Raw genomic sequence first — 57,671 nt, 5'->3', positions numbered from 1 at the left:
CAGGCACTAATAATACAGTCCCACCAATTCCCAGCACTTATTTGGTTGGCTTCAAGATCGACCCAGCCACCAATTTTACATTCAGTGACGAAGGCGGTTTTAATCCACTCTCAGGTACAATTGAGCATACTGGTACTGTTACCTTCAATAACAATATTACTGTTGGTAACTTTTCAATTGGTTTGGCTCCGGGACGTACTGTCACAGGTGCCAGCGGATTTGTTTTAAGGGACACATTTTCTTTAAATACAATTTTGTTTGATTTAAGTATTCCGGGACCTGTGGCATTTGATGGCCAAAATTTAACTATCCCTGATGTTAAATTGTTGATTTCTCCAGAGTTTGCGACTATACTGCCAAAGCCTAACTTGACAGGTTTGTTTGCTGGAACTGCACGAATTGATGCTCAAGTTACTGCCGTACCCGAACCTGACAGTGTACTAGCAGTTTTGGCAACGGGTGCGGCTCTGTTGGCAACTAGATTTTATACTCAAAAAATTAAATGCACCTGATATCCTGAAGCATAGCTAAATGCTTATTAACAGGGGCAAGTGTATTTGCAGCAATCATCCCACTGGCGGCGACTGCTGGTAAACCAATGCCGGGAAATGTCGAGTCTCCACAGCACATCAGTCCTGGTAAAGGTGTGCTGGGGCCAGGAAACATACTAGATCCAGCCTGAATTGCTGGGCCGTAGGAACCTTGGTGACGACGGAGATAACGCTCGTGGGTTAGAGGTGTACCAACAAGTGTGACTTCGCAACGAGAGCGAATATCTGGAATGATCCGCTGTAGCGCTTGCCACATTACTTCTGCACGCGATCGCTTTTGTTCGGCGTATTCTTGGTTCCTTCTATCCATTCCCTGCCAGATAGCATATGGCTCATTACCAGGAGTATACACATGAATCACGTGCTTACCTGGTGGTGCTAGGGATGGGTCAAGAGTTGAAGGGATTGATATCACCACAACATTCTGAGGTGCTGTAACGCCCAATTCCCAGTTATTGACTACGATGTAATGACACCGCAAATTTGACTGTAATCCTTGAGCATCAATGCCTAGATGTTGATGCATGAAGCTATCACACTCAGGCGTTGCCTGTCGTTTGCTGCGGTACTGTTTGGGTATTGCCTTTTCTGGTAGCAAGTTCAGTGTGTCCCAAACCGATGCATTAGAAATCACTGCCTGACACGCGCGAATTTCTTGGCGATCGCGCAGACGCACACCCACCGCGCGATTACCTTCTACAAGGACTTGCTCCACATGAGCGCCTAGTATCAGCTTCCCACCGTGACGCTTCAATCCTTGTACTAGGGTGTCAACTAAAGCACCACTACCACCAATTGGATATTCAAGTATTGCATCTGGTCGATACCAGTCCGCAAACATAAATGCTACCTCTGCGGTGCTAGTGCCATCTGCTGGCAGCCCAGAAAGCAGAAAACACAGCAAATTCAACCAGTTTTGCGTAAACGGGTCTTTAACAACGCCATCCATAATCCGGCTGAAGGGGCCCGTCAGCTTGATTATATTTGCAACATGTTTTGTTAGAGATGGCACAAACGGGCCCACAGTTCTAGCTGCACCAAAATCAAAACGTAATGCGGCTGGTGGCATAGAAGTTGCTGCACTAGCAAATGGTTGCATAACGCGCTGGAGTTCCTGCCATTCGGCTACAGCATCATCACCACAGAATTTCATCAGCACTTCACAAAATTGCTCGGCACCAACCGACGTGTCAAAATCACCTTCTGGTAGACAACAACCCCAAGTATCGTAGGTTACGCATGGTAATTCAGAACCAATTGCATCTAGGACTTGTCGCAAAGGGTTGGCAGAGGGGCTGTAAGACAGTCCAGAGTAGAGGGACGGGCCAGAGTCAAATTTGAAACCATTGCGCTCAAAAGCATGGGCAGCGCCTCCAGCAATGGAGTGGCTTTCGCAGACTATCACATCAAAGCCATACCGTGCCAAAAGAGCAGCACAACTCAAACCGCCAATACCGCTACCAATGACAACTATATCTGTGTTTTGCATATCCCTTATGTTTGCAACGATGGTTTTCAAGGTATGCTAACTGATCCAGAGTTAGCGCGTCTCAAACCCTATTCACAGGGGGATTCTAGCACAAGGGAAGAGTTTGGCAGAGCCGTCATCAACACAGAAACCATCTACTAGACATCTCCAGAAAAGAATGTAGCGATGCGAAATTTCGCTTGTAGAGACGCGAAATTTCGCGTCTCTACAAGGGTTTGAGTCAACGCATAATTAATTTTCCCCGATGTCTACTGTTCATTCATAGAATAAGTAGTCGCCAGCCAAATTTGTTTACGATACTTGTGTTCATACTCAAGCAAGCGCTGAAGAGGATGCGTTGAATGTTTACGCCTTGTTGATACCCGATGAGATTTTAATCCAGTAGCCACGGCTTTTTGCGGTTTCGTGCAACTGATATTACCACAAAACAAAGTTTTGAGTTCTGAGTTCTGAGTTTGAAGATGAAAGACTTGATTCAGACAGACTAATGAGAAACTTAAAATAGTAACTGAGTTTACTCAAGTCAACAGCAAAACTTTTTACTCAGCACTGGGCACTATGAACTAGGGACTAGTACCGCAAGGCGGAAGTCAAAAGTCACTCATTCAAAAGTCAAAAGAATTGTATTCCGGGCTTTTGCGCCATTTGAAATGGTATGTTTATTTACGCCGCGTTGGACTAGAGACTAGGGAACAGAGAAGGGAGACAAGGAGAAAAATAATAACTCCTAATGACCAATGACCAATGACTAATGACTAACTTACATGGAGAGAGGAATTTGAAAAATCAGCAATTGGGAAATTGGCAAACCACAGTTTTAGGAATTGTGTTAGCAATACTTGTGATTCTCGGACTAAATTCCTTTGTGATTATTAACCCTGGACAAGCTGGAGTGATCAGCATCTTGGGTAAAGCTAGAGATGGCGCTTTATTAGAAGGGATTCACGTAAAACCACCTTTTATCTCCGTGATAGATGTGTATGATTTGACGGTGCAAAAGTTTGAAGTGCCAGCGGAGAGTTCTACTAAGGATTTGCAAAATTTATCTGCGAGATTTGCAATCAACTTTCGCCTCGATCCTATGCAGGTCGTTGAAGTTAGAAGAAAACAAGGAACCTTAGCAAATATTGTATCGAAAATCATTGCACCTCAGACACAGGAAGCATTTAAAATTGCAGCAGCTAGAAGAACTGTAGAAGAAGCAATTACCAAAAGAAGTGAATTGAAAGAAGACTTTGATAATGCCTTAGGCGATCGCTTAGACAAATATGGGATAATTGTGTTAGATACTAGCGTAGTTGATTTAGCGTTCTCACCAGAATTTGCCAAAGCAGTGGAAGAAAAACAAATCGCTGAACAGCGGGCGCAAAGAGCCGTTTATGTAGCACGGGAAGCTGAACAAGAAGCACAAGCAGATGTGAATCGCGCCAAAGGTAAGGCAGAATCTCAAAGACTCTTAGCAGAGACACTCAAAGCCCAAGGAGGACAATTGGTTCTACAAAAAGAAGCAATTGAAGCTTGGAAGAGTGGCGGCGCTCAGATGCCAAAAGTCCTTGTTATGGGTGGTGACTCAAAAAGCGGCGTCCCCTTCATGTTCAACCTTGGAAATGTCCAAAATCAACCTTGATTCGAGAAAATAATACTTAGTAAGTTAGGCTAGTCCCAACGCAAACACAACAGAAAAACTAACAAGATAATAAACGAAGTTTATGTCAACCCCCAATCCTCAGAATCTCACCGCCGAAGAAGCGAAAAAATTACTGAATAAATTCAACTGTCTAGACATCGCACCTGTCCTCAAGCCATCAGAAAAATCAGTCATTCGTAGTGCCTTAATTTTAATCACCAAGCTTGCTGATTATCAAATTTTAGGAATTTGTGCTGATACAGCAGAAGAAGGAATACTAGCTATGAAGACCTATTCTTTGGCTTTGGGTTATGAACCACCAAACAATTTACTTACACCTGAAGGCCCAGTTTATATCAAATTAAATGGTAAAAACGGCTTGTGTTATCTCGATTCCTATGCTGGACATCATCGGGGTGTATTAGTATCTTGCCAGTCTGACGACGAAGACGGAATCAACGAAATGTATGGACATCTTCCCTTGGATTTATTTGTATAGTATTCAGCCAATGTTAGGTAGGGCATAAGCATAGGTGTCAACTTAATATGAAAGCCAGTATAGAACCAGCTTTTATAGATTATCTCGTATCTCGTTCCCGGTCTCCGACTGGGAATGCCTAATATGAGGCTCCGCCTCAAGACTGGCGCAGAACCGCTTTTGATTTGCATTTCCAGCCTCTGACTGGAAACGAGGTTTTAAAGGGGTTTGAACTGAAGTTGACACCAATGCGGCATAGGCCTTGCCTACTCACTAATGAAAAATAATTAATGACTTAAATCTTATGAGTATCATTACACTACAATCAGTAAAAAAAGACTTTGGCATCAAGGAAATTTTAAAAGATGCTAGCTTTAGCCTCGATGCTACCGATAAAGTTGGTTTGATTGGTACTAACGGTTCTGGGAAATCAACCTTATTAAAAATGATCGCTGGGTTAGAAACCATTGATAGCGGTCAAGTTTTAGTCAACTCCGGTTCTAAAATTATCTACTTACCCCAGCTACCAGATTTAGATGAAAACCACACAGTTTTAGAGCAAGTTTTCGCCGACAGTGGCGAACATATGGCTTTGGTGCGTGAGTATGAAGAACTCTCAGATAAATTAGCTCACTATCCAGATGATAGCCAAGTGATGTCTCGCCTTTCTGTGGTGATGCAACGGATGGATACGAGTGGTGCTTGGGAACTAGAAACCAACGCTAAAATCATCCTCACAAAATTAGGAATTTCTGACTTTGATGCAAAAATAGGCACTTTATCTGGAGGTTATCGCAAGCGTATTGCTCTAGCATCAGCATTGCTAGCAGAACCTGATGTTTTGCTCATGGATGAGCCGACAAACCATCTCGATGCTCTTTCTGTTGAATGGTTACAAAGTTATTTAAATCGCTATCGCGGCGCACTTTTTCTAATCACCCACGATCGCTACTTTCTGGATCGTGTTACCAATCGGATCATTGAAATTGACCGAGGCGACATTTACACCTATACAGGTAACTATTCATATTACCTCGAAAAGAAAGCATTAGCTGAAGAATCTGCTGTAAGTACTCAACGAAAACATCAAGGCTTGCTGCGGCGCGAGTTAGAATGGCTCAAAAAAGGGCCGAAAGCCAGAAGTACCAAACAAAAAGCTAGAATTGACCGCGCACACGCTCTGCGGGATACTGAATTTAAACAAGTTCAGGGTAAAGTTGATATTTCTACAGTTGGTCGTCGCATTGGCAAAAAAGTTATTGAATTAAATAAAATTTCTAAAGCTTATGATGGACGTACCCTGATTAATAATTTCACCTACGAATTTAGTCCAGAAGACCGCATCGGCATCATCGGCGCTAATGGTGCTGGTAAATCTACTTTAATGGATATTATTACTGGTCAGATTAAGCCAGATTCAGGTATTGCAGATATTGGTACTACAATTCACATCGGTTATTTTGACCAGCATTCTGAAGAATTGCTCACAGCCTTAAACGAAAATCAGCGCGTGATTGACTACATCAAAGAAGAAGGAGAATTTATCAAAATTACCGATGGGACTCAAATAACTGCTTCCCAAATGTTGGAGCGATTTTTGTTTCCTGGTAATCAACAGTATGCCCCAATTAGTAAACTTTCTGGTGGTGAAAAACGCCGTTTATTTCTGTTGCGGGTTTTGATGAGTGCGCCCAATGTCTTGATTTTAGATGAACCGACGAACGATTTAGATGTTCAGACATTGGCAGTACTAGAGGATTATTTAGAAGATTTTGTCGGGTGTGTAATTGTAGTTTCTCACGATCGCTACTTTCTTGATCGCACCATCGACACAGTATTTTCCTTTGAGGAAGGCGGTAATCTCCGGCAATACCCAGGTAATTACTCAGTTTATCTGGACTATAAGAAGGCTGAAGAAGCAGCACAGCAACAAGCTGCTAATACTAAAGATAAGCCCAAAAATGTCGAAGCCCAAAATGGTGCATCTTCATCCAAAGAGGTAGAGAATACAAAGCGACGTAGGTTATCCAATTGGGAAAAGAAAGAATTTGAGCAGTTGGAAGGTAAAATTGCCCAGTTAGAGGCTGAGAAGGCAGAAACCGAGAAAACACTAGCAAATGTCTCACCGGGGAATTATAGCCAAGTACAGAAACTATACGAACAAGTGGAATCTCTCAAGCAAGCGATCGATGTGGCGACTGAACGCTGGTTAGAATTAGCAGAGATGGAGTCTTGATGGTAAGTATCTCACGTTTGTAAATCCGGGCGATTAGAAATCGCGTCTACACAGACTTGTGTTGAGCGCAGTCGAAATACAAAACCCACCTGCGTGGGTTCAAACCCTTGATTTTTTATTAGTCCGCGTCGGCGGACTTTGTTTGTGTAGCCGCGAATTCCATTCGCCCGGTGCAAGATGTGAATTAACATGGTGCGTTAGTTATTTTTTAGACTTAACCGAACAGTATTGGGTTGTGTTCTTATCTCAGATATTTCTAAGCCTGAATTGGGTATATGAAAATTTGTAACTATTTTATAACTGGTTACGTAATTTTTGGCACTGCCTCTGAATATTAAAAGAGCATGGCTACATTCTAGCTTTCTGACCATCTGTCAGGGCAATGTTTTGCTTGCTCTGGACGACAAATCTTTACAACAGAACAGTGCTAACACCATTAGAACAACTAGGAGTATCTTCGTGAAAAATTTCTTTGGTTTGCTTATTGTTAGTTCCGGTTTGCTTTTGGGTTCTTTTGTTCCCATGCAAGAATCTGCGATCGCTCAAAAAGCCTGCCCCAACGTCAGCGGTTATTGGAAAAGACCAGATGGTATTATTATTAATTTTTCCCAGAACGTTGTACTTTAGGGGGTACACTAACCAACGCCCCTATTCATAAAATCACTGGTGTGTTCTTTGATAATCGCACTGCTGACCTTGTTGTAGCTCGTACCACTCTTTCAAAAGGTTGTACGACACTGCTGTATGATACACTTACTGTTCTTAGTGTGCCAAATCTTATCAGAATCAACGTATATGCAACAGACGGTAAATGCGACCTGTCGCAGAACTTTACTGAAGACTATGTTTATACAAAACTTTGATTAGTTATAGGCGACTGGTACTAATTTAAGAGGATGTCTGAAAAGTCTTCATAGATATTGCTATCAAGTCTTAATAAGTAAGCATCTCACCTTTGCAAACACCTGGCGATTAGAATCGCGGCTATACAGACTTGTATTTCGACTGCGCTCAACACAAGTCTGTGTAGCCGCGAATTCCATTCGCCCAGATTTACAAAATCTCTCTGGTGTCGATGAGTGGCCGATCGCTATTAATCATAAAATCATCACAGAAATTGTCTAGACTCTCAATGAGCGATCACCAGGGGTTATCTTTGGCAATGAGAACAATAGCGTTTGGGCAAAAAGCGATCGCGTTGAGGTTGAGCATCTCAAAACTAATTTTTTCTATAAACATCTTTCCGATGCTTGCACTGCAAAATTTGTACGAGTTGACTTTCATCATCAATCTCGTAACGAACTCTGTAATCACCAATCGGAATACGATACTCGTTATCAGAACCTTTTAACTTGACAATCCCATCAGGACGCGGTTCTGAAGCAAGATTTTGGATTTTTTCAATAACACGCTCAACAAGATCATTTGGTAAGTTGTCAATCTGCTTTTGTACCGGCTTTGAAATAGCGATTACATAATTTATTATCTCTGCTCTGAGCGGTTAGCAAGATATTCATCTATAGTCACTGACTCACCATCGCTATACTCAGCGCGAACTGCTTGAATTTCGACCAGTGTATCTGCATTGTCTTCGTACAACGCTTCTTCGGCTTCAAAAATTTGTTGCTCAATTAGCTCTTGAAGTTGACGTTTTTCTGTTAAATCAAGGGAAGATATTGCTTCTGCTAAAGTTTCTAAGGAGAGTTGTAATTTAACAATGGCTGGCATTTTTCTCCTATTGGGTGTATTCTTTCGCATTTTGACACCATTATGCTAATTTTAACAGTTATATTTTTGTCAACCCAAAAGTCTTTGGGTTGTGTTTTAGGACAAATGCATCTAAACTTCAGACTTGTGGGGTACAACGCAGCAATTGGATTTGCCTAACTTGCGATTGCGATCGCCCTTCCATAACACGCTACTAACTATCTCTCATAAACTGCGTAGTTTACCGCTGTAGGCATCACTTACAAAAGTTTTGCCTACGCAGCCATATCTATAAACAAGCCGCTTTGCTGGTATCAAGCAGGTATCGCATTTACAAACTCTCTCTGGTGTCCATGAGTGGGCGATCGTTATTAGTCATAAAATCATCAGAGAAATTGTCTAGACTGTCGATGAGCGATCGCCAGGGGTTATCTTTGGCAATGATAGCGATCGCGTTACCAATTTTTTTGATATAGACTTCTGTGCCAGTGAGTTGAAAATCTTCCGGCAAAATAACAACTTGGTGAGTGCCATCAGTGCTGAGTTTGGTGGTGTTTATGATATTACTTTTCGGCATTGCAGTTGCTCATCGTTAAATTATAGATGTAAACGACTATCTAAAAGTTAAGCAATGCGATCGCTTCTATCTCAGCAGCACCTACATAAAAGCGGGCTTATCGCTCTGCTAACCACGACTGCAAATCAGCCACACTGGTAAAATCTAACAGTGCTTCACTCAAGTCTTCCAGAACAGGTAAAGGTAAACCAGTGATGGCGGAACGCATTTCTGGAGTCACTTCACCAAATCGCTTTTTTAGCAGTCGGTTAACTATATTAACTGTTGCTTCCTCGCGCCCTTCCTCTAGTCCTTCTTCGCGCCCTTCTTGCTTAATTTCCCGATAAACTCGCGTTTCCTTAAGTGTGATTCCCAGCATCGACTCTACCTCCCTTCTACTTAATTGCTCAAACTTGTACACCATAATCGTCGTAATCATCTCTATTATGGCCCGACTTGTGGGTGATGATACTTCTTGCCGAGTTCTAGTTAATAAATACCTGGCTTGTTCTGGTGCTTGTTCTTCTGTGACTGTCGTTAATACCATCAGCGCTACCCATAAAGGTAAGGTACGAATATCCCCCAATTCATCTAAATATATTCGATGCACTTGTTCGCCATTGAGCAATGAGCGATGGGGATGAATCTGGCTTTGTTCCAGACTGCGAGATGGGTAAATTATGACTACTTGCCAATCGCTAAATCTCTCCCGGTTGCGGTAAAAATATAGTGAGGACTCAGCAAATACTCTTTCGTAAAGCTGTTCATCTTTTTGGAATTGGACTTCACAAAAATACACTACTCCTGCACCTGCATTTTCTGGTGGGAGGAATACGCCGTCTATTTCAAATTTGGGTTCTTTGACTGCTACTGAGTCAAATCGATAGGCATCAGCATTTGTTGGCGGATTGGTCAATAATTCAAATAATAACGTGGGAGATTGTTGAAATAGTTTGTAAAATATCGAGTCTCGCCGCATGAAGTATTCTTATTTTGCTGAACCGAGTCCACACTACCATAGAAATATTGAGTGATTTTGAAAGTTCTAACTTCGTATGGTAATAGCAATCGCCCTTCCACAATAAGCGTAGTTTACCGCCGTAGGCATCGCACTATCTATGACAAACTGCGATCGCCTATATTGGTCTTTCCTACAGAATACTAGGCGATCGCCTACAGAAGTTTTGCCTACGCAGCAATATCCATCAACAAGCCGCTTTGCGTCTACGCACTCCCCAACAAACTGAAGCGGTCTTCGGGTTCACCGGAGCGGTCTTCGGGTTCACCGGAGCGGTCTTCGGGTTCACCGGAGCGGTCTTCGGGTTCACCGGAGCGGTCTTTGGGTTCACCGGAGCGGTCTTTGGGTTCACCGGAGCAGTCTTCGGGTTCACCGGAGCAGTCTTCGGGTTCACCGGAGCGGTCTTTGGGTTCACCGGAGCAGTCTTCGGGTTCACCGGAGCGGTCTCCCTTAAAACTTTTATGAAACTTAAACAATTATTACTATAAAAATCAACATTTAGTGATGAGATACCGCAAAATTACTGGTATTACCTGAAAATTTTATGAGAAAAAATTGTGAGTTACCCTGAACCGGAATGCAGTTTAACTAGGGCAAGCTAGCTCTAGAAGTATCTTAAAGAAATAAATTTATGTCTCGTTTAAAACGCACATCTCGCATTTTAGAAAAAGCTCAGTTAAGATCATCTGGACTGAAATCGATTGTTCCAAACATTAAATTTGATGAAAATTATAGTCTAGAAAAACTGATTGAGTCAATTGAGCAGTTAGGTAACAAAATTGATGTTTATAATACTGCTCTGTCTGTGGTTGACTCTTCTAAAACTGAAATTGAAGAGATGGAAAAAAACTTGAGTCAGCTTTCTGAGAAGATGCTAATGGTGGTTGCTATCAAGTACGGCAAAGACAGCCGTGAGTATGAGATGGCGGGTGGTGTTCGCAATAGCGATCGCGCCCGCAAAATCAGGTCGAGTCGCTTGAAAAATGTTGCAGAACTAGTCTTAGATGAGAATACTAAAACTGCATAGAAGGTCTTAAAAGTAGCATAATAGGGTGTGTTATGCCGTTAAGCTAACGCACCGTTTTTATGAGCTATTACAGTGCGTTAGGCTAGCGCCATAACGCACCCTACATTTAGAAATCCTATCTGAGTTGTAAAAATTATCTTTTTTAACGTAGACGTGTAGCGGCTTGCCCCAGGCTACCGCAAAGGACGCATAAGGCGCAAAGTGTAAGAAGAGAAGATTTACAAATGATTTAGGATTGCTATATACTAAAACCCTAAATCCAAAATGGTCTAAACCAATTAGGAAAGGCAAATTAAGCGTTAGCACGCTAGCGAAATCAGCACATAATACATATAGCTAGCGTCCACCAAAAGCCATTCATGCCGCAAAATAACCAAACCGCCGTCGAATTCCGCAATGTCACCTTTAGCCGCAATCATCGCCCATTGGTGTCAAATCTCAATTTCACCATTCGCCAAGGAGAAGCACTGGTATTACTTGGACGCAGTGGAAGTGGCAAAACCACGACAATGAAGTTAATTAATCGCCTATTCACACCCACACAAGGTGAAGTTTTATTTGATAGTATTCCGACAACTGAATGGGATGAAATTAAACTACGGCGAAAAATTGGTTATGTAATCCAAGAAATTGGTTTATTTCCCCATTTCACTATAGAACGCAATGTGGGTTTAGTGCCGGCTTTGGAAGGTTGGCAACCGAAACAAATTAAAACGCGGGTTTATGAATTGTTGCAATTAGTAGGTTTAGAACCAGCACAATTTGCTGGACGTTACCCGCACGAACTTTCGGGCGGACAAAGGCAAAGAGTCGGTGTAGCCAGGGCTTTAGCAGCAGATCCACCAGTGTTGTTGATGGATGAACCCTTTGGCGCACTCGATCCGATTACGCGCCTAGAACTTCAACAAGAGTTTCGGCATTTGCAACAAGAATTAGGTAAAACTGTTGTTTTTGTTACCCACGATATTCAAGAAGCCTTTATTTTGGCATCGAGAATTGGTTTAATGTCTGGCGGAGAATTGGTAGTATTGGGGACAACAGATGAATTTATGCGATCGCAACACCCAGAAAGCCTAGCCTTTCTTCGATGTCTGCGTTCCCTGCAAGACACTTTATGAAAAATTTCTTCCTCGTTAAGTATGCCCCAGAAATTCTTCAGCATACTCTAGAACACTTATTTTTGGTAGGAATCGCGATCGGAATTGCCATACTTATAGGCATTCCATTAGGTATTTTAATTACACGCAAAACCTATCTCCGCCAACCAATTCTTGGCATAGCGAATATTCTGCAAACTATTCCTAGTTTGGCACTGTTTGGCTTACTGATTCCGGTTCCCATAATTGGCGGAATTGGCGCAGTCCCAGCAATTGTTGCCCTGATTGTATATTCTCTACTGCCGATAATTCGTAACACTTATACAGGGATTACTAGCGTCGATCCAGCTATTCGGGAAGCTGGGAGAGGAATGGGGATGACAGATAGACAATTGTTATTGCAAGTTGAGATTCCCTTGGCAATGGGAGTAATTTTAGCAGGAGTGCGGGTAGCAACGGTAATTGCCATTGGGATTGCAACTATTGCAGCAGCAATTGGTGCTGGTGGTTTGGGAGTGTTTATTTTTCGTGGGATATCAGTTGTGAATGATCAGTTAATTTTAGCTGGTGCAGTTCCGGCGGCGGTAATTGCATTACTGGCTGACTTTGCAATTGGCTGGTTGGAGAATAAATTAAAAATTAAAAATTAAGCTAGTAAGTAGGCAGGCATAATTAAATGTAATATGTCGTTCCTCCTAGCAATGACAATCCATATCATATTTATTTACACCATCTATTTAATGAAAAGATTTTTAGCATTGTGCTTTTTAACTTTTGCTTTGTTACTAGTAACCACTAGCTGCACGCCGAATGTAAATAGTAGCAGCGATGGCAATATTATCGTTGCTTCCAAAGATTTTACTGAACAAGATATTTTAGGTGAACTTTTAGCACAGCAAATTGAGGCAACAACTAATTTAAAAGTGGATCGCCGTTTCCGTTTGGGTGGTTCTTTTGTTTGTCATAGTGCTATTACTGCTGGCAAAATTGACGCATATATTGAGTATACAGGCACAGCTTTTACTGGAATTCTCAAGCAAAAAGCAGTTAATGATCCTAAAGAAGTTTATCAAAGATTAAAACAAGCTTATGCCCAGCAATTCAATCTGGAAGTCATGCCAAGCCTGGGTTTTGAAAACACTTTTGCGATGATTGTCCGGGGTGATGATGCCAAACGCTACAATATTCAGACTATCTCCGAAGCTACTCAATATACACCACAGTGGCGTGGCGGTTTCGGCTACGAATTTTTAGAACGGGAAGATGGTTTTCCCGGATTAGCTAAAGCTTACGATTTGCGTTTTGCTAAACCACCCCAAATCATGGACTTGGGTTTAATATATCGGGCTTTGATTCAAAAACAGGTAGATATGGTAGCGGGTAACTCTACTGACGGACAAATTTCTCGCTTGGGTTTAGTTGTACTCAAGGATGATAAAAAATATTTTCCTCCTTATGAAGCTACACCAATTGTTCGACAAGAAACTTTAAAAAAATATCCTGAGTTAAGAAAAGCGATCGCCTCACTTGGCGGAAAAATTTCGGCAGATGAAATGCGGCGATTAAACTATTTAGTTGAGGGTGAATTGCAAGATATTAAAGATGTTGTCCAAGAGTTTCGGAAATCCAAGGGATTAGGTTCATCTCAAAGATAGGCGAGGAGCGATCGCTTATACCATTTTTCGTGTTTAACTATTACCGCTTGTCTACTGTTGTTCACGCAAAAAGTTTCTTAACCACCGAATCGCTTCACTTGTTGTTTGCTCGTTTGCAATTTGAACACATTGCTGTACAATTTCTCTGACATTAAGAAAGTAACTGCTTTCTGTAAGCAGATAACTTTCTTCTTGCAATCTATAAATTAATAACCTATTACTCTTTAATATCCAGACCTCTGGCACTCGATAAGGTAAGAAATCATTAATGTCGGTGTAGCTTGTCACATCTATTTCAATTGCTAAATCTGGTGGTGGATCTGATTGCCAATCAATTCTTTTTTTGCCTACTACTGCTCTCCAATTTTCAATGTAAAAGCAATAGTTTGGTTCAATACCACTAATTTCTGGCAAGCTCATGGTGATGGGCGTAAATGACTCGTATATGCGGTTTAAGTGGTCAAGTAGAGCTATTACTATCAATGCCAGCAAGCTCGCATCTCTTCCATGCTCTGGTAGCGGTGCCATTAGCAAAATCTCTCCAGGTCTATATTTTATCCGAGGCGAGGAGCGATCGCCTAGTTGCTGACTCAATATTTGATAGTCTTGCCAGTTTCCCAACAGTTTCAACACCGCGCCAGGTGGTAACTCGATTTTTTGTGGTGTAATTACGGTATCCATATTAGCTGACATTTTAGATATTGCCGATCCCATTGTTTAGATGGAGGAAAGGCGATTACAGAATTCATGAATTCAATGAACAGATTGTTATATCAAGGGCTTTTGCTTACAAATACAAAGCCACGGCTTTTATTTGATGAGGGATCATTTGTGAGCATTGCTTTCCATAAATCTGTTGTTTTTACCCAAACTGGTGGATACTTGTAACGAGAAACATCAAGAATTAAAAATCTATCTGTTTGCTCATTATATGCTGCTAAAGGAGAAATATGCCCACCTTTCTCTTGACCAATTTCTTTGCGTAAATAGTTTACTAAAATAAAATTTTGCGGTTGTTTTAAATTTTCTGCTGCTTGTTTGCGGAACTCTTCTAAACTAGTGTCAGCAGCGTGGTAAACATTAACTTTAACGCCGTAGCTGGCTAGTAATTTCCCTAACTGGTCTAGAGTCATACCTTGGTGAGACACAGTTTCAGGTGTTAACACTTTTTTTGTATTATCATTGCTAAAAAAGTTTTCTTGAGTAAATACTCGATATGGCTTGTACTGGGGTACTTCTGGTGCTGGAATTTGTAGACTATTCAGGATCATAACCATACTAGCAACACCACAATATGCTTGATTATTTTGAGTGGTGAATTGCATACTCAATGGAAAAAAGTCTTCTTTGGATTTACTCTGAAATAATAATTTTTCCCCTTCAGGCGTATTAAAACCCACTAAGTTAGAGGAAAGCGGTAATGTCTGAGAGAGAACGCTTCCGCTAGAGATACATAATCCAATAGTTAAAGCTTTGAAAAATGTCTTACTTGTTTTGATTAACATAGCATTCATCAGGACAGTATATTTCTTAAATCATATAAATAATCTCACACCAAGATGCTAAACAAGTATAATATTTTAGTAAAAAATTGTATCACCTCAATAACTAAACTAAAAATGCTTACTGTTGTTAAACCCAAGCGAGTTGCGATGCCTGCGGCGGGCTACGCCTACGTAATCTTTTTCTTGAGCGTCTTACTTTACAGCCAAGTTGCATCAGCCGCCTTGACTTTACCCCTACACAGCAAAAAGGGAATGGTAGTTTCGGCCCATCCCCTAGCAAGTGAAGCGGGAATTTTGATGTTACGCAAAGGTGGTAATGCAGTAGATGCAGCTGTAGCCACAACCTTTGCAATCTCGGTAGTTGAGCCTTTTTCAGCAGGCATCGGCGGCGGCGGATTTTTGCTGATGCACTCTGAAAAAACTGGCGAGATGAAAGCGCTAGATTTTCGGGAACGCGCCCCCCTGAAAGCTACAAGAAATATGTATCTGGATGCAGAAGGAAAGGTGCGTCCAAATGCAAGTATCAATGGTTATTTAGCAGTAGGCACACCAGGAACGGTGGCGGGACTTTATGAAGTGCATCGTCGCTATGGTAAACTTTCTTGGCAAGAGGTAATGAAACCTGCGATCGCACTCGCTGCATATGGCTTTATTCTTCGTACTGGGGAAACTTGGCATTCTCTGCAAACCAACGATTCCCGCAAGCAAGTAATTCTCAAGAATCCAGCAGCGCGGGAAATTTTCACTCGCAACGGTGAATTTTACAAATCTGGAGACAAGCTGGTGCAGAGTGATTTGGCCCGCACCCTAACAGCAATTGCCCAAAATCCCCAAAGTTTTTACACCGGAAGTATTGCTCGTGCGATCGCTTCTGATATGGTAAAAAATGGTGGTTTAATTACTCTAGAAGACCTGAAAGCCTATAAACCAATCTGGCGCACTCCCGTTTGTGGGAACTTTCGTAAAGCTAAAATTTGCTCAATGCCACCACCTTCATCGGGAGGCGTTCATCTATTGCAGATTTTAAATATTATCGGTGACACTGATTTAAAATCTTTAGGATGGCATCATCCCGATGCCATACATTTAATGGTAGAAGCAATGAAGATTGCTTACGCCGATCGCTCAGAATATTTAGGCGATCCTGATTTTGTCAAAGTTCCTGTACAAGAACTGCTCAGTCCAGCTTACGCCAAAAAACGCCGTCAAGAAATTAATATGCAAGTGGCTAGACCCTCGACCGAGGTCAAGCCAGTAGATAGAAAGATACTACAACGTTTTAGTCAAGCTAATAATCAGAGTTTAGGAGAAAATATCATTCCCTTATCTGATCAGTCTCTACAAACAAACGCGACTCGGCATGAATCTCCTCAAACCACTCATCTTACTGTTGTGGATGAAGAACGCAACGCCGTGAGTCTAACTTTCACGATTAATCTCGGTTTTGGTGCTGGTGTAGTGACACCGGGAACTGGAATTGTCCTCAACAATGAGATGGATGATTTTGCCGCTGCGCCAGGAGTGCCTAATGCCTTTGGTTTGGTTGGTAACGATGCCAACAGCATTGCACCCCGTAAAACTCCCCTATCCAGCATGACTCCCACAATTGTCACAGAAAATGGTCATTTCCGTATGGCAGCGGGTGCGCCTGGTGGTAGCACGATCATCACCCAGGTTTTACAAGTGATCCTGAATGTCCTGGAATATAACATGGATGTTGGTGCGGCTGTTTCGGTTCCACGCATACATCATCAATGGCTTCCAGATGAGTTGCGCGTCGAATCCTGGGGCTTGGATGCTTTGACTGTGCAAGACTTACGCCGTCGGGGACACAAAATAAAGGAAACTGCTCCTTGGGGTAATGGTAACGCGATCGCTGTTACAGCCGATGGAACTCTAGAAGGGGCCGCTGATCCTCGCGGTGAAGGTTCCCCCAGAGGTTTGTGAACGAGACAAGGGGAAAAACCATGCCCAATGACTAATGATTAATGACCAATGACCAATGACTATTGATTTTGGATTGTTGACTCTGCGTAGCTGCTGCCGCCAAACTCGTTTGCCCGTGTGCTAGGTACTAGTGTCCAACCTGCTTTGAGAAGTTTTTGATAAGTTGCCCAACCTTTAGAACCACCTGGTATTTGATAATCTGGGACTGCGAAATGTCCAAAAGCTGTGTAGGGACGCCAAGGCTGATTGGGTTCTGTCTGCAAATACAAAATTTTCTCTCCGTCGCCACCAGACTTAGATAACCAGCACATTTGTCGATGCATTGCAAACTCCTTTGTTTTTAGCTAATAACTAATTCATAACGGTAGGCTTTTGTCAAGCCACACCTTACCCTTGTGGGTTACTTTTTTGCCTAATACTTTAGACAAAGTGTAATTAAGTTATATCCACCACAGGATAATTACTTAACAAGTCATACCCTGAGAAAGCTGCTAGTAGGACACCAAGACAAACAGCTTTCCCTCACCTCCCTGATAGGAGATATTTTTCTAATGTTATCCGCGCTTTTGAGGAATGTGTGTAACAATAACTACTGTTTTGATTGAGTTTCGCAATCAAACTATTTGTTTTTCTGTTTACATACATAAGCGCAGATTTTGGAAATTACTTATAAAGTTCCGTTGATTAAACACTAAGCTAAAACACATCTAAATTGCATAATTACTTCATCTGGTTGTCTTTGAAGTTTTGATGCCTACAGCGGGTTGCGCCAACGTTGAAAGGCTCCGCTCAGACTTCTCTGTTTGTCATTAGTCAAAAGTACTTACAAAAGACAAATGACTAATGACAGTCTTAGGACATTTCTGAATAAGAAATTACCAGGTCAGTTAGAACAGTCCTTTTTCCAATAGGAAATCAGAGCTAACTCAATCGGTCTATCGGGTAATTTATTTTCCGGAAATCGCTTTAACCAAAGAATATAAAACTTGGACGCGATTTATATTCCTGAATTTACTGTAAATATACAGTGAACTTGTTGCTTTTACTGAGAAATATATAGGAAAATATAAACATCATAAGTAATTTAATCAGTCAAGTAGGATTTAGCAAGATGAAAGCAGTCGGTATTTACACCCTTGCAAATGATATTGTATTTGACCAGTTAGTTGCCTAGCTAAATAGTATTGAGGTCAATGTTAGCCAAAACATTCCTGTATGTGTTATTCCTTAGACTTATGGTGCGATATTCTTCGTAGTAGTGGTACATCAAGGCTGATTAGTCAATATCGCTAGATATTTCAGTAATTAGTAGTAGTAAATATGTAATAATCGCCCTCTTAAGTCTGTAGGTTTAGATCCCCGACTTCTTAAAAAAGTCGGGGATCTAGGCAGCAACTTGGGTTATTAGAAGGATGGAGCATACAACTTATCGCCGACAATCCCGCGAATTGTCTCTACTTGTTGGGTGTATGCAAAGTCAGATAAAACTGGTTTTGCTGCTTGCAACTGAGTTGGTTGATCTAAATCAATCCATGACTTACAGCCGCCATATTTGGGGTGGTAGGGAATTTCTTGTTGGAATAGTTTATATGTCCGCAGGAGGAGAATATAAAGCGGCTGGCGTGGTTTCCATTTGAGGCGATCGCTAATAAAATGCTCGTTCCAAATATGGAAGGGAAGCAAAGCATTGACAATAAATTCGTCACTAACTGGTAAAATATCCGTGATTTCAGCCCAACTGCTGATGCAAACTGTTTCTGGATGCCAACCTGATGTTACTGGATAAACATGATTGGCATACTCAGCTTTCAGCATGAAAGCTTGTTGATGTTCATAAGTAGGGTAAAGCAAAATTTGCTTGTGGGCAACTTGGAAATGTCCATTTCGTTCATGGATACCGCCTTTGCGGAGCAACATAATTGTTTTACCGTCTTCTAAGGCATTTACGGCGACTGCCCATTCTTTGAGAGCATGAAAAGTTGTAGTCAATTCCATCACATCTACTGTAACTCTGATTTAATTTCAACCTAAAACCGATAAAGTATGAAACTGTCCAAGGAAATGAATTAGGAAGCAGTTATGGAAAAGCGAGCGCTAGGTACTTCTGATGTCCAAATCACACCTATCCTGATGGGAACTTGGCAAGCTGGTAAAAGAATGTGGGTGGGAGTTGAGGATGCTGACTCGATTAAAACGATCCGAGCCGCATTTGAAGCTGGGATCACGACAATTGATACTGCTGAAGCTTATGGTGAAGGACACTCTGAGCGAATTGTAGCTGAAGCTTTATCTGATGTGCGCGTAGACGCGTAGCGGCTTGTCGTCAGACATCGCGTGGAGTATGCCACGAAAGTTTCCCCTAACCATCTAAAGTATGAACAAGTGATTGAAGCTTGCGTAGACGCGTAGCGGCTTGTCGTTAGACATCATTCCCTAACTAACCTGAAAACTGATTACATCGACCTTTACCAAATTCATTGGCCCTCCGGTGCTTTTAATAGTGAAATAGTAACTATCGAAGAAACTATGAGCGCTCTTAACCTGCTCAAAGAGCAAGGTAAAATTCGAGCAATTGGTGTTTCCAATTTTTCTGGCGCCCAGTTGGCTCAAGCAGCAAATTATGGACGTATTGATAGTTTACAACCACCCTATTCTTTATTCTGGAGACAGGTAGAACAAGATGCATTGCCCTATTGTATCGAAAATAATATTTCTATCCTTGCTTATTCGTCTTTAGCACAGGGATTGTTAACAGGAAAATTTGCTCTCGGTCATAAATTTGACCAAGCAGATAACCGTGCTAAAAATAAACTGTTTCAAGGCGAAAACTTTGAACGTGCTCAACAAGCGCTACAACAACTGCGTCCCATAGCCCTTCTTCATAATTGTACCCTTGCTCAGTTAGCTTTGGCGTGGTTAATTGCTCAAACCCAAACAAATGCGATTGCCGGAGCGCGTTATCCCGAACAAGCACTAGACAACGCATATAGCCACCCAAATAAAGCTTTCGGCCGCCCAATTGGTAGAAATAGATGCCATTGGACGTAGTGTCACCGACCATCTTGATAACAGTCAAATTATGTGGAATTGGTGAGAATGCAGTTTAGTTAGCCATACTTATCTCTCTTTTTTGGAGACGCTTTGCATAGCTTGCTTCCCCTTAGGAGTACGAAGATCCCTTCAACTTTCTTAAAAAGAGGGTTAGGGATCAAATTTCTGCTTCTAGATTGCAAAATCTAACAAAACGTCAATTTTAGTAAACTAAGGGTTGCAACTCACAAACTAAGTGATAATTTAAATAGTAGGACACCAAAGAAAATCAAACCAAACTAAAAGGGTAAATGACTTAGTGTCCCCTGTCATCAACCCAAGCAAATTTCAGCCTATCAAATATTAGAGAAGTGGTAAAAAGCCTAATGTAGAAGGCAAAGCCAAATCCGGAAGCGCGAAAACGCAATGATGCTGAGTTTGCTTGTTGTTTAGTCCACCTTAGTTATTAACTTTTAATTACTTAATTAGTTTAACAATTTGAAACCTGTGAACTCGATAAAACCTGGTCAAGATTGACCAGGTTTTATTAATAAAAGATAATTAATGTGCCCAATAAAGGTAAAATATTTTCGTTAGGGTAATTGACTGATTTTACATATATAAACAAGTTCAGATCAATGGGCTTTTTTTTTACAATATAAATTCAAATAAGACTGTTTTGTATTTTTGTTAAAAATGGTTCCGTATTCGGATTTGATACTGGAAATTTGGTACAGTGTTTTCGTCAATATATAAGAGGATGTTTGAAAAGTCGTAAAGTATACTAAAAACCACACTTCCATTCTTCTCCCCGTTGGCGTCAGCCTGCCGTTAGGCAAGCAAAGAGAGGCTTTGAAACCCCCATTCCCTCATAAGGAAGGGGGGCTAGGGGGGTTAGGTTTCCGAGGTTTTAATGTTAATAACAATACTTTTCAAACATCCTCTTAGAGTTAGTTGGTAGCTGTTCACGGGCGGTAGAACATTTGCCTAAACACCTAGAGCTAATGTTTAGCAAGGCTTCGGGGTGATTTTTGGTATGAGATAATCGCTTTCCTTAATGCCTAAAAAATAATTTGCATCCCAGCATAGGACTTTTGCCTACTCAAAATTATCCCGAAAAAATCAAATCTAGACTGGTTTTCGTACTGTTTCCGTGTGCTTTTACATCGGGCACTTTTTTGACCACCCTGTGAACGGTTACGTTAGTTTTCTCTATTAGTAATAGAAAAGTTGAAAATTTAAAAACTTTTCTGTATTCATGCAGTATCAAACTTAAGAGAGGAATTTTGACGATGAAAATACAAAGCCTATTTACAAAAGCTTTCTGGTTAACATTGGTTGGGATCACAATCATGGTTGTGACTATTTTCAGATTAAGTCCTAGTTTGGCTCATTCCACGACAACGCCGCCAGGACAACTATCAGCAGCAAAAGTGACTATCGTGCAGTCTGAGTCACAACGTTCAGGAAGAAGGTCTCTTTATAATAGGCTAGGAGGCTACAACGCGATCGCTGCCGTCGTTGAAGATACTGAAAAATACGTATTTAATGACTCACAGATTGGTAAATACTTTATTGGCTTGAGTACTAATTCAAAACAGCGGCTGCGCCAGTTGGTGGTGGATCAATTCTGCGAAGCGACAGGTAGACCTTGTATTTATACTGGACGGAGTATGAAGCTTTCCCATAGTGGAATGGGTGGAGGTCTAACAAACAGTGAATTTAATGTTTTTTATAATTATATAGCGAAAGCCCTTGGTGAGAATAAGGTCAAGCAAACAGAGAGATACGAAGTGCTAGTATTTGTGAATAGTCTCAGAGACCAGATTGTCGAAAAATGACAAATAGGGGATGACGGCAGGGCGTTTTTAAGCTTTTCTGCAATTTAAAAGCAAATAGCTACTTTTAAAAAAAGCACCATTTATTCTGACCCTCAAAGACCGTACAACATTTAATTAGATACCCAAGGACTGCGTTAATTTGCAGCGTAACTACTATTGACAAAACTAATTTCATCTTCAACTATCACCAATGGGGTAAGTAGAGATTTAGACAGTAAAATCTCATCCAAACCACGATAAATAAGATTGTGGAAGCTCAAGGATGAGTAATGGATATGAATGGTAACATTACCCTGGTAGCCCAAACATTTACAGTTAATCCTGTGCGTTCCTGGTTATCACTTATCTCTTGTCATACTTATGACTAAAACAACTAGGATTTTTGGCGCGAATTCTGTAAAAGTTAAAAAGCAAAAGCAGCCAGGGTGTTGCCTATTTTGCCGACGCTCAGTCGCTCTTAGCATTTCCCCAACTCTTGGAGACGCTCCTTTGCGAAGAGAGAAGACCAGGCTGGCTCACTTTTTACGTTTGCTTTTATACTTTCTGATCGCTTTACTATGCATTCTTAGTTCACCCGTGCTGGCAAAAGTTCCTGGCTCAATTAATTCCTCATTCCAAGTACCAATTAATAGTCTGACGTTGCTGGCTGTGGCCGCTGACCCCGCCTCACTACTAGAACAGGGCAAAGTTTTATACAATACCGGAAAGTTTGCCAAGGCGGTAGAAGTCTTACAACAGGCTGTCCAAGCATATAAGCAGCAAGGGGAGAACCTCAGAATGGCAGTGACACTGAGTAATCTTTCCCTAGCTTACCAGGAACTTGGTGCATGGAGTCAGGCACAGCAGGCAATTACGGAGAGCTTAAATTTACTCAAAGGACAGGATAAAAACCAAAATCTGGAAATATTTGCCCAATCACTGGATATTCAAGGTTGTCTCCAACTGACAACGGGACAGGCTGAGGCGGCTTTAGAAACTTGGCGGCGGACGGAAGAAATTTACAGGCAAGCAGATAATAAAAGCGGCGTGGTGCGATCGCTAATCAATCAAGCCCAGGCGTGGCGAACCCAAGGATTTTATCCTCGGTCTGTCAAAACACTCGAAGAGGTAAGTCAGACGTTAAAATCTCAACCAGACTCTATAGAAAAGACAGTGAGTTTGCGATCGCTCGGTGATGCCCTTTTGGTATTGAGCGATTTGGAAAAGTCACGCCAGGCGTTAGAAGAAAGTCTGATGATTGCTCGACATCTGCAATCAAGCGCTGATATTGGGGCTAGTCTGTTCAGCCTGGGGAATAATGCCCTTAAACAACACGACAAAGCAAAGGCGATCGCTTATTATCAACAAACAATCGCAGCATCTCCCTCACCCCTGACAAAAGTCCAAGCGCAACTGAATCTCTTCGGTCTACTCATTGAAGATCAACAATGGGCAAAGGTTCAAGCTCTTTTGCCGTTGATTGAGTCCCAACTCGACCAACTCCCCCTCAGCCGTGCTAGTATTTACGCTCAGGTAAACTTTTCACAAAGTTTGGCAAAAGTCAAGAGTGGTGTGTTGCAAGCATCCAGTCAGAATTCCTACTCAGGATTCAGCACAAAAGACTCAGCAGTATTACTCGCCAGCACCATCCAGCAATCCCGCAGTTTAGGGGACAAGCGGGCAGAAGCTTATGCTCTGAAGAGTTTAGGCGGCTTGTACGAAGAAACCAGACAGTGGTCAGAGGCAGAAGACCTTACCCGGCAAGGATTAGCTTTGGTACAGAGCAGCAATGCACCAGAAATTACCTATACCTTGCAGTGGCAGTTAGGTAGATTGCTCTGGGCACAAAAAGATATTAATGGTGCGATCGCGGCATATGATGCTGCTGTGGACACTCTCCAGTCTCTCCGCAGAGATTTAGTAGTCAATAAAGATGTAGTGAACCAGGATGTACAATTCAACTTCCGGGATAGTGTAGAACCCGTCTACCGACAGTCAGTAGAGTTACTGCTGAAATCCCAACAAGGAAAACCAGATGAAAAAATATTAGAGAAAGCACGCCAGCGGATTGAAGCACTCCAACTAGCAGAATTGGACGACTTCTTTGGCGAAGCTTGCCTGCAAGGCCAGAGAGTAACCCTCGATCAAGTGGTAGACCAAGATAATCCCACGGCTGCCATCGTCTATCCGATTATTCTTGAAAAAGAACTCCAGGTAATTGTCAAAATTCCCAAACAACCTCTGCAAAACTACACTACTCAGATTTCTCACACACAAGTAGAGAAACTCTTAGTAGAACTCCGAAAAAATCTTGTCAATCCCACCGCTATCAAAGCCGTCCAAACCCACTCGCACCAAGTTTACAACTGGCTGCTTAAACCGATTGAGTCACAATTGCAAAAAAGTGGGGTAGATACCCTAGTGTTTGTCTTGGATGGGCCGTTACGCAATTTACCAATGGCAGCTCTTTATGATGGTAAGCAATACTTGGTAGAGAAATATGCAGTTGCTCTGAGCGTGGGTCTGCAACTCCTTAACCCTAAACCGCTGGTAAAACAGCAACTAAGAGCGTTAACCGCAGGACTAACTCAGCCGCCGCCAGGGTTTTCCAAGTTTACGCCGTTGCTTGCGATCAAATCTGAATTCGACGGCATTAGCAAAGCAGGAGTTTCGACAACTAGCTTACTAGATCGAGATTTTAAGAAAAAGAATTTAGAGAGTGAAATTGGTGCTGCTTCATTCAACATAGTGCATTTAGCAACCCACGGTCAGTTTAGTTCTCGCCTTGAAGACACTTTTATTTTGGATTTCGATGGTCAGATCAATGTTAAGGATTTTGATACTCTTTTCCGCAGTCAGGGTAAAACCATAGTAGAGTTATTAGTTTTGAGTGCTTGCCAGACAGCAACAGGCGACAGCCGTGCAGCACTGGGTCTTGCCGGAGCAGCTGTACGAGCTGGGGCACGCAGTACCATAGCCTCGCTGTGGCAGATTGATGATGAATCGACGGCAATGTTTTTTACTGCCTTCTATCGAGAACTCAAGAGTGGCAAAATCACCAAAGCCGAAGCTGTCCACCGTGCCCAGCTACAACTGCTGAAACATCCTAACTACAAGGCACCAAGCTTTTGGTCTGCCTATGTGTTGATTGGCAATTGGTTGTAATTTGGGGACTGAGAATTGGGGAGTGTAAAACTGAGTGCAGTTACTCCCGATGACCAAAGCCGCAGATGTCAACACCAAACGCTTGATTAGCCTTTATAAAAAACTTTTTGGTCTGTGAGGTTGACGGTTTGCGTCCAGACTACTTCTTCTGTTGCTGTATCACGAACAATTAATTGGGCGGTTTTGTTGTTTCCTGGACTGTACCACAAAAATAATCGGCGATCGCTCCAAACATTGTATGTATCAACTACAGGTGATAATTCCTGGGCGAATCCATCAATGCGATCGCTAGCCTAAAGATCCTTCTCAACTACTGACTTTTCGATCTACTGAAATTTGGGGTTTCTCTGCTGACACAAACAAAGCCAGTCCATTCCTACCTGTGCGAATCTGATCAAATCACATCTTTGTCAGCCAATCTAAAATCGTCGGTTGCGAATACGTCCACCACAGGTAACGTAATAGATAAGAGAGAACAAGCTGATAGGCGAGGAGAGTTTTCCCTGATCGCCGGGATGAAACAGATCGTTGATTAGTAAAGTTCCACCTCCTCGCAGTGCTTGGAATGCCTTGTTGAGTGCAATTTCACACTGCTCGACCGTGAGGCCGTGGAGGATGTTGGAGAGAAACACAACATCATAATTGTTGCCCCAATCAGTATCCAGTAAATTACCTTCAATATATTGGATGCGATCGCCTAACCCTGCCTGTTCAATTTGGGGTAATCCTGTTAGAGCAAGAATTTGCGCGGTTGTCACGGGGCAATATTCTCGGTGAAACTCCGTTTATTGAGATACAACTTCCTGCGGTTACAGTCAAAGTAGTGTGGGATTTGCAGATCTTGTCGATTCCTGGCTGGCGCTTGGGGATATTTTTACCTAATCTCCAGTTCCCAATCCCCAATTCTGTTTTTCCAATAATCATTCTCTATTTTGTGGCATAAATTCAGTGAATGCCGGTGATATGTATATAGCAGCATTGATCCCTAAAGATTGATTTATGAATAACTCCACCTATCAGCTAGACGACTTCGCTTTAACATTGCCGATTTCCCAATCAGCTCGCATAACTGCTCAGGAATTTGCTAACCAGCAGCCAAATCCTGAAAAAGCACAACAAGTCCGGCTAAATACGCTGGCTGTGTGGGTGGTAAATAACTACTTGGAAATGATGGATATTCCTACTAACCTCCAAGCTAGTGACAGCTGGAACCCGATCATGCGCCTTTGTGGGAATGTAGCTGACTTAGAGGTGCCCTCAGTTGGTCGTCTGGAGTGTCGCCCTGTCCATTTGGATCAGCAGATATGTTCCATTCCTCCAGAAACCTGGGAAGAACGGGTGGGTTATTTAGTAGTTCAATTTGATGAATCGCTCCAAGAGGCGAGGCTACTTGGTTTTATCCCTAGTGTCACAACTGAAACACTACCTTTAGAAAAACTGCAACCATTGGAAGCGTTTATCGACTACCTGGGCCAACTGCGCCAATACCCACTTAATTCACTGGTGAATTTAAGTCAATGGTTTGCTGGTATATTTGAGACAGGTTGGCAGACTATTGAATCCCTGTGGAACGTGCCGGAACTCAGACCAACTTATGCCTTTCGCAGTACTGAAACTTTGGAACTAAATACCCTCAACCGACCAGAATCAATTACTAAACGTGCAAAACTGATTGATTTGGGTATCCAAATTCTCAACCAACCTGTGATGTTGATTGTGGAAATCAGCCCCGAAAAGGATCAACAAACCAGTATTCATCTCCAATTGCACGCCACTGGGAATCAAATCTACTTGCCACCAGGAGTTCATCTCACCGTTCTAGATAGTTCGGGAGCAGTATTTCTAGACGCTCAATCTCGAAAATTAGACAACTACATTCAGTTGCAGTTTCGCGGTGAACCTACAGAGCAATTTAGCGTTAAGGTAACCTTAGATAATACCAGTATTACCGAACATTTTAGGATTTGAAACATCTAGCTATTTTACCTCTTTGTTGGTAATTTATTAAGTGGTAATTGGTTAATTAAAAATTAAAAATTAAAATCCAAGCCGGCTTTTAGGGATTTTGAAAGAAGTCTGTAGACGCTTGTGGAGCTTGTGATCAAACACTAAAATAGGGCGTGATTTTGCACAGGGAGATAGTGACAGTCATGGGTAAGTTAGTGGTTCTGAAATTCGGAGAGGGTAGTTTTGAGCAGGGGTTTGCTGTCACTCTCCAAATTGGTGAAGAACAGGAGCGTGCTGCAACAGAAATCACCGGGAGACTACCTTCATTCCCCGAAATGCCGCTCTATTATAGTCATTGGCAATTTAGTTATCGGCAGATAGGCAATCGTTATCGCCTCCATGCTGACCAAATGCAGGTGACAAATGTATCGATGATTCAAGACTGCGAAAACACTTCCCATATTTTGCGGGCACGCTTTAATACCTGGCTGCGAGCAGAGGAGTTTCGCCCTTTGAGGGAAAAATGGTTAGAAAGATTGTCGTCCACAGAAGAAGTGCGAGTGATTTTGCAAACAGAAAATAGCCAATTGCAGCTATTACCCTGGCATCTGTGGGACTTGTTAGAACGCTACCCCAAGGCTGAAATCGCCCTTTCTTCACCATCCTACGATCGCATTCACAAGCCACGCACTTTAAATCAATTAGTCAACATTTTAGCAATTGTGGGCAATAGTCAGGGGATTGACACCCAGGCTGATCTAGCCTTACTGCAACAGTGTAGGAATGCAGAGGTCAGCTTTCTGGTAGAACCACAACGGAAGGAATTGACTGACCATCTTTGGGGAAAAAACTGGGATATTCTCTTTTTTGCTGGGCACAGTTCCAGTAACAAAAATGGAGAAAGCGGACGAATTTACCTGAATAAAACTGATAGCCTCACCATTGGCGAATTAAAGTACGCTCTGCAAAAAGCCATTGAAAACGGCTTGCAACTAGCTATATTCAACTCTTGTGATGGATTGGGATTGGCGCGAGAATTAGCTGATTTGCAAATCCCTCAGATGATCGTCATGCGTGAACCTGTCCCAGATCAGGTTGCCAAGGAGTTCTTAAAGTATTTTCTCCAAGGTTTTGCCAATGGGAAGTCTTTATATCAAGCGGTACGCCAAGCGCGGGAACGATTGCAAGGACTTGAGGATCGATTTCCCTGTGCGACTTGGCTACCAATGATTTGCCAAAATCCAGCGCAGATACCACCCAGTTGGGATGAATTAAGGTTTATAAAAACTGAAGATATACCAAATTTAGCTTTGTCTACCAGACGCAGATTTCAAGCAACTTTGTTATCCAGTTTGGCGATTACAGCCTTGGTTTGTGGGGTGAGATGGCTGGGATTCCTGGAAAATCCAGAAATTCAAGCCTTTGACCAGATGATGCGATCGCGCCCTGCGGAGGAAGTTGATCCCCGACTGCTGATAATCACAATTGACGATGAGGATTTGGCAACTCAAAGAAAAAATGGCGAGTCCTTGATTGGAGCTTCCATTTCTGAAAAATCTCTCAACAAGCTACTGGCGAAACTGAATCAATACCAACCCCGCGCGATCGGCTTGGATATCTATCGTGATTTTAAAGCCACACAACCAGATTTAATTACTCGTCTCCAAAAAACTCAGAACTTGATTGGCGTATGTAAGGGAAGCGATGGCACAGTAGATATCCCAGGCAATCAGCCGCCACCAGAAATCCCCACAACAAATCTGGGATTCAGTGACTTTATTAATGATCATGATGGAGTTATCCGTCGGCATCTCCTGTTCATGAACCTAGAGGCGACATCGTTGTGTCCTGCTCGCTATGCATTCAGTCTACAACTGGCCTCTCTCTATCTGCGACCTTTAGGAATTCAAACAAAGTTCACCCCTCAAGGTAATTTGCAGCTGGGTAAAACTATTTTTCCAAATATGAAATCTCGTACTGGCGGCTATCAAAATATTGATGCTAATGGTGGTCAAATCTTGCTCAACTACCGTTCCTCAAAGGAGATAGCCGAACAGGTGAAGCTAACCCAATTTTTATCTAGTCCGATTGACCCCAGTGCGATCAAAGACAGGATTGTTTTAATTGGTGTGGTGGCAAAAGGGGATTCTCCAGACACCTGGGCTACACCCTATGGCGCTGCTTTAGATCAGCAAATGCCAGGAGTCTTAGTACAAGCGCATATGGTCAGCCAAATCCTCAGTGCTGTCCAGGATGGGCGGCCGTTGCTGCGGGTTTGGTCACTGTGGATTGAGGTGGTCTGGATTTGGGGCTGGTCTTTGGTAGGGGGAGTCCTGGCTTGGCAAAAGCTTTCGTTCCCTTGGTTGGCATTGGCAGTCAGTATTACCTTTAGTGTTCTGTATATAGTTTGCTTTGGTCTGTTAATTTCGGGTGCTTGGGTACCGTTTATACCTTCGGCTTTGTCGTTGGTAGCTACGGTTGCCTTGATGTCAATTTATAATTCAAAAACAAAAGTTCGGGTGGCGAGTGGGGAATAGGGGGCTTCCAAATCAAAAAACATTCAATCGCTGTGGAAGCAGTTATTGAGGAGGAGAAGAATCTGATAGTTGTATTGGACACAAAAATTTGGAAAATTTAATTTTTGGAGTTTTTTCGGGAATGGGGAAAGATTTTCTTGATTAAATTTGTGGATAACCAGCAGATAAATCTATAAGGTTTACATACTTAAGGTAAGGTTTTTATGAAGTCAAATTCACAACCGAGAAAACTGTTTTTAGTACTAGCTTTTAGCTGTACTAATTTACTAGTTAGCCTGACTCCAGTACTGGCGAAACCAACTCTTAGTTCTCCACTTAGCGATCCCTCTGATGCTATAACGACCCTTGCTCAAATCACAACCTTTAATCAACCCACAATTCCACCTGGCCCCCCTCCTGGAGATCGCCTTCGTGGCGGAGGTAAGCGAGCCTTTAATCAACCCACAATTCCAGCGGGCCCCCCTCCTGGAGGTCGCGTTCGTGGTGGAGCGAAGCGCGGGCCGGCATGTCCACTTACTAAACCTGACCTGACTGCTTTAGTACCCTTTACTGAGGAAGCTAACTCAGTGATAAATGTCTGGGGACAAACAACAGTAGAACGCCCAAGTTGGTTTTTCTATGTGCCATATACCAAAGATTTGCCCTATGAAGTTGAATTTGTGCTGCAAGATCAGGACTCTAACGATATTTACCAAAAAGCGATCGCTTTACCAGATAAACCAGGAGTCATCCACGTTTCTCTGCCTACCACTGCTCCTGCTTTAGCACTAGACAAACAATATCGCTGGTTTTTCACGATTAACTGTGACAAGCAAAAGGATTCTCCCCCGACTTTCGTCGAAGGTGTAATACAAAGAGTCGAACTGAATCCAGCCGCTCTCAAAGAGCTACAAACCATAGAACCTCTAAAGCAATATGCTATCTATGCCGAAAATGGGATATGGTACGACGCACTGACGACACTGGCTCAACTGCGTCAGAAAAATCCTAAAGATGCAGCACTGCAAGCAGAGTGGCGGAATTTGTTAAGCAGCATCCGCTTAAATGATATTGCAGCACAACCGATTCTTTGGGAGAAACCTTAGCCTAAGAGGATGTTTGAAAAGTCGTAAAGTATACTAGAAACCTCATTTCCATTCCTCTTCCCCACTCCTGAGAGGCTTTGAAACCCCCATTTTCTTGTAGGTAAGGGGGGCTGGGGGGTTAGGTTTCTGAGGTTTTGATGTTACCAAAAATACTTTTCAAACATCCCCTAAGAAACACTAATCTTCTTTTTGCAAGATATCATCATCAATTGGTCGCTCCCGATTAATATCAGGACTTTCTGCTGTCCAATAGTCATCTACTTCAGGAGATTCAGAAACGATCACAAACTCAGTCTCTTTTCTATGGTTATTTCCCCATTCATCCAAAACATCTTTAATTAACACCTCTTGCACCCAAATTTTAGCGACGACTGTTAGGGGTAATGCTAGAAATAATCCTAAAAAGCCAAAGAAAGTCACGAAAAATAACTGGGAAATTAAGGTTACGGCTGGTAGCAATGAGACTTGATGCGCCATGACAATGGGCGTGATGAAATTACTCTCAATCTGTTGAATAAAAAAGTAGAGAATCAAGACAGCGACAGCTTTCCAGGGTTCATCCAACAAAGCGATCGCCATTGCAGGTATTACACTCAGGGTTGGGCCGAGGTTGGGAATTAAGTTCAAAAATCCTGCCAAAACCCCTAAAGCAAGTGCTGCTTTTACACCCAAAATAGATAAGCCAATTACACTCATCAACCCTACTACACCCATAGCAATGAGAGCGCCTATTACCCATCCCCCCAAGGAGACTTCGCATTGATCTAAAATCCCTTCGACTCGTCGTCGATAAAATGAGGGGAAAAGCCGCACAAAGACTTTGCGGTAAGCCACGGGGTTGGCTAATGTCATTCCTGTTAAAACTAGCACTAGTAAAACCTTGAGGACAATTTCCAAGGAGCCAGATACAAAGGCGAAGGAGTTTCCTAATACCCTATTGACGATCGGCTGTGCTTGTTGGATCAGGCTGTTTAAATCTGGGATGTAAGGAACCAATTCAGTAGGAATGCGGCTTCTCAGGGCGTCAAGCCAACTATTAAAGCGTCCAAACCCTTGGGGAACTCGATAGGTTAGTTCTTGAAACTGCTGGGCAAAAGGTGGTACGATTAGCCAGAAAAAACCCACGATCCCGGCAAAAAAGATCACGACTGCGAGAAGGACAGCGAATCCACGCTTCATACCTGAGCGTTGGAAGCGTTTCGCTAGCCGATTTAAGGTGGTGGCTAACACAACTGCGGCAAACACGAGCAAAAGCACTTCCCGAATTTGCCACAGGATGTATAAAGAAAGAACTATGGCGATTAAGCCGATCCATTGACCGAGGTTCACAGGCTGACTCCCAACGGTTGGCGAGATGCAATTTTTTTGTAATTCAGTTAGGTTAGCCGATTTTAGTAACTTGTGCGTAAATGGTTTGAGTTAATTTTGTTTCTGTGCTTGGAATCGCCACAGTAGCGCGATCGCCATAATCACAATCGGCAACAATATTATAATCAGCGCGTTGGTTGCTGTCGCCGGAACTGATAGACTTGGCCCTGCATACTTAATCAATACCGATAACAAAGCCGAGAGTAAAAGCAGTTTCAGAACAAATCCTAGTTGATTTTCCATAAAAGCACGGCAATACAAATTTTTGTAGTAAACACGAATTTGGGCTGTACTGCCCAGTTTCTACAATAAACCTACAGATACAATCCTTTCCAACTTTCTCTAGGAAATGGAACGCTTTTTTACGTCAAACTCAACCAGCCAAAAACTTGTTCCACAGTCAGTTCCAACTCGATACCCTCCAGGATGGGTAATTTATCAGCACCTTCGTATAATTCCAATCGCTGTCCCGGAAAAATCCCTAGCACACTTTCGTCTTCTGGGTTAATTAACCAGCCTAGCTCAGTACCATTGCGTGAACAATGCAATAATTTACTCAATACTTTTTTTAACCTTTGGTCTGGGGAAAGAATCTCAATTGCCCAGTCGGGATGAATTTCAAAGCGATTAACAATTCTGCCAGATGGAGTTTTAGGAATTCTATCCCAGCGAAACACAGAGACATCAGGGACGATAGAAGCGCCGCCGAAGGTGCAACGCAGTTCTGTGATAGCTACAGCAATTTTTTGATTTCTCCCTACGCCGTTAATCACTTCAGATAGAATTGTCTGGATCAGACCATGTTCACCTTGAGGCATAGGTTTTTGAATGATTTCCCTGTTAATAAAGTCTGATGCTGGTTCAGTTTCCGGCAGTTTGAGGAACTCGTCTAAAGTTAATTGGGGTTGACTGGCAATAGTCATAAGTGAGTGAAATACAGGGGATGGTTTAATTATGGGCGAACTCGCAAAGCGCCCGATGGAGGTAGAATATAGTTTAAATACTAATTGGTACTAAAATATAAATTCCACTTAACATAAGCAGAATCAAAGTAATGATTAAACCGGATCGAATAGAGAGAGGATTTAAAATTACTAATAACCATAAGGAAGCCACTTCAACTATAGTTGCTCCAAAAACTTTCAAAATATGGATAGTTAGATGAAATAAAGAAAAATCAGGATGTATTACATTCACGTAGCCGATTAAATCTCCACTTCACACAAGCAAGATAAAATTTAGTCCAATAATTACTATTGTTGACAGTACAGAAACAATGAGTTTAAATAATCGAATTTGGAATCTCATATTTTTTGATAAACTCAATGCTGTTATAAGTCAAAATTCCTATTAGTAATCGAAATAATATTATTTATCTAAAGTTAATCGCTTTCCTGCTGATTTAACCATGCTTCTAAATCAGTTATATTAGAAAAATCTAACAGCGCTTCTCCTAAATCTTCTAATTTTTGAGCAGATAACACTTGTAAACGTTCTGTCAACGCTAAATTAATATCGCTAAAACGACGATTCAAAAAGCGTACAGTGTATATAAACGCCTCTTTTTGGACAATATCCTGATAAATCACTGATTCTTGCATAATTTCCTCACTCAATACTTGACGAATTAAATTTTTCTTAAACCGTAAGCCTGCTAAAATCTCCGTATACGCAGCAGTATTTTGCCTTGCTTCTATATCTGGAATTTTAGCAATTTCCTCGGCAATCTGCGATAACAACCCTTAGGGTGATCTGGTTTGCGTTAATGCTGCTAATGGTAATAAAGCAGGATTAGAGAGAAATAATGCCGAATCCTGTTCCCACATTCGGATAATTCGATAGCGGTGAGTTGTCATCTCACTTACATATTCTTTGGTAAAAGCGGCTTCATTACTTGTCTCTTGCAACAAAATCACTATCTGTATTATTACAACATCATACTGTCGCACTAACCTTACAAAATAATCTAGCATCCTCAAAAGAAGCGGCGGAGTAGATATTGTTGTTGTTTGAAATTCAATGTGCAGAATTATATTTTCTGTTTGTAAAAATGTAACAGAATCTGCACGAATTGGTTCAATACTTAATTCAGTTTTTAAAACTTTAATTTCTCTCGGCTCGACCATTAGCAACCAACGCGCAAAATCTGTTGGATATTTTTCGGCTAAAATCTTACATAAATTATCAAAACTCACAAAAATACTCAATTTTATACTGTCATAACTTTATTATTTTATTGCCATAAAATCAAATTTTAACTAAAAAAAAGTGGGCTGCTTGCCCACCCTAGTCGATTATGTACTTAATACTACTTTATACGGGTGCTTCAGTAGCACTTTTGCCAACCAGCATTGCGGTATTTTCATCGCTTTCGAGAATACCGAATTCAATCAACAACTCTTCTAGCTCTTCCATCTCGATAGGTGTGGGGATAGACAGGTGTGTGTTGTTGATGATCTTGTTAGCCAATGTCCGATATTCATTAGCTTGGTTGCTGTCAGGTGCATACTCGTTAACAGTCATCCGGCGCAATTCTGCGTGTTGAACGATGTTGTCACGAGGTACGTAGTGAATCATTTGGGTGTTCAACCGTTTTGCCAGGGTTTCGATTAGGTCGATTTCCCGGTCAGTATTACGGCTATTACAAATCAGACCACCCAAACGCACGCCACCAGTGTGAGCATACTTGAGAACACCACGAGCAATGTTGTTAGCAGCGTACATTGCCATCATTTCACCCGATGTGACGATGTAGATTTCTTGTGCTTTACCTTCACGAATAGGCATAGCAAAACCACCGCACACAACGTCACCTAACACGTCATAAGATACAAAGTCTAGGTCTTGGTAAGCACCGTTTTCTTCCAAGAAGTTGATGGCGGTGATAATACCACGACCTGCACAACCTACACCGGGTTCTGGACCACCAGATTCTACGCAAAGAACGTCACGGAAACCCTTGAGCATCACTTCATGGAGTTCTATATCTTCTACTGCGCCACGTTCAGCAGCGAGGTGAAGAACGGTTGTTTGAGCCTTACTATGTAGCATCAAACGGGTAGAGTCAGCTTTGGGGTCGCAACCAACAATAAGAATGCGTTGACCGATTTCAGCCATTGCTGCTAGGGTGTTTTGAGAGGTGGTAGATTTACCAATACCGCCTTTACCATAGAAAGCTATTTGTCTAATCTTTTCTTCAGTCATGGTTGTGTTTTCCTAAAATGATTTAGCTGATGGGTCGGAAGCTTGATGTGAGATATTCACCCTTGGTGCTGTTGGGAAGTAGAGCCTGTTGGCGTAGACGTGTAGCGACTTATCGCTAGACATCGCACCCTGACAAAAACAGTTAAAATCAGAACATATTTACCCACGAAGCGTAGACGCAGAGCGACTTGTCGTCAGACATCGCTTAAGGGATAGAGAAATCTCTATTTCCTAATAACGAAGCCTTTAAAACTTTGACTTCAGCATCGTCAGTTGTTGTAACAGAATCCCAAATGGTTGCTCAAGCCTCAAGAGTGGTTGCAGCAGGAATTCAAATGAACGCAGATTTGTTCTCTGAACCACACAACCAACCAAATTGCAATCCACTCTTAAATGGTCGCTACAACTTCTCTGATTTTGCTGATATCAAGTCGCCAAGAACTTCTATAGCGCTTCTCGTTTCGTGATTGATGCAGCAGGATAAATTCCAGCCTAAAAGTGGTAGCTACAGGTGCAGTACTATAAAGCCTGCACAGGCAACCCCTAATACTCTGGCTTAGATAATATCTTGGTGACTTTTGACAGTATGGTTAAATTCCTGAAAATTCTGGAACAACACCATTCTGCTTGAAGTTTTCGTTCCAAAAGTCAGCAACTGCTTCAACTTAGTTCGCGGTTAAAAATGTTTTTTACCGCAAGATTAAGTTTGTAAATATCCTGTATTTCTATGGATTTGTCAGGCTGTACTAAGAGTCTTTCTTCCCAGACTCCAAGAGTAATTGCCTTTAGCGGATAATGCTCTAGCTAGGTTAGCCAACTCTTATTGGCTCATACCCAGATAAATTTCGATTGACTTCAAGTTGTTACAAAGGCTACTATCCTACTCAATCTAGTTTTAGATTTTTGTGGCAAAAAGATGTAACGAATTGAAGTGGACTTACCAGAGCAAAAAAACCTTCTTGAGCTTGCCTCAAACTTGTCTTGAAGTCTTTTTGTGTTTTCACTTTTTTGATTCCTATAAAAACCATAACATACATCTCACTAATTTATTTGTTGAATCTCAAATTATTTATCTACTTGCCAGAAGATTATCCTTAGGCTCTTTAATAGTCATAATTTCCGCGCTCACACGTTGCCAGCTCGTGAAATTATTTATCATAGCCAATATGTGCAGTTAGATACTTTTGGGTATTTTATAAAAGTACTTAAAACTAATGTTTTACAACTAAAAAAATTCTGATTTTTGCACTCAAAAATTTCGTCACGAAACTAGATTAAATAACTCACAAAATTTCACCGGATAATATCAAGTTCGCTTAATTACCTATAATTCAAAACTCCCCTTGTCTCCTACGGTTTTAATGATAAAACTTTCGCCGGACACAGATGACACCGTTTCACTTTAATAATCCAGGACTTACGCACAGGTAACGGAAAATCGAACCACAGAGGACGCAGAGGACACCGAGGAATAAGAGTTTGAGAGGTTTTTTGCGTAAGTTCTATAATCATATAAATTAAGAATGCTTTGAGACATTACCTCGTTAGCTCGTTAAGAGTCTCTGACTGGGAATGCCCCTGATTGAGGCTCCGCCTCCCTTACTCGCGGCAGAGCCGCAATGACGAGCATTTCCAGCCGAAGGCTGGAAACGAGGTTTTAAAAAGGTTTTAGCTTAAGTTGACACCAATGACCAATGTTCCCTACGAGAAATCTATCTATATGTATCAAAGTTTGTGTGAAATGGTATGACACCTGTGCAATTAGTGCTTGTGATGATTTCGCATGGCTTTATGAATCTTCTTCCATCGTTCTTTCTCAGCTAGTTGCGCCCTCTGGTCTTGTTTGCGGGTAAGGTAGTCGAGTTCTTTTTGTAACTTTTGGTAGCTGAGAAACTTGGAATAATCAAGTTCTCCCTCAGCCAAAGCCTGCTGCACAACACAACCGGGTTCGTTATTATGCTGACAATTGCGGAAATGGCACTCCTGCGCCAAGGTTTCGATGCCTGCAAAAGTTTCTTGCAAACCTTCATCACCTGCCCAAATTTGGATTTCTCGCATTCCTGGGGTATCAATAATTAATCCACCAGTCGGGAGCAAAATCAATTCACGATGAGTTGTCGTGTGTCTACCTCGGTCATCACCTCGCCGGACTGGTTGCACAGCTTGCACAGAAAATTCGTTTAAATTATCCAATCTTGTGGAATTGGCATCTTTATGGGTGTCAACTTAAGCTGAAACCCTTTTCAAACCTAGTTTCCAGCCCCTAGCTGAAAATGCTACTCATTGGGCTGCGGCCGCGAATAAGGGAGGCAGCAGCCTTAATGAGGGGCATTCCCAGTCGAAGACTAGGAACCAGATAAAACCAGGTAAACGATTTTAGATTTCTGTTCAATCCAAAATTCAAAATTCAAAATCTAAAATTGGATAACTTCTGCCTTATTCAAATAGCTCTTTGCCGCACATGTCGCCCATTAAGCCCTTGCTTTATCCAACTCAGACATTCATATTCAGATTTGAATAATTTTGGAGCTGCAATATTATTCAATAACTCTGGTGGGTAATGGTCATAGAAACATTTGTCTCCTTCTTGGAAGATGATAATCAAATTGTTCCGATAAATGTAGCGAGACTTAAAACTATCCCCCCGATGAACAAACTCTGAATTTTGATCAATATGTTCTTTAGCAATATCAACGATATTACTAACGCCACTTCCATAGATTCTTGCTGGGTTTTCTGCTTTATGAAATTGGCTTCTTTGCCCAATCTCAGATAGCAATTTATACGAATAAATCTCGTAATTATCAGCTTGTCCAAAAACAAATGGAATGATGAGATATCCTTTGTATGAGACTGAACTTTCATAAAGAAGACGACTCATCTCAACCTCCTTTGGTATAACTGCTCTCAAAAAATTCGCCGAAATCACATATACATTAAAAATCAATGCTTTTCTGTTAGATATATTCATTTATCACTTCAACCTTCATCGCCGTTTAACAAATAGGGCTATTACCCCTTTTGTCAAGGAGAAAGGAATATGAAGCTTTAACAGAAAAGTATCGTAAGACTAATTATCGCTCTTTTTTTAATCACTAAACATTAGATATCCTGTAAAAGTTAAAAAAGTAGAAATTTAATTCTGTGGCATTACTCCCCCTGCCTTTCAAGACCATAAACTGAGCTGATTGGGGGGATGGTCAAGGTTATTCCAAGGTAGGGGGGGAACTGGTGTATCATTCTGTTCTAATAGCTGTTGGAAGTGACGGGCTGTGCTAGGCGTAGACGCGAAGCGGCTTGTCGCCAGACATCGCGCTTCTATTGGACAATGGACAAAGAAATAAATTCGTACTCCCGTCTGCAACCATTGCTGAATCTGCCTTACCCACTCTTGCATAAACGGCTGATTCACTGATAAATTTGGATGAGAAATAAACCGTATCAGAGTAAAAGGTGCTGTCACACTCAATTGTAACGGTAATTTAGGTTTACGCCGTTCCGATTGCAACTGGGGGTCATCATCTCCAGTGTAGATGGGACGCGAGTCTAACAGTACCCGTCCTACACCTAACTTTTCTAAAAGCGCCGTCAAATTACTAGCATGGGGTTCCCTGAACCAGTCGCGATGCCGAACTTCCAGCGCTAGGGGTGCTTCTGTACGCGGCCAAGCTTCCAGAAAGTTGGTCAAATCCTCAAGTAATGCAGGTGGATAACTGGGTGGTAACTGGGCAAACATCGGGCCAAGACGCTTCCCTAAAGGGCGCATCCCCTCCAGAAATTTTAAAGCAGCCGGAATATAAGGTTGTAGCAACCCTTGATGGGTAATATCTCGCGGTAATTTCAGACAAAATTCAAAACCTGCTGGTGTTTCGGCAGCCCAACGGGTTACAGTTTCTTGGTTAGGCACGGCATAAAAGGTGGTGTTACCTTCTACGGTCGTGAAGCGACGACTGTAGAGATGGAGAAAATCGGCAGTGCGAGTGCCTTGGGGATAGAGTTCGCCCACCCAACCTTTATATGCCCAAACAGCACAACCGATAAAAAAGTTCACAGTGCCTAAAAGTCTTGATGTATCATATTCAATTTTACAGGCAGGTTGTAGCGATGGATGAAGCTAGGTCAGATTCCCGACTTCAAAATGCTTGATTGCTTACTCATTTCGGTAGATTCAGCAAGCATTCAAGCATATTGCTTACGGAAGGGCGATCACTATCTAGCAGGAGAGGGAAAAATGCTTTCAAAAACCACAAATTAAGAAACTCTAAGACTTAATTTCTTACTTTGATTATTACAAGCAAGTAATATCAGTGCTTTTGAGAGCCAGTGCTGTTAACTGTTCTTGCTCGGTCGGAGTTATGCCTCAGTTCACCTGTGATGCCCCCAAAGCTTTCAAAGTTGCTATCTCTCCTTGAGTCAATCCTGTCACCCCGGTGATAATCATACCCTCGGATGGACGGGCTGACCTCAAAGTTTGCCAACACTGTCAGCATCTGGGTATAAAACTGCTCAGAAGGTTCTCAATCGTTTCATTACTGAACCGATTAGTTCAGTTTAGCTGTTTGGGGAATTCGCCAACGGTATCTAAATGCGTAGCAAAACTGTGGCGAAACGTATGACAACCCACCTTTTTTTGAATACCAGCTTGGCGAACCCCTTGTTTTAACGCTTTTTGTAAACTAGTATCGTGAAGGTGATGACGAACTTCACCACTACGGGGGTCTTTAGAGATGCTTCCAGAAGGAAAAACAAACTGCCAAATCCAATCATACTTGGCTCGGGATATTTTCTTTCTAATGCAAAAGGTAAATAAATCGAACCATAACCTTTTTGTAAATCTTGTTGATGTATAATTTTTACACTTTGAAAATTAATTTTTAATTCTTCAGCAATATTTTCAGATAACATCGTCACCCGACTTTCATTTCCCATAGTAGATTGACGTGTTTCTCCCACCCCGCTATTTAACAAGAAAAAATAGGACTACTAGAAAAACAAGCAATGCCAGAAGAGAAAGCTTTAACTATTGATTATTCTCAAAAAGATGCAGCTTCTACGTTTGCCCCCAAACCACTACTTTCTAGCCAACAAGCAGGATGGAGAAACATCCATCTGGCACACTATCAATTACCTGCGATAGAAGTCCCAGAGATATACAACGTTCAACACGTGATTGTAATTCCATTTTGGAAACAGCCAGTAGAAGTAGAACTTATTGCTGAAGGTAAGCGTTATTTAACGCAACATGATCAGAAAGAAACAGCCCTCAATTGTATTGAAGTTCTTCCTGCTTACGTACCTATAAGTTCTAAATGTAAACAGGAAATTGAATTAATGCACTGCTACCTGGAGCCTACCTTCCTAGCTCATGCTGCTCATGAGTCAGTCAATCCAGACCGAGTTGAAGTTAAGCTGGCACTTCAAGCGCCTGATCCATTGGTTTGTCAAATTGGCTTAGCCCTAAGATCTGTGCTGGAAACTGACGCAAATAACAGTTATTTTTATGCGGAATCTATGGCAACAGCTTTAGCGGCTCATTTCCTGAAGTATTACTCAACTCGTAAGCACTTCCTGCAGGAGTATGAGGACGGTTTACCCAAATACAAACTGAAACAAGCTTTTGAATATGTGGCTGCTCATCTTCATCAAGATGTGTCGTTAGTAGAAATTTCGGAAGAATTAGGTATAAGCCAATACTATTTCTGTCGCTTGTTCAAGAAATCGACAGGAATGTCTCCTCATGCATATCTAATTCAGCAAAGAGTAGAGCGATCAAAGCAATTACTGAAGCAGAGAGGACGCACAATCAATGAGATCGCTGTTGAGTGCGGTTTTGCCAACCCCAGTCATTTTGCTAAATGTTTCCGACGATACACAGGCATATCACCTAACCAATTTCGCATGATGTAGCAAGAATATGTCCAAATCGCAAGAAAGTGTTCGACTTTAACTGGCAAAGATAATTAAAGTTGTTTTGTATAAATTTATCTGAATTCAATACATCTGACTTTTTCCTGACCTCATCTGGCTGAAGACATGTGTATGGAGGTTAGGCTGCTTCATCTCTACGTAGGGACAAGCAGCTAGGCTATCGTTCAGTGTTCAGTGTTAAATCAACCTACCAGGTAATTATGAAATTGAAGTTTACTCTCAAAGCTTGCCTTGTAGCAGGTATCTCAATTCTCAGTGTTACTTCAGCCTCAATTGCTCATGCTGCCAATGGTGTTCCTGATTACATTGTTCAGTATCAGGGAAAGCCAGATATCGCAGTGTTTGAAGATGTGAAGCAGTCTTATGCACTTGGTTGTCCTGCTTTCAGAAGTCTTTGGAGTCGGGTTCCAGTCCAACAGGCTGTTAGTTCTGCTGTATTTAACCGGATTATGAGTGCTAATCCTGTGGTCGCTGATATTCCTTGCAATGGTTCAGTCGATCCATATATCACCACACCCAGCGGACTTGGTGCGTTGGTAATTCGTCACCGTGACGGTCAACCTTACAGACATTACATTAACAGTCCCGATTTTATAAGGGCAGTGGGTGGTGGAAACTCCATTTCTATTTCTGCACAGGACTTTGGTCGTCGGTTTCCAAATCGCGGTACTGACTTTCGCTTAAGCCAATAGGATGTGTAGGGATTAGATTAGGTTCAATCACTAAAAGAGAGTATATACAATGCAACTTAGAAGTTTAGTTACGGTTATGAGCGCAGGAATGATTAGCTTCATCTCCTCTGCTTTGTTGGCAACTCCAGCAGATGCAAGTTTGACTGTCTGTAATCGAGCAGGCTCGAAGGCTTTTGTAGCAATTAGCTATGTTTCAGGTTCAGACGGTAGTTCTTGGTCGAAAGGTTGGCTGCAACTTAATCCTGGTAGTTGTGGTGTAGCTTTCCCCGGAAGAGTCTCCAATGCAGATATTGGAGTTTATGCAGAAACTTTTACTGGAGTAGTTGAAGCAGGCGATACACGTAGATGCGTTATTTGGGTTCAAGTTCAACCATCTTGGACAATTCGTAATGCTGATGATGCAGCACGTTGCAAAGGAAAGGGAAGAGAAATGAAAGGCTTCCGAGTGTTCAGAACTAGTGACAGTCCTGATTACACGTATGAAGTCTTTGATTAACGGTGCGATGGCCACAGTTCGCAACCAACATTTTTAATATGACCACGATCGTAATTGGACTCTACAGCCATTTCTAAGTACGTCTGTCCTGTCCAAGACGGGCGAAACACAATCTCTTGAACTTTTGTTAAGCTTCCCCTTTGTAATAATTGCTCGACTAGAGCGATCGCTTCTTCAACTGTCATTTACCAACTTAGCAATACTGTGACTAACTATATTCGCACTATAAGCTTTGTTATATGTATTAAATTTACGTAAATATACGTAAATTTAATACCAAGAGCCAACTTTTTTTAGACTTTTTTCGACCATCAAACTTTATACCATGCAGTAGGGTATTTGATTAAGCAGTATTTATATTCTTTACTTAGTCGGTAAGAGAAGCGATACATGTGGCGTTCCGTAGGAACGCTCACACAGCTTACACTTAAGCGTTGCTTGCCATATCTACTGATTTTTTGAGTTGTTAGACAAATAGGACTTGGAATTATGGCTTTTAATCTTAACTTCTCTAATGCAAGCAAAAAAATCAAATTCAACGACCTTCTAGGGTTTCCGACCATCAATTACAGTAAGTTTATCGGTGTTAAAGATAAAGAGATTACTCACTTCGATAATTCTGTAGGCATTCTAGGCAAAACTGTAGGTGTTGAAGGAGAAGTTCGATTAACAGCAGGTTTAGATTTGCAGGCGAAGTTGGATTTAGGATCTCTCAATTTAGAGTTTCCTTGGAGTCAATTAGGACTCAAATTAGTTGGAAATCAATTAGAGCTTCAGAGCAATTTCAACTCTAATAACATATTACCTACTGTTAATTTTACTGCTCCTGACTATAATTTGTATGCAGGGTTTGAGCTAGGTCTTGGAGGGTATTTAGACGGCAAGCTTGGCAACAATACTGTCACATTGATCCCTAAAATTAGTACAAGTGATGCAAGAATAAAATATCCAATTTTAGATTTATCCAGTTCAGAATCTAGTGATTCTGGCAAGAATAAAGTTGATTTACCAGCAGCATTTAAAGAAGCCGGGTTTAAGGTAAATCTGGACTATCCAACAACAGATAATAAAGTTGTTGGAATTCTTAAACAAGGACTGCAAGTATCAACAAATGGCATTAGTCTTCACAGTGAAATTCCTATAGTAACTTTAGAAGCTGATCTCATTAGGGTTCTCAGCAATATTCCCTTTCTAAAACCTTTTCTAACACCTTTATCAGGAACGAGAGAATATTTCGATGTTTTTAAAATAGATTGGAAACTCATTACAGCCACATTAAATGGAGGAATAAATCTCAAATTAGATACAGGAATTAACTTCGGGGATTTATTTGCTACTCTGGAATTTGAAGATGGTTCAGTTTCATCTAAAATACCGCTCATTTCTTCATCTTCTCTTCCAAAAATAGATTTAGGAAGCAATCCATTAGCAAAACTAAATGCAAAAGGCGGTAACACAGCAGACATTAAACTCAATATTGGTTTTGATTCTCCCAAACTGACAGCTAGTGCAGGTTTATATGCTGATATCTATTCAAACCTAATTATTGGTAAAGCCACTGCAACAGTTGATGCTCTCGGAATTAGTAAAAAAGAAACAATTGGCCCGCTTTATAAGCAAAAATTTGACATTGCAAAATTCCCAATTCCTTACTTAAGCACTGGAAATATTCAAAAGACACTGCCTGCCTCCCTTGCACCTATAATAAGCTTTACTGTACCTATACCTTTATCTACACCAGATTCACCTCTATCAGCCCTTCAAAGTGACATCGCAACACCCTTATCAATAGTTGGAGATAATATTCCGATTGTAGAAATTTTAGAAAAGCAAGGAAATACCATCCTAGCTAAAAAGCTAGAGGGCAACACCTATACTTACGTGTTGTACAAAGCCAGTGAGTTAAAGGAATCTGATAATCCTCTTGATCCCTATAATCGCGCTGATTTGCTCTCCAAAGCACTAATTCTCAGAGACACTAACGGCAATACAATTACCGAACCAAAAGATACGCTCGATAATACTCCCTACGGAGAATATCGTCCCATCGGTGCGGAAGAAGATGCATCGGGGAACTACACAGTTGTTTTCAGTAAGCTTTTACCTCCTTTTCAAAAGAGCGATCCTGAGCCTTTTATTGTTTGGGAACAATAAAAAAAAATCATAGAAAATGGCAATACTTACGTCCAAGCTGTTATCCCCTCATTTATAACCACTAACAAAGTCGCTGGTTATGAAACCAAACTACAGCAGGACTTAAACGGAACAGGTTACATTGAACCTGGGAGATTGATCGATGGCAATATACTAGGACTAGGTTTATGGAAAGATGATCAAGGTTACTGGCTAGGTCAAGCGCAAGAAAGACCAGAATCTAATTATTTATCTGATCCTTCAGGTGTTTCGTTACCTGGAGAACCAATAAAGTTTGTATTTCCTGAGAATAATATTATTAATCCTAATTATAAATGAGTAATTTTCCGAAATGAAATTGGTGATTTCACGCTTTGGAGTATAGACAGTTTTAATAAAAAAGTGCCGTCTAATGATCCTAACGACGGGAGCTTAATAGAACGCAATAGTGAAGGGCAAGTAGTCAATACTTTTCGACTAGGATCTTATGAAAGATTATTCAATGAAGATCTAAATCAGGACGGCTTTAAAGGAAGTGTAAGAATTATCGATTCAGACATTGATAAAGATGATTACACGATTCTTTATGAGCTGATCGAGCCTTTAGGAGATGATCCTAAGAAGTATAAGGTTTCCTACGCTGTTAGAGATCCACAAATCAGAGTGACTACCCAAGTTGGATATAGTAATCAAGTTCCTTTTGGGCCAATTTTGCAAGAAAGAATACCAAACTTTCTGCTTAAATCTAATGAAAATGGTTCTCCTGCTCCAGTTGGTTACTATAATCTGCCGTCCGGACAACTTAATTTTGGAGAAAATAACCCCGGAAATGGCTGGAAAGCAATCGCAGCCTCTTTTGTTCCTACTGAATTAAAAACGATAACAGAACAGCTTGGCACATTTCCCTATTCAGTAGTTAAAAGAGATGTGGTTTCTGAGGGATTTGTTTATGTGATGTGGAAAAGCCCAGATGCTAACAATCCCAGATGGTATCTCTGGAGATTTAAAATGGGTGCATCTAACAATTATTATGAACCTAGTTCTAATTCTGGAACTTTTTATCAACCCCCAAATATTGATGCGGTAGAAGATTACATGGGTGCAGATCATACCAGGGGTCTGAATACTACTGCTGAAGTTGCAGAATACGAAAGTCAATTTAGTGAAGATTTTAACGAAGATGGATTTATTGGCATAACGGATATAGTTGAAGAAGCGGGGGATGTCACTTTAGCTCTAGTTAACTACAAGGAGAAAGATAGATTTTCAGGTTCTCAAATAGAAACTGGACAAACCAAAGTAACCTATCAACTAAAAGATAAGAACGAAACACGGGCGAAAAAAGTCTTTAATGAAAATGAGGTGGGGAATAATAGTGATTGGAAGCCAATAGCTGTAGAACGAGTTTTTGTTAATATTTCAGAGTTGCCATTAGCCCACTATTATGCGATGGGGCAAAATAGCGATAGTACGTACTCTCTCTTAATTCTGAATGAATACGGTAGCAAAATTGCGAAAAAAGTAGTTTTGCTCGCAAATCTGAGTGCTTATGAAATCGACTTCAAACAAGATTTGAATAGAGATGGAATTATTAATCAAGTTTCTGAAGCGATAGATGTAGTTGGGACAGCAAGTTTATTGAGTAGTTCTAATGGCTACATTATCGATGAACAAGAAGAAAAACAGTATCTTAAACTCAATGATGGTACGCTACTAAAAGAAGCAACTTTAAATCAGTTAGGTATCGTTCTACTACAAATTGAAAAAACAGTGACTGGTTATCAGCTGCTCCAGAATACAAACAACGGTACAACCTTGGAACTAGTGACTGTTGATGCTACTGGCACAATTCAAAGCACTCAATCTATCAATTATTCCGAAATTCCCAGTTATTTAAACTTTAAACCACCCATCTTAAGTGACATCACTAAGAGTGGATTTACAGATAGCATCATTTTCTTTACAGATGAAGATTTCAATAATGCCTTCAAAGATCCTGATGGTAATAGCCTTACCAAGATTCAAATTTCTTCCCTTCCCAGCAATGGCATTCTCGAATTTGATGGTGTAGCAGTTACTGAAGATCAAGAGATTAATGTCGATAATTTAAGCAAACTCAAATTCAAACCCAGTAGTCAATTTAAAAGTAATGTCGCCTTTAGTTGGAATGGCTTTGATGGCACAGCTTACGCCGCTAGTCCGGCTCAAGTAAATCTGATGATTGACTCTCTCAACAATGCCCCAACACTCGATCAACCCATTGCAGATCAATCCATCCCAGCAGATACAGCCTTCAGCTTTACTTTTGATGCCAATACCTTCAGCGATATCGATGCAGGTGACAGTCTGACTTACTCGGCAACTTTAAAAGATGACAGTAATTTACCTAGTTGGCTGAAATTTAATCCTACTACTCGCACCTTCAGCGGGACACCAACTAACACCAATGTTGGAAGTTTCACAATTGAGGTACAAGCCACAGATAATGATGGTGTAAGTGCAACTGACACATTTGTACTAGCTGTCGAACAAAGCAACAGCTTACCTACCTTCAAGCTCTCAAAAATTGCTGATGATATTTTTAACATCTTTAATAGTAGTGGCAAATCAAAACTTCAAGTTACTCTCACCGGACGAAGCTCTAATCTTGTCAATGAACTAGGAGCATTTACCGTTGATGATGCTCAAGGTAACATCAATGGTATTGCACCAGGTGCAGCAGGTTACACCCAAGCAGCTTTAGACCGAGCTAAAGTAATTTTCTCTGCTATTGCCAATCTTCCCAATGGATTTAATACCAACAATCTGACACATCTGCTGGAATTTAACTCTAGTGATAACTTGAGATTTTATCTAGTAAGAAACAGCTCAACTGATGCTGTACGTGCTGGAGTCACTCCTCTTACAGACATACTATTTTCTGACTCTTTAAGGCAAAAGATTACAGACCTGGGTTCGGATCAGTTTTCCCTAGCTTGGAAGGACACAGATGGTAATAGCACTACTGACTTCAAGGATCTGGTGGTAAAAATTCAGTCCACCAATGATGCATTACCTCTGAGTACAAATTTGCAAGGAAAGCCACAAGGAGAAGTTATTGATTTGCGGGATGTTACAAGTCAGGTAAAAGCTGATTTTGTAGTCAACAGAGAGGCAGCTTTCGATAATTTCATCGGTTTGTATCAAGTAGCTGATGAGAATGGTGGTATTGACACCAACTTAGATGGCAAAGCAGATATTTTCACTGGACAAGCTGGTTATATTGAAGCCGCAGTCCGTGGGCGTGTTGCAGATATTGACTTGACAGTTAATAATCAAGGTACTGCAACTTACACAGGAACTTTCCAACCTGGTTCTATATTAGCGCCATTTATTATTGTTAATGGTAAACCTGATGCTTTACTTGATAGTAATTCCAATAACAATCCGTCAGTTTATTTCCCCTTTTTGGGAGCTAACGCTGACAAATTAGATCACCTTCGCTTGTTAGGGAGTAACATCTTTGGCTTTGAGGATTTAGCAAATGGTGGTGACAAAGATTTCAACGATGCGATCGTGCAAGTCAATTTGAGTATCGTCTAGTATATGTTAAACATCGCCCATACTCAGTAGAGCCATTATCGCGCAAAAGTGTTAGAAAGCATTACCTATCAAAAACACTTGTGGTTAGCCATCTACGGTTTTGAGTCACAAGCGTTTCTTAGTTTTTGATTGATGCTGGAGGATATTCCACTAATTTAGGAAAAAGTGGAATCAGTAATTGAAAATGCTTTTACTCTGCAATGAAGACTAAGTAGAGGGAGAAATTACATTGTCAAAATTGACTTTGATTAAATTAATTTTTAATTGAGAATTTAGAGCCAAATGGAGACATTTGTCGCCATAATAATGTAACGCTTACGAGTAGCAAAAACTACACTTTTTTTTGGCCAATTGTATATGTTGAGAAATCGACTTAAGGCACTGACTTACTTTTACTGTGTTCAGGTAGCGGGTATCCCTGTGCCTGTAAGAACAGTCCCAACATCGCTTCAAGATTTTCTTGCTGGTAAGCAGAAGGCATCAATGACAGCAGGGTGTACATTAAGTTTTGGGCGTGGGCAAGAATTGAAACCATTTTTCTTGCTTAATTCAGATATACTTCAACGCCCTTTTTCTCATGTTTCGGATACCAGTGTAAACCTTGGTCGAATCATGAATATTTACGATCGCAGTCCGGTTATGATCACGCCAAACGTGAGCGCATCCCCAAGTGGTGTTTTTTCCCTCATCCGAAACTTCACTGCTTTAATCGTTATATTTCCAACTTGCCAGCATTTAGTCTTACCTCTAGTCCTAATGTCTCACTTTTGTGTTCTTTATGTGCATCTTCAGGGTTTATCCCTACAGGTGCAAGATATAAGTTACTCAAAATGCTTGAATGCTTTCTCATTTCGGTAGATTTAGCAAGCATTCAAGCATATTGCTTTCTCAAAAGCCTTGATTGCTTTCTCAATATGCCTATTTGCTTTTTAATTTGAGTAATTTATACACTCTGTGTTATGGCACAACCTCAGCTATTGATAAATTGACCCATCAGGCATAATTGCCCCTGCTAAGTTAGTACCAACTAGTTTAACCAGAAGACGCTCACCAGAACGAATCCGCGCTCCTGTCAAGTCGGCTCCTCGCAAGTCGGCCCCACTGAGATCAGCTCCAATCAAATTAGCAGCGCGTAAATTCGCCTCCCTGAGATCGGCTAAAAGTAGGTTTGCCCGAAATAAATTTGCTTCAGATAAATTTGCACCTCTGAGGTTGACTTTATGCATAAAAGTATCGCTGAGATTAGCACCACTCAAATTGGCATAACTCAGATTTCTGCCAGATAAGTCTTTATTGCTCAAATTTGACCGACTGTAGTCTTTGCCACTCAAGTCTGAGCTTTGCTTTGGTGGTTCCTGGGTTGTTTGAGATGGTTTTGGCTGTTGAGGTGGCGGTGAGTTAAGTGTGGTTTGAGGTTTGGTTTTTAGAGAGCGCAACTTTTCACGAGCTTCATTTATGGCTTTCAGCTTGTCTTGTGCTTTCTGCTGTAAACGGAGATTGTCTTTAGGAATGCGATCGGGATGCCAAACAAAAACTAAATCTTTGTAAGCCTGGTTCACTTCCTCAAGTGTTGCCCCAGGCTCTAATTCCAAAACTCTATAGTACCGCTCCAGATCGCTCATACGATATTTTGATGGACAATCAACTTAATTATTAGTGATGAAATCGTCTGTTCACTGCATCATTATGTCATTGATCATTGATCATGGCGCATTGGGTATTTGCAAGAGACAAGGAAGACAAGGGAGAGGGGGGAGACAAGCAAGAAACTTGTTCAAAAATTCCCCCTTGTCCCCTTGTCTCCCTCTGCTCCTCATCTCCCCATCTCCCCATTTCTCCATCGAGCGATCGCTCTCAAATATGCTGCAATTGGAATCTGATAGACTTCAATAAAAATCCAAACAATAATTGATAAATGTGATAAGAAAGTTAATATCGTCCAAATATATGGCATCCAGGTAATCGGTTCCTTGAGATTAGCAGGAAAATAGTAAGCTACTATGCCAATTAGAGTAGTGGGAAGAATTACAAAAACTGCTGCTGCTAGTCCATAACCCCAACCTAATTCCACACCTTCCAACTGGGCTTCTGTCCAACTAAACCCATTCCAACGCCAAATTAAGGGTGGTTGCCTAGAAGGCATCTTGATTTGCTGTAGTTCTAGGTTAACTGTAAAAATCTCGTGGCAAAAGTCACAACCCATAGCTTCCATCAATGGCAGATGAGAAATCTTACCTATCCGACAGACTGGGCAGGGGTAAACTCCATGATAGTCGAATGATTGGGCTAAGATTTTGGAACTGGGCATAATGAAACTGATGATCCTAATACGCAAACAAGCAACTAGTACTTCACCACACAATCAGAACAAAACGTGATTTTGAATTTTGCAAAGCGTTACTAGTCTTGACTCCCACAGTTGTACTGAGTCTATCGCTTTTTTATGGTTTATGGGGGTCTTGACACCGCCTACTCTTCCTGTTAATGTTACCCTAAATAGGTATAGTTCTTTAAATTTTCTAGCAAAAGCCTCGTAAATGCTTAACACAAATTCCTACTTTTATTTTTGGTTTAGGGTGGTTCACCGGGAGTGAATTGAGTTTCCTGATGGAAACCGCCCGGTGAACCGCAGAGCAAACTCTGCGGTTTTTGTTTTTTTAAGGAGAATTTCATCGTCATGAGTTATTTCAGTAGCTGGTTTTATGGCTTTTACTTTTGGCCCAGAGTAAGTTCCGGGTAAATAGCGTTATGCCGATGAATCAGAACGCGCCCGGAACTCCTCAAAGGTTCCGGGCTTTTTTATTGTTATCTGGGACTGGGGCATGGGAGATAAGGGGAATAACCAATCCCCAATCCCCAATCGCCAATACTTAATTTTTTAGGAGAATGGAACCATGATTAATGCCAAACTTGCCGCACAATCTTATCCGAACCACCAGACAATCGTTAAACTTTCAGAAAAAGTCGCTTTCGGGGGCAAAGAACTGGTAATTATCGGCGGCCCTTGCACTGTTGAAAGCTTAGAACAAATGGAGATAGTCGCCCAAAAGCTATCTACTGCATCCGTGCAGGGGTTGCGTGGCGGTGTCTACAAACCCCGTACATCTCCCTACGCTTTTCAGGGTATGGGAGAGTCAGGATTAGAGATTTTGGCAAGGGTGCGATCGCTTTACAATATGCCAGTTGTCACCGAGGTGATGTCAATTTCCCAAATTGAAGTAGTTGCCGCCCACGCTGATATGCTTCAGGTTGGTAGCCGCAATATGCAAAACTTTGATTTGCTCAAAGCTTTGGGACAAGCTGGTAAGCCAATACTACTCAAGCGTGGTTTAGCAGCAACAATTGAAGAATTCGTCATGGCTGCTGAATATATTCTCAGCCACGGGAATCCTGATGTGGTGTTATGCGAAAGAGGTATCCGCAGTTTCGATGATTACACTCGCAATGTCCTGGATTTAGGGGCAGTGGCAGCACTCAAGCAAATAACTCATCTGCCTGTGATTGTAGATCCTTCCCATGCCGTCGGGAAACGGGAACTAGTGGCACCTGTGACTAGGGCTGCGATCGCTTGCGGTGCAGATGGATTAATTATTGAATGTCACCCAGAACCAGAAAAATCTGTTTCTGATGCCCGTCAAGCGCTTTCTTTAGAAGATATGGTGCATTTAGTCGATAGTTTAAAGCCTGTAGCAACAGCCGTTGGGCGCAGTATATCAGAAGCGATCGGGGCGGGTTTGTCACCTGCCCCGATTTTTTGTGCTGCTTAAATTTCAGTTGAGAGCGTAGTTTACCGCCGTAGGCATCGCTTGAATGTCTCACTCCAAATATTCATTTTGGCTTAACGACAAACAGCGATCGCCTTCGGAAAATAAAGTTGTTGCTTAGGTTATTCCATTTGTTCTCAAACAATTTTTGCAATACAACCCTATAATAAAGTCACAAAGACTTCATACTAAAGTCACAACGGCTTCATACCAAAGTCACAGCCGTTTAATAACAATTTCTTTCCAAAAGGGATAGGCTAAACGAAAAAATTATTAGTACACTAATGTTTAGATTAACTAATATTACGCTTCTCTAATTAGAATTAATCGCAACCAACCATTTTGCGAAAAATGCGATATCTAACGACAAGCTAGTACGTGTCTGTGCTTTCCCCTTTCCCCCAAATTGTTGATATGCGCTGTTTAGCCCCTGTTGAGACGATAAAGCCTTCGTCCTTGGCTGCTCAAATTTTTCCTCGTTTTCAGAGCATTATTCAAATAGGGCGGTTCTCGCTACTGATATTAGGTCTAGCTTACTTGTGTAGTGCCTGTAATGCTTCCGAAGCCGAATCTAGCAGAAAAGAAGCAGGAAAAAAACGAGCTGTGCCAGTAGTGGTTGCAACTGCGACTCAAAAAACTATTCCAATACAGCTATCGGCGACGGGAACGGTGGAAGCATATTCCACGGTATCTGTCAAGTCTCAGGTAGGCGGACAACTTACTGGCGTCTATTTTCAGCAAGGACAGAACGTTAACAAAGGAGACTTGTTATTTAAAATTGATTCCCGCCCTCTACAAGCCGCACTGATGCAAGCTAATGCTGCCAAAGCCAAAGATTTAGCGGTGGTGAAACAGGCACAGGCAAATGTCCTCAAAGCCATTGCCGATGTGAACCAGGCAAAAGCGAATGTAGTCAAGGATAAGGCCCAGGCAACAAATGCAGATGTGCAAGCTCAACGTTATGCTAGTTTGCTCAACAAAGGGGCAATCAGTAAAGAACAGGCCCAACAGTACCAGACTACTGCTGAGGCTCAACAGGCAACGGTGAAAGCAGATCAAGGTGGAGTAGCAAATGCCCAAGCAGCAGTGGCAGCAGCCCAAGCAGATGTACAAAATACCAAAGCAGCAGTAGCATCAGATGAAGCTGTGATCGACAATGCCAAAGTTCAGCTTTCCTATAGTTCCATCTACTCACCAATTGCCGGACGCACAGGCAGCCTGAAGCTAACTCAAGGCAATCTAGTACAGGCGAATGCCACTGATCCGCTAATTATAATCAGCCAAATTCGCCCAATTTACGTCAACTTTTCTATTCCCCAAAGGTTGCTGCCAGACCTGAAAAAATACAGTGCTAACGGCAAGTTAGAAGTCGATGCTTTACCTCCTAAAGATGCAGGGCATCCGATGCAGGGTGAACTCACCTTTGTTGATAGTGGAGTTAATACCCAAACAGGCACAATTCAGCTTAAAGGTACTTTTGCCAACGCTGACGATCGCCTGTTGCCAGGGCAGTTTGTCAATATAGTACTCAAACTCAGCGAAGAACCAAATGCCATTACTGTTCCTTCTCAGGCGGTACAAAGTGGACAGCAGGGGCAGTTTGTGTATGTAGTCAAACCCGACAAAACAGCAGAAATGCGTCCAATTACCGTCGGTGACACTGTTAAGAACGAAACGGTAATCAAGCAAGGGTTGAAATCAGGTGAGCAAGTAGTTACTGATGGACAATTCAACCTAGTGGCTGGTGCCACAGTCCAAGTCAAACCGGAAGTAGGAAACAACAGGCAGGAAGCGCGATGAACATTTCTGAGGTATTCATCCGGCGTCCAATCATGACAACCCTAGTTATGGTTGGCATTTTGATATTTGGGCTGATCAGTTACCAACAGCTACCCGTTAGCGACCTGCCCAATGTGGATTATCCAACACTCCAGGTAACAGCTAACCTGCCCGGAGCTAGTCCAGAAACGATGGCTGCCTCAGTCGCAACTCCTTTAGAGCAGCAGTTTTCTAGCATAGCGGGATTGAGTTCGATGAACTCTACCAGCTCTTTGGGTAGTGCCCAGATTACGATGCAATTTGACCTAAATCGGGATATCGACGGGGCAGCACAAGATGTCCAGTCTGCTATTTCCAAGGCAGCGAAGCAGTTGCCTACGAATATGCCTAATCCCCCGTCTTACCGAAAGGTAAATCCGGCGGATCAGCCAGTCCTTTACATCTCCCTGAATTCGTCTATTCTGCCCCTTTAAACTGTAGACAAGTATGCTGAGACATTGCTGGCACAACGCCTATCGATGGTGGATGGAGTGGCACAAGTGCAGGTGTACGGCTCCCAAAAGTACGCGGTACGGATTCAGCTTGACCCGGAATCGCTGAGTGTCAAAGGAATAGGAATTGATGAAGTAGCTGATGCGATCGCTAACGGAAATGTCAATCTGCCTACCGGGACACTTTACGGGCAACAGCAGAATTCTACGATTCAAGCAAACGGTCAACTCAACGATGCTGCCAGCTATCGCTCCCTGAATGTAGCTTATCAAAATGGCGCACCAGTGCAGCTAGGAGAATTGGGTCAAGTTCTGGACAGCGTGGAAAATGACAAAATAGCAAGCTGGTATTTTGCTGTCAAGAAGGACACTAAGGAGCAGGGAGCAGGGAGTAGGGGAGTAGGAGAGAAATCCTCAATCCAAAATTCTGGTGTGCGGGCGATCGTTCTGGCAGTTCAGCGCCAACCGGGAACTAATACCGTTCAAGTAGTGGATGCAATCAAGAAACTCCTACCCACCTTTCGGACACAGATTCCGGCGGCTGTGAACGTAGATATTCTCTACGATCGCTCCCAGTCAATTCGCGAGTCGGTGGATGATGTACAATTCACACTGTTGCTTACCATTGCCCTGGTGGTGCTGGTAATCTTTCTGTTTCTCCGCAATATCTCTGCTACACTCATTCCCAGTTTGGCAGTACCGCTTTCGATAGTAGCGACTTTTGCGATTATGCTGCTGCTTGGTTATTCCCTTGATAACCTATCGCTGATGGCGTTGACCCTTTCAGTAGGTTTCGTGGTTGATGATGCCGTAGTCATGCTGGAGAACATTGTCCGCCACATGGAGATGGGTGAAAGCCGCATGAAAGCAGCCCTAAATGGTTCTAGAGAAATTGGTTTCACAATTTTATCTATGACCATCTCCTTAGTAGCAGTATTTATCCCTATACTCTTCATGGAAGGCATTCTGGGGCGACTGTTCCGTGAGTTTGCTGTTACTATTAGCGTTGCAATCTTGGTATCTGGCGTAATTTCTCTGAGCTTGACGCCAATGCTTTGTTCGAGATTCTTGAGTCCACCTCATCATGAACCGGAGAGTCAGGGAGTAAAGGAAGCAGGGGAAGCAGGGGAAGCTGAGGCAGAAATTCTCAATTCCCAATTCCCAATCCAAAATCGTTCGACTGAGCGTACTCCTACGGAGAAGCAAGCTACGCGTAGCGTCTCGGAGAGAAGCCGAAGTCTAAAATCCAAAATCCAAAATTTTAACCGTCGTCTCTACAACTTTTCAGAAAACGTTTTTAATGTGATATTGGGCGGATACGATTGGAGTTTGAAGAAATCACTCAAGTATCACCGCACGACAATGGTGATTTCGGGAGCGATTCTTGTAGCAACAGTGTATCTATTTATAATTGTGCCTAAAGGATTTGTTCCCAACGCAGATGTTGGACAAATCACTGCAACTACTCAAGCATCAGAGGATATATCCTTTGATGAGATGGTAAAACATCAACCGGCAATAGCTGCGATCGCTTACCGTGATCCGAATGTCGATTCCATCAACTCCAGCGTCGGGGCTGGCGGGCCAAATGCTTCCGCTAACGCTGGAAGTAATTTTAATTGAACTCAAGCCCCGCCATGAGGGTCGTCTCAGTGCTGATGAAGTTGTGCAGGAACTTCGACCTAAGTTGTCAGGTGTGCCTGGAATCAAAGTTTTCTTGCAAAATCCCCCAGCCATCAATGTCGGTGGACAACAGACGAAAGCGCAGTATCAATTTACTTTGCAAACACCCAATATTCAAGAGCTTTACCAGTACGCTCCAGCTTTAGAAGAAAAACTGCGATCGCTCTCAGATTTACAAGATGTCAACAGCGATTTGCAAATCAAAAATCCGCAAGTAAAAGTAAACATTAACCGCGACCACGCTTCGGCTCTAGGTTTGACCGCCAATCAAATCGAAACTGCCCTGAGTAATGCCTATGGTACTCGCCAAGTTTCCACCATCTACGCCCCCGATAACCAGTACCAAGTGATTATGGGCGTGGAACCAAAATATCAGCAAAATTCCAATGCCCTGGATTTACTCTCAGTTCGTGCCCCCGGTGGACAACTTGTACCTCTCAACGCTGTAGCAACTTTGACCAAAGATGTGGGCCCCTTGACCATCAACCACAAAGGGCAACTAGCATCTGTCACCTTTTCCTTTAACCTCAAGCCAGGAGTTTCACTCGGTAACGTCACTGGTAAAATTGAGCAACTCGCTCGTCAAACACTGCCACCTACTATTAGTACAGCCTTCCAAGGTTCAGCGCAGGCATTCCAGTCATCGATTCAGGGTTTAGGAATGTTACTGCTGGTTGCCATCTTGGTGATTTATATCGTGTTGGGGATTCTCTACGAGAACTTCATTCACCCCCTGACTATCCTTTCTAGCTTACCCTCCGCTGGATTTGGGGCACTGCTGACCCTGTTGCTGTTTCAAGTTGACTTGAATATTTATGCCTTTGTGGGCATTATTTTGCTGGTTGGCATTGTGAAGAAAAACGGCATCATGATGGTTGACTTTGCGATCATTGCCCGTCAAAACGGCAAAACCCCCTATGATGCTATCTATGAAGCCTGCTTGGTGAGATTCCGTCCAATTATGATGACGACAATGGCAGCACTCATGGGTACGCTGCCCATCGCCCTCGGTTTGGGAGCCGGAGCAGATACACGCCGCCCTCTTGGTCTAGCAGTAGTTGGGGGGTTAGTGTTCTCGCAGTTTCTCACACTTTATTTGACGCCCGTTTTCTACACTTATATGGAGTCTTGGCAAACAAAGCTTAAAAAACACAACTGGCGCAAACAGTCAGCATAATTCGGAATTCGGAATTTGTAATTAAGCTGAAAAATATTTAATTTGCATAACTGAATCAATCCCTTCGCCAAAAAAAGAGTATGAAGAGATAGGGCCGATGTAGTAGAGTTGTTTTTTCTCACAACAACTTTGAGCGAATTATACAAGCCTTGAATCCTCGTAAATTGGCGAAGGGATTGTCATATTGCCCTATTTTTTCAAATCTCTCACGAATGATTGAGGATTACTATAGATTTACAGCGGTTTTCATTAGCATAAAATCATTTATTGTTTAGGCGACACTCAGATTAATTTGCACAATGACATCATTGAAATCTCTATCACCACCATTTGCTAAATCCTCAAAGCCAAAAATATTACTGCCTAACAAGCGGATATGATCTACCTTATCGGAGTTAGCACCTAAGTATGGGAAGTAAACCGCCGGATCATTATTAGAATTGTCATCTAAAAATGCATCAGGTTTGCCATTCACAATTATCAATGGTGCAAAGATATAACCTGGTTGAAAGATTCCTGTGTATGTAGCTGTAGTTTGGTTATTAGCTGTGAGGTCAATACCCGTAATACGCCGACTAATAGCGGCTTCAGTATAACCAGCCTGTCCAGTGAGAATATCTGCTTTGCCATCACCATTTGTATCAATTCCACCATTGGCATCTGTGACTTGATAGAAGCCGACAAAATTATTGAAAACTGCTTCTCGGTAAACAATAAAATCAGCTTTTACCAATTGGTTCACATCCCGCAAATCAATGACTTCGCCCTGTTGATTTCCTTGTAAATTTGTACCCAGAGGTACAGCTTCATTTGTCGGCTTAATTTTCACTACCAGATCCCTAAAGTCAGCAGTGTTACCTGAAGGATCTTTCCAAGCAACAGAAAAGCTATCAACCC

General features: G+C 41.9%; 48 protein-coding genes and 4 pseudogenes (2 of these 52 cut by a window edge). 27 read left to right on the top strand and 25 right to left on the bottom strand.

Annotated features, from left to right (window positions below; all coding sequences use genetic code 11):
- Window positions 1–512 carry the 3' portion of a hypothetical protein gene (locus V7K85_RS24200; RefSeq protein WP_334817272.1) on the top strand. 163 nt of this gene lie to the left of the window's left edge, so only the last 512 of its 675 coding nucleotides appear in the window; the start codon falls outside the window, past its left edge; the stop codon is at window positions 510–512.
- Here the strand turns inward: V7K85_RS24200 and V7K85_RS24195 are convergent.
- The gene (locus V7K85_RS24195) at window positions 499–2,040 is read right to left on the bottom strand and encodes a phytoene desaturase family protein (RefSeq protein WP_334817269.1); all 1,542 of its coding nucleotides are present in this window, start codon (window positions 2,038–2,040) and stop codon (window positions 499–501) included. The genes V7K85_RS24200 and V7K85_RS24195 overlap by 14 nt on opposite strands.
- Before the next feature lie 778 nt (window positions 2,041–2,818).
- Here V7K85_RS24195 and V7K85_RS24190 point away from each other — a divergent pair.
- The 3 genes from V7K85_RS24190 to V7K85_RS24180 all read left to right on the top strand — a co-directional run bounded on the left by V7K85_RS24190 (window position 2,819) and on the right by V7K85_RS24180 (window position 6,381).
- On the top strand, window positions 2,819–3,667 hold the full coding sequence (locus V7K85_RS24190) for a prohibitin family protein (protein ID WP_334817472.1): 849 nt from the start codon (window positions 2,819–2,821) through the stop codon (window positions 3,665–3,667).
- An 82-nt stretch (window positions 3,668–3,749) separates the two neighbouring features.
- A complete protein-coding gene (locus V7K85_RS24185) occupies window positions 3,750–4,166 on the top strand; it encodes a DUF1824 family protein (RefSeq protein WP_334817267.1) in 417 nt (138 codons plus the stop codon).
- 283 nt (window positions 4,167–4,449) lie between these two features.
- Window positions 4,450–6,381 (top strand): ABC-F family ATP-binding cassette domain-containing protein, encoded by a 1,932-nt coding sequence (locus V7K85_RS24180; RefSeq protein WP_334817265.1) that lies wholly within the window; start codon window positions 4,450–4,452, stop codon window positions 6,379–6,381.
- Between the two features lie 11 nt (window positions 6,382–6,392).
- On the opposite strand, the gene V7K85_RS24175 is transcribed toward V7K85_RS24180, so the two are convergent.
- Window positions 6,393–6,572, bottom strand: coding sequence for a hypothetical protein (locus tag V7K85_RS24175; RefSeq protein ID WP_334817263.1), 180 nt, complete (start codon window positions 6,570–6,572; stop codon window positions 6,393–6,395).
- A 124-nt stretch (window positions 6,573–6,696) separates the two neighbouring features.
- Between V7K85_RS24175 and V7K85_RS24170 the strand changes: the two genes are divergently transcribed.
- Window positions 6,697–7,008: a hypothetical protein gene (locus V7K85_RS24170; protein ID WP_334817261.1), complete on the top strand. Its 312-nt coding sequence runs from the start codon at window positions 6,697–6,699 to the stop codon at window positions 7,006–7,008.
- Window positions 7,009–7,600: 592 nt separating this feature from the next.
- On the opposite strand, the gene V7K85_RS24165 is transcribed toward V7K85_RS24170, so the two are convergent.
- The 4 genes from V7K85_RS24165 to V7K85_RS24150 form a co-directional block, all read right to left on the bottom strand.
- Window positions 7,601–7,786, bottom strand: a complete 186-nt coding sequence (locus V7K85_RS24165; RefSeq protein ID WP_334817470.1) for a type II toxin-antitoxin system RelE family toxin — start codon at window positions 7,784–7,786, stop codon at window positions 7,601–7,603.
- 77 nt (window positions 7,787–7,863) lie between these two features.
- The gene (locus tag V7K85_RS24160) at window positions 7,864–8,109 is read right to left on the bottom strand and encodes a hypothetical protein (protein ID WP_334817259.1); all 246 of its coding nucleotides are present in this window, start codon (window positions 8,107–8,109) and stop codon (window positions 7,864–7,866) included.
- Window positions 8,110–8,419: 310 nt separating this feature from the next.
- The gene (locus V7K85_RS24155; RefSeq protein ID WP_334817468.1) at window positions 8,420–8,647 is read right to left on the bottom strand and encodes an antitoxin; all 228 of its coding nucleotides are present in this window, start codon (window positions 8,645–8,647) and stop codon (window positions 8,420–8,422) included.
- A gap of 115 nt (window positions 8,648–8,762) precedes the next feature.
- The gene (locus tag V7K85_RS24150; protein WP_334817257.1) at window positions 8,763–9,623 is read right to left on the bottom strand and encodes an Rpn family recombination-promoting nuclease/putative transposase; all 861 of its coding nucleotides are present in this window, start codon (window positions 9,621–9,623) and stop codon (window positions 8,763–8,765) included.
- 239 nt (window positions 9,624–9,862) lie between these two features.
- Here V7K85_RS24150 and V7K85_RS24145 point away from each other — a divergent pair, with 239 nt between their 5' ends.
- The 5 genes from V7K85_RS24145 (at window position 9,863) to V7K85_RS24125 (ending at window position 13,441) form a co-directional block, all read left to right on the top strand.
- The gene (locus V7K85_RS24145) at window positions 9,863–10,150 is read left to right on the top strand and encodes a hypothetical protein (RefSeq protein WP_334817255.1); all 288 of its coding nucleotides are present in this window, start codon (window positions 9,863–9,865) and stop codon (window positions 10,148–10,150) included.
- A 143-nt stretch (window positions 10,151–10,293) separates the two neighbouring features.
- Window positions 10,294–10,689, top strand: coding sequence for a hypothetical protein (locus V7K85_RS24140; protein ID WP_334817253.1), 396 nt, complete (start codon window positions 10,294–10,296; stop codon window positions 10,687–10,689).
- Window positions 10,690–11,048: 359 nt separating this feature from the next.
- Entirely contained in the window at window positions 11,049–11,807 is a 759-nt protein-coding gene (locus V7K85_RS24135) for an ATP-binding cassette domain-containing protein (protein ID WP_334817251.1), read from the top strand.
- Window positions 11,804–12,436 carry an ABC transporter permease gene (locus V7K85_RS24130; RefSeq protein ID WP_334817249.1) on the top strand — a complete coding sequence of 211 codons (633 nt, stop codon included), beginning with the start codon at window positions 11,804–11,806 and terminating at the stop codon, window positions 12,434–12,436. The genes V7K85_RS24135 and V7K85_RS24130 overlap by 4 nt, the downstream gene beginning before the upstream one ends.
- A gap of 90 nt (window positions 12,437–12,526) precedes the next feature.
- Window positions 12,527–13,441, top strand: coding sequence for a glycine betaine ABC transporter substrate-binding protein (locus V7K85_RS24125; RefSeq protein ID WP_334817247.1), 915 nt, complete (start codon window positions 12,527–12,529; stop codon window positions 13,439–13,441).
- Window positions 13,442–13,492: 51 nt separating this feature from the next.
- On the opposite strand, the gene V7K85_RS24120 is transcribed toward V7K85_RS24125, so the two are convergent.
- Both V7K85_RS24120 and V7K85_RS24115 read right to left on the bottom strand, forming a co-directional pair.
- Entirely contained in the window at window positions 13,493–14,122 is a 630-nt protein-coding gene (locus V7K85_RS24120) for a Uma2 family endonuclease (RefSeq protein WP_334817466.1), read from the bottom strand.
- A 92-nt stretch (window positions 14,123–14,214) separates the two neighbouring features.
- Window positions 14,215–14,955, bottom strand: a complete 741-nt coding sequence (locus V7K85_RS24115) for a phytochelatin synthase family protein (protein WP_442940614.1) — start codon at window positions 14,953–14,955, stop codon at window positions 14,215–14,217.
- A gap of 105 nt (window positions 14,956–15,060) precedes the next feature.
- Between V7K85_RS24115 and ggt the strand changes: the two genes are divergently transcribed.
- Complete coding sequence (ggt, locus tag V7K85_RS24110; protein ID WP_334817243.1) at window positions 15,061–16,893, top strand: gamma-glutamyltransferase; 1,833 nt, start codon at window positions 15,061–15,063, stop codon at window positions 16,891–16,893.
- Between the two features lie 59 nt (window positions 16,894–16,952).
- Here the strand turns inward: ggt and V7K85_RS24105 are convergent, their stop codons facing one another.
- Together V7K85_RS24105 and V7K85_RS24100 are read right to left on the bottom strand one after the other, a co-directional pair.
- Window positions 16,953–17,216: a hypothetical protein gene (locus V7K85_RS24105; RefSeq protein WP_334817241.1), complete on the bottom strand. Its 264-nt coding sequence runs from the start codon at window positions 17,214–17,216 to the stop codon at window positions 16,953–16,955.
- A 1,081-nt stretch (window positions 17,217–18,297) separates the two neighbouring features.
- Window positions 18,298–18,888: a DUF1802 family protein gene (locus V7K85_RS24100; RefSeq protein ID WP_334817239.1), complete on the bottom strand. Its 591-nt coding sequence runs from the start codon at window positions 18,886–18,888 to the stop codon at window positions 18,298–18,300.
- An 84-nt stretch (window positions 18,889–18,972) separates the two neighbouring features.
- Between V7K85_RS24100 and V7K85_RS24095 the strand changes: the two are divergent.
- The 4 genes and pseudogenes from V7K85_RS24095 (at window position 18,973) to V7K85_RS24080 (ending at window position 25,205) form a co-directional block, all read left to right on the top strand.
- Window positions 18,973–19,987: pseudogene (locus tag V7K85_RS24095) on the top strand (aldo/keto reductase).
- Window positions 19,988–21,215: 1,228 nt separating this feature from the next.
- Complete coding sequence (locus V7K85_RS24090; RefSeq protein ID WP_334817237.1) at window positions 21,216–21,764, top strand: group I truncated hemoglobin; 549 nt, start codon at window positions 21,216–21,218, stop codon at window positions 21,762–21,764.
- A gap of 360 nt (window positions 21,765–22,124) precedes the next feature.
- A complete protein-coding gene (locus V7K85_RS24085; protein ID WP_334817235.1) occupies window positions 22,125–24,908 on the top strand; it encodes a CHAT domain-containing protein in 2,784 nt (927 codons plus the stop codon).
- Window positions 24,909–25,022: 114 nt separating this feature from the next.
- Window positions 25,023–25,205 (top strand): hypothetical protein, encoded by a 183-nt coding sequence (locus V7K85_RS24080; RefSeq protein WP_334817233.1) that lies wholly within the window; start codon window positions 25,023–25,025, stop codon window positions 25,203–25,205.
- A gap of 122 nt (window positions 25,206–25,327) precedes the next feature.
- Here the strand turns inward: V7K85_RS24080 and V7K85_RS24075 are convergent, their stop codons facing one another.
- Window positions 25,328–25,666 (bottom strand): class I SAM-dependent methyltransferase, encoded by a 339-nt coding sequence (locus tag V7K85_RS24075; protein WP_334817231.1) that lies wholly within the window; start codon window positions 25,664–25,666, stop codon window positions 25,328–25,330.
- A gap of 241 nt (window positions 25,667–25,907) precedes the next feature.
- Between V7K85_RS24075 and V7K85_RS24070 the strand changes: the two genes are divergently transcribed.
- From V7K85_RS24070 to V7K85_RS24060, 3 genes are all read left to right on the top strand, one after another.
- Window positions 25,908–26,876 carry a DUF1822 family protein gene (locus tag V7K85_RS24070; RefSeq protein ID WP_334817229.1) on the top strand — a complete coding sequence of 323 codons (969 nt, stop codon included), beginning with the start codon at window positions 25,908–25,910 and terminating at the stop codon, window positions 26,874–26,876.
- A gap of 182 nt (window positions 26,877–27,058) precedes the next feature.
- Window positions 27,059–29,392, top strand: a complete 2,334-nt coding sequence (locus V7K85_RS24065) for a CHASE2 domain-containing protein (protein ID WP_334817227.1) — start codon at window positions 27,059–27,061, stop codon at window positions 29,390–29,392.
- A gap of 203 nt (window positions 29,393–29,595) precedes the next feature.
- Window positions 29,596–30,477: a DUF928 domain-containing protein gene (locus tag V7K85_RS24060; protein ID WP_334817225.1), complete on the top strand. Its 882-nt coding sequence runs from the start codon at window positions 29,596–29,598 to the stop codon at window positions 30,475–30,477.
- A 177-nt stretch (window positions 30,478–30,654) separates the two neighbouring features.
- Here V7K85_RS24060 and V7K85_RS24055 read toward each other — a convergent pair whose 3' ends face one another.
- From V7K85_RS24055 to V7K85_RS24010, 9 genes and pseudogenes are all read right to left on the bottom strand, one after another.
- Entirely contained in the window at window positions 30,655–31,806 is a 1,152-nt protein-coding gene (locus V7K85_RS24055; protein WP_334817223.1) for an AI-2E family transporter, read from the bottom strand.
- A gap of 90 nt (window positions 31,807–31,896) precedes the next feature.
- Complete coding sequence (locus V7K85_RS24050) at window positions 31,897–32,088, bottom strand: hypothetical protein (RefSeq protein WP_334817221.1); 192 nt, start codon at window positions 32,086–32,088, stop codon at window positions 31,897–31,899.
- Between the two features lie 119 nt (window positions 32,089–32,207).
- Window positions 32,208–32,768, bottom strand: a complete 561-nt coding sequence (locus V7K85_RS24045; RefSeq protein WP_334817219.1) for a Uma2 family endonuclease — start codon at window positions 32,766–32,768, stop codon at window positions 32,208–32,210.
- Between the two features lie 459 nt (window positions 32,769–33,227).
- A pseudogene (locus V7K85_RS24040) lies at window positions 33,228–34,040 on the bottom strand (Rpn family recombination-promoting nuclease/putative transposase).
- Window positions 34,041–34,158: 118 nt separating this feature from the next.
- A complete protein-coding gene (gene nifH / locus V7K85_RS24035) occupies window positions 34,159–35,049 on the bottom strand; it encodes a nitrogenase iron protein (RefSeq protein WP_334817217.1) in 891 nt (296 codons plus the stop codon).
- Between the two features lie 1,761 nt (window positions 35,050–36,810).
- Complete coding sequence (rsgA, locus tag V7K85_RS24030; RefSeq protein ID WP_334817215.1) at window positions 36,811–37,242, bottom strand: GTPase RsgA; 432 nt, start codon at window positions 37,240–37,242, stop codon at window positions 36,811–36,813.
- A gap of 247 nt (window positions 37,243–37,489) precedes the next feature.
- Window positions 37,490–37,930, bottom strand: coding sequence for a hypothetical protein (locus V7K85_RS24025; RefSeq protein WP_334817464.1), 441 nt, complete (start codon window positions 37,928–37,930; stop codon window positions 37,490–37,492).
- A gap of 285 nt (window positions 37,931–38,215) precedes the next feature.
- The gene (locus V7K85_RS24020; RefSeq protein WP_334817213.1) at window positions 38,216–39,100 is read right to left on the bottom strand and encodes a DUF72 domain-containing protein; all 885 of its coding nucleotides are present in this window, start codon (window positions 39,098–39,100) and stop codon (window positions 38,216–38,218) included.
- A gap of 608 nt (window positions 39,101–39,708) precedes the next feature.
- Window positions 39,709–40,002 (bottom strand): hypothetical protein, encoded by a 294-nt coding sequence (locus tag V7K85_RS24010; protein WP_334817211.1) that lies wholly within the window; start codon window positions 40,000–40,002, stop codon window positions 39,709–39,711.
- A gap of 45 nt (window positions 40,003–40,047) precedes the next feature.
- Here V7K85_RS24010 and V7K85_RS24005 point away from each other — a divergent pair, with 45 nt between their 5' ends.
- The 3 genes from V7K85_RS24005 (at window position 40,048) to V7K85_RS23995 (ending at window position 42,165) form a co-directional block, all read left to right on the top strand.
- Window positions 40,048–40,956, top strand: a complete 909-nt coding sequence (locus V7K85_RS24005) for an AraC family transcriptional regulator (protein WP_334817209.1) — start codon at window positions 40,048–40,050, stop codon at window positions 40,954–40,956.
- Between the two features lie 221 nt (window positions 40,957–41,177).
- On the top strand, window positions 41,178–41,669 hold the full coding sequence (locus V7K85_RS24000; protein ID WP_334817207.1) for a hypothetical protein: 492 nt from the start codon (window positions 41,178–41,180) through the stop codon (window positions 41,667–41,669).
- Between the two features lie 49 nt (window positions 41,670–41,718).
- Window positions 41,719–42,165: a DUF1036 domain-containing protein gene (locus V7K85_RS23995; RefSeq protein WP_334817206.1), complete on the top strand. Its 447-nt coding sequence runs from the start codon at window positions 41,719–41,721 to the stop codon at window positions 42,163–42,165.
- Here V7K85_RS23995 and V7K85_RS23990 read toward each other — a convergent pair.
- On the bottom strand, window positions 42,162–42,350 hold the full coding sequence (locus tag V7K85_RS23990; RefSeq protein WP_334817205.1) for a hypothetical protein: 189 nt from the start codon (window positions 42,348–42,350) through the stop codon (window positions 42,162–42,164). The two genes, V7K85_RS23995 and V7K85_RS23990, sit on opposite strands and share 4 nt — an antisense overlap.
- Before the next feature lie 304 nt (window positions 42,351–42,654).
- On the opposite strand from V7K85_RS23990, the gene V7K85_RS23985 reads away from it, so the two are divergent.
- The 3 genes from V7K85_RS23985 (at window position 42,655) to V7K85_RS23975 (ending at window position 47,880) form a co-directional block, all read left to right on the top strand.
- Window positions 42,655–44,319: a hypothetical protein gene (locus V7K85_RS23985; protein ID WP_334817204.1), complete on the top strand. Its 1,665-nt coding sequence runs from the start codon at window positions 42,655–42,657 to the stop codon at window positions 44,317–44,319.
- A 135-nt stretch (window positions 44,320–44,454) separates the two neighbouring features.
- Window positions 44,455–44,637, top strand: coding sequence for a hypothetical protein (locus V7K85_RS23980; protein ID WP_334817203.1), 183 nt, complete (start codon window positions 44,455–44,457; stop codon window positions 44,635–44,637).
- A gap of 63 nt (window positions 44,638–44,700) precedes the next feature.
- Window positions 44,701–47,880, top strand: a complete 3,180-nt coding sequence (locus V7K85_RS23975) for a putative Ig domain-containing protein (RefSeq protein WP_334817201.1) — start codon at window positions 44,701–44,703, stop codon at window positions 47,878–47,880.
- 305 nt (window positions 47,881–48,185) lie between these two features.
- Here the strand turns inward: V7K85_RS23975 and V7K85_RS23970 are convergent.
- From V7K85_RS23970 to V7K85_RS23960, 3 genes and pseudogenes are all read right to left on the bottom strand, one after another.
- A pseudogene (locus V7K85_RS23970) lies at window positions 48,186–48,415 on the bottom strand (IS701 family transposase); the annotation flags it as partial.
- Window positions 48,416–48,854: 439 nt separating this feature from the next.
- Complete coding sequence (locus V7K85_RS23965) at window positions 48,855–49,502, bottom strand: pentapeptide repeat-containing protein (protein WP_334817199.1); 648 nt, start codon at window positions 49,500–49,502, stop codon at window positions 48,855–48,857.
- Between the two features lie 191 nt (window positions 49,503–49,693).
- A complete protein-coding gene (locus V7K85_RS23960; RefSeq protein WP_334817198.1) occupies window positions 49,694–50,188 on the bottom strand; it encodes a hypothetical protein in 495 nt (164 codons plus the stop codon).
- Between the two features lie 586 nt (window positions 50,189–50,774).
- Between V7K85_RS23960 and aroF the strand changes: the two genes are divergently transcribed.
- The 3 genes and pseudogenes from aroF (at window position 50,775) to V7K85_RS23945 (ending at window position 56,774) form a co-directional block, all read left to right on the top strand.
- Entirely contained in the window at window positions 50,775–51,647 is an 873-nt protein-coding gene (gene aroF / locus V7K85_RS23955) for a 3-deoxy-7-phosphoheptulonate synthase (RefSeq protein WP_334817197.1), read from the top strand.
- A 381-nt stretch (window positions 51,648–52,028) separates the two neighbouring features.
- Entirely contained in the window at window positions 52,029–53,444 is a 1,416-nt protein-coding gene (locus V7K85_RS23950; RefSeq protein WP_334817195.1) for an efflux RND transporter periplasmic adaptor subunit, read from the top strand.
- A pseudogene (locus tag V7K85_RS23945) lies at window positions 53,441–56,774 on the top strand (efflux RND transporter permease subunit). Before V7K85_RS23950 ends, V7K85_RS23945 begins: the two are co-directional and overlap by 4 nt.
- A gap of 271 nt (window positions 56,775–57,045) precedes the next feature.
- Here the strand turns inward: V7K85_RS23945 and V7K85_RS23940 are convergent.
- Window positions 57,046–57,671: the 3' portion of a DUF4114 domain-containing protein gene (locus tag V7K85_RS23940; RefSeq protein ID WP_334817193.1), read on the bottom strand. It continues 1,183 nt past the right edge of the window; the window shows 626 of its 1,809 coding nt (coding positions 1,184–1,809); its start codon lies beyond the right edge, outside the window; it ends in the stop codon at window positions 57,046–57,048.

The organism is Nostoc sp., from assembly GCF_036917615.1.
In the GTDB taxonomy this organism is placed as follows: domain Bacteria; phylum Cyanobacteriota; class Cyanobacteriia; order Cyanobacteriales; family Nostocaceae; genus Nostoc.
The sequence above is the reverse complement of the archived record's forward strand: the minus strand, read 5'-3'. Positions and strand labels throughout refer to the sequence as shown.

What these genes read in the sequence shown, in the direction of transcription:
- V7K85_RS24120 (WP_334817466.1), bottom strand. Translation starts at nt 14,122, where the DNA reads ATGGATACCGTAATTACACCACAAAAAATCGAGTTACCACCTGGCGCG.
- V7K85_RS24180 (WP_334817265.1), top strand. Translation starts at nt 4,450, where the DNA reads ATGAGTATCATTACACTACAATCAGTAAAAAAAGACTTTGGCATCAAG.
- V7K85_RS24085 (WP_334817235.1), top strand. Translation starts at nt 22,125, where the DNA reads ATGACTAAAACAACTAGGATTTTTGGCGCGAATTCTGTAAAAGTTAAA.
- V7K85_RS24060 (WP_334817225.1), top strand. Translation starts at nt 29,596, where the DNA reads ATGAAGTCAAATTCACAACCGAGAAAACTGTTTTTAGTACTAGCTTTT.
- V7K85_RS24100 (WP_334817239.1), bottom strand. Translation starts at nt 18,888, where the DNA reads ATGGAATTGACTACAACTTTTCATGCTCTCAAAGAATGGGCAGTCGCC.
- V7K85_RS24130 (WP_334817249.1), top strand. Translation starts at nt 11,804, where the DNA reads ATGAAAAATTTCTTCCTCGTTAAGTATGCCCCAGAAATTCTTCAGCAT.
- V7K85_RS24050 (WP_334817221.1), bottom strand. Translation starts at nt 32,088, where the DNA reads ATGGAAAATCAACTAGGATTTGTTCTGAAACTGCTTTTACTCTCGGCT.
- V7K85_RS23965 (WP_334817199.1), bottom strand. Translation starts at nt 49,502, where the DNA reads ATGAGCGATCTGGAGCGGTACTATAGAGTTTTGGAATTAGAGCCTGGG.
- V7K85_RS24090 (WP_334817237.1), top strand. Translation starts at nt 21,216, where the DNA reads ATGAAAATACAAAGCCTATTTACAAAAGCTTTCTGGTTAACATTGGTT.
- V7K85_RS24115 (WP_442940614.1), bottom strand. Translation starts at nt 14,955, where the DNA reads ATGAATGCTATGTTAATCAAAACAAGTAAGACATTTTTCAAAGCTTTA.
- V7K85_RS24045 (WP_334817219.1), bottom strand. Translation starts at nt 32,768, where the DNA reads ATGACTATTGCCAGTCAACCCCAATTAACTTTAGACGAGTTCCTCAAA.
- nifH (WP_334817217.1), bottom strand. Translation starts at nt 35,049, where the DNA reads ATGACTGAAGAAAAGATTAGACAAATAGCTTTCTATGGTAAAGGCGGT.
- V7K85_RS24005 (WP_334817209.1), top strand. Translation starts at nt 40,048, where the DNA reads ATGCCAGAAGAGAAAGCTTTAACTATTGATTATTCTCAAAAAGATGCA.
- V7K85_RS24105 (WP_334817241.1), bottom strand. Translation starts at nt 17,216, where the DNA reads ATGCATCGACAAATGTGCTGGTTATCTAAGTCTGGTGGCGACGGAGAG.
- V7K85_RS24150 (WP_334817257.1), bottom strand. Translation starts at nt 9,623, where the DNA reads ATGCGGCGAGACTCGATATTTTACAAACTATTTCAACAATCTCCCACG.
- V7K85_RS24185 (WP_334817267.1), top strand. Translation starts at nt 3,750, where the DNA reads ATGTCAACCCCCAATCCTCAGAATCTCACCGCCGAAGAAGCGAAAAAA.
- V7K85_RS24175 (WP_334817263.1), bottom strand. Translation starts at nt 6,572, where the DNA reads ATGTTAATTCACATCTTGCACCGGGCGAATGGAATTCGCGGCTACACA.
- V7K85_RS24195 (WP_334817269.1), bottom strand. Translation starts at nt 2,040, where the DNA reads ATGCAAAACACAGATATAGTTGTCATTGGTAGCGGTATTGGCGGTTTG.
- V7K85_RS23960 (WP_334817198.1), bottom strand. Translation starts at nt 50,188, where the DNA reads ATGCCCAGTTCCAAAATCTTAGCCCAATCATTCGACTATCATGGAGTT.
- V7K85_RS24000 (WP_334817207.1), top strand. Translation starts at nt 41,178, where the DNA reads ATGAAATTGAAGTTTACTCTCAAAGCTTGCCTTGTAGCAGGTATCTCA.
- V7K85_RS24135 (WP_334817251.1), top strand. Translation starts at nt 11,049, where the DNA reads ATGCCGCAAAATAACCAAACCGCCGTCGAATTCCGCAATGTCACCTTT.
- V7K85_RS23995 (WP_334817206.1), top strand. Translation starts at nt 41,719, where the DNA reads ATGCAACTTAGAAGTTTAGTTACGGTTATGAGCGCAGGAATGATTAGC.
- V7K85_RS24140 (WP_334817253.1), top strand. Translation starts at nt 10,294, where the DNA reads ATGTCTCGTTTAAAACGCACATCTCGCATTTTAGAAAAAGCTCAGTTA.
- V7K85_RS23990 (WP_334817205.1), bottom strand. Translation starts at nt 42,350, where the DNA reads ATGACAGTTGAAGAAGCGATCGCTCTAGTCGAGCAATTATTACAAAGG.
- ggt (WP_334817243.1), top strand. Translation starts at nt 15,061, where the DNA reads ATGCTTACTGTTGTTAAACCCAAGCGAGTTGCGATGCCTGCGGCGGGC.
- V7K85_RS24065 (WP_334817227.1), top strand. Translation starts at nt 27,059, where the DNA reads ATGGGTAAGTTAGTGGTTCTGAAATTCGGAGAGGGTAGTTTTGAGCAG.
- aroF (WP_334817197.1), top strand. Translation starts at nt 50,775, where the DNA reads ATGATTAATGCCAAACTTGCCGCACAATCTTATCCGAACCACCAGACA.
- V7K85_RS24070 (WP_334817229.1), top strand. Translation starts at nt 25,908, where the DNA reads ATGAATAACTCCACCTATCAGCTAGACGACTTCGCTTTAACATTGCCG.
- V7K85_RS24025 (WP_334817464.1), bottom strand. Translation starts at nt 37,930, where the DNA reads ATGAGTCGTCTTCTTTATGAAAGTTCAGTCTCATACAAAGGATATCTC.
- V7K85_RS24160 (WP_334817259.1), bottom strand. Translation starts at nt 8,109, where the DNA reads ATGCCAGCCATTGTTAAATTACAACTCTCCTTAGAAACTTTAGCAGAA.
- V7K85_RS24125 (WP_334817247.1), top strand. Translation starts at nt 12,527, where the DNA reads ATGAAAAGATTTTTAGCATTGTGCTTTTTAACTTTTGCTTTGTTACTA.
- V7K85_RS23985 (WP_334817204.1), top strand. Translation starts at nt 42,655, where the DNA reads ATGGCTTTTAATCTTAACTTCTCTAATGCAAGCAAAAAAATCAAATTC.